The organism is Herbiconiux liukaitaii (genome assembly GCF_041927495.1).
Classification (GTDB): domain Bacteria; phylum Actinomycetota; class Actinomycetes; order Actinomycetales; family Microbacteriaceae; genus Herbiconiux; species Herbiconiux liukaitaii.
The window spans coordinates 1-55,773 of the sequence record NZ_JBHFHG010000003.1; the positions used below are offsets into that span (position 1 = coordinate 1).

Here is a 55,773-nt window from a genome sequence, read left to right on the forward strand (position 1 = left end):
TTTTTTTTCGTTTTCGCGGTGCGTTTCTCTTCTTGCTGGGTTGGTGCTCTTCCCCCCCCCCCCCCCCCCCACCAGTCTAGACCTTGAGGTACCTCGTGATGGCGAACTTCGCCGAGAAGGCGGCCAGCACAGCACCCACCAGGATGAGGATCGGTATCACCACGAACGAATCCGCATCGCTCACGAACGAGGTGAACGGCAGTTCCTGCGCCAGATAGCCCTGCACGAAGAACCGCACGATCGCCCAGATGGCGGCACCGGCGAGCACCGATCCGATGAGCGACGCGATGATGCCCTCGAGGATGAACGGAGTCTGGATGAACCTGTTCGATGCACCCACCAACCGCATGATCCCCAGCTCACGTCGCCGCGAGAACGCCGAGAGACGGATGGTGGTGGCGATCAGGAGCACCGCCGCCACGAGCATGAGCGCCGCCACCCCGATGGCCGTGAAGCTCGCCGCATTGAGGATGGAGAAGATCTGCTCGAGATAACTTCGTTGATCGACCACACTCTCCACACCCGCGAGCCCTGACAGGCTCTCGCTGAGCACCGCGGACTGCTCGGGGTCGACCAGGTTGACCCAGAAGGTCTGATTGAGGAGGTCGGCCGTCACGTACTCGGTGACCGCGTTGCCGGCGAACTGCTCCTGGAAGTTCTCGAACGCCTGCTCGTGGGTCTCGAAGTAGAACTGATCGATGAAGGGAGCGAGCGTCGGCGACTCCAGCTGAGCCTGCACCGCCGCGATCTGATCGGGGCTCGCCTCACCGCTGGCGCAGTTGTCGCCACCCGAGGTGGCGGTGCACATGTAGACGGCCACCTGAGCACGGTCGTACCAGAAGCTCTTCATCTGGCCGATCTGCATCTGCATCAGGATGGCGGCACCCACGAAGGTGAGCGAGATGAAGGTCACGAGAACAACCGACACCACCATCGAGACGTTGCGGCGGAGGCCGGTGCCGACCTCTCCGAGGATGAGTGCGAATCTCACGTCGTGGGCCCCACGTTCTGGTCTCGGGACGGATCGGCGGGCGCTCCGGGCGCACGGAGGCCGAGCTTCTCGGCAAGGGTGAGCGACTCGGTGGCCGGGTCGTAGGGCGCAGGCTCCTGAGGAGCCTGCTGGGCGGCGGGCTGCGCGGGCTCGGCCTCGGAGGGCTGCACGGGCAGGGGCGACTGCGGGCCGGTCGCCTGCGCCGGGTAGGCGTGACGCTCGGGCTCCTGGGGCTCGACGGTCTGCACGGGGGCGACCTGAACGCGCTCGACGGGCTCCGACTGCATCCGCTGCACGGGCTGCGACTGATTCGAGGGAGATGCGGAGGCAGATGCTCCGGCACCGACCGGCGCGGGAGCCGCGTGCGGCTGCGCAGGCCCGACGGGTCGCACGAGGCCCTCGCCGAGAGCGATCTCGGCGGTGAGCCCGGAATCCTTGAGGGCGATCTCGGCGGTCATGCCGTAGCCACCGCGATCCTCGTCACGCACGATCTGACCGGAGACGAGTTCGATGACGCGTCGCTTCATGTGGTCGACGATCGCGTTGTCGTGCGTGGCCATCACAACCGTGGTGCCACCGGCGTTGATGCGCTCGAGCACGGTCATGATGCCGGCACTCGTGGAGGGGTCGAGGTTACCCGTGGGCTCGTCGGCCAGCAGGATGGCGGGCTTGTTGACCACCGCGCGGGCGATCGCCACACGCTGCTGCTCACCGCCCGAGAGCTCGTGCGGCAGGCGGTTCGCCTTCTCGGCGAGACCCACCATCTGCAGCACGTCGGGAACGGCCTCCTGAATGAAGCCGCGCGACTTGCCGATCACCTGGAGGGTGAACGCGACGTTGTCGAACACGTTCTTGCCGGGCAGCAGTCGGAAGTCCTGGAACACCACGCCGAGGTTGCGGCGGAAGTACGGGACCTTGCGATTCGAGATCGCATTGAGGTCCTGCCCGAGGACATGGATGTTGCCACCCGTCGGCCGATCCTCTTTGAGGACGAGCCGCAGGAAGCTGGACTTGCCGGAGCCGGACGCACCGACGAGGAAGACGAATTCGCCGCGCAGGATCTCGAGGTCGACTCCGTTGAGAGCCGGCCGCTTCGTACCCCGGTAGGTCTTGGTTACGTGATCAAACCTAATCATGACGTGATGACTCTAAGCAGGCCCACGCGGAATCGACGGCACGACTCGCTAGCGATCCCGATTCATAGGATTCACATGATCCGGGACGCAGAGGCGCCGCTCAGTCGTCGTGCTTGGTCTTGCGCCAGCGGATGCCCGCAGCGATGAAGCCGTCGAGATCGCCGTCGAACACCGCGGAGGGGTTGTTGACTTCGAAGTCGGTGCGCAGATCCTTGACCATCTGGTACGGCGCCAGCACGTAGCTGCGCATCTGGTCGCCCCAGCTCGCGGTGATGGTGCCGGCGAGCTCCTTCTTCTGAGCCGCCTCCTGCTCGCGCTGGATGATCAGCAGTCGCGAGGCGAGCACGCGCATGGCCGCCGCCCGGTTCTGGATCTGGCTCTTCTCGTTCTGCATCGACACCACGGTGCCCGTGGGGAGGTGGGTGATGCGCACGGCGGAGTCGGTGGTGTTGACCGACTGGCCACCGGGGCCCGAGGAGCGGAAGACATCGACTCGGATGTCGTTCTCCGGGATCTCGATGGCCGCGGCCTCCTCCATGAGGGGGATGACCTCCACGGCGGCGAAGCTCGTCTGACGCTTGCCCGCCGCACCGAAGGGGCTCATGCGCACGAGGCGGTGGGTGCCGGCCTCCACGCTCAGCGTGCCGAAGGCGTAGGGCGCGTCGACCTCGAAGGTGGCCGATTTGATGCCGGCCTCCTCGGCGTAGCTCGTGTCCATGACCGTGGTGGGGTAGTTGTGCTTCTCGGCCCAGCGCAGGTACATGCGCATGAGCATCTCGGCGAAGTCGGCGGCATCGACGCCACCGGCGCCCGAGCGGATGGTGATGACGGCGGGCCGCGCATCCCACTCGCCGTTCAGGAGCGTCTGCACCTCGAGGTCGCCGAGCACCTTCTGGATGGAGACGAGCTCCACACGCGCCTCCTGGGCCGATTCCTCGTCGCCCTCGTCGTTCGCGAGGCCGATGAGCACCTCGAGGTCGTCGAGCCGCGACTCGATCGACTCGATCTTGGCCAGCTCGCCCTGTCGGTGGCTGAGCGCACTCGTGACCTTCTGCGCCGCATCCGTGTCGTCCCAGAGGTCGGGCACACCGGCCGCCTCGCTCAGGCGCGAGATCTCCGCCCGGAGCCCGTCGACGTCGACGACCGATCGGATGTCGCTGAAGGTGGTGCGGAGCTGCTGGATCTGTTCACTGAGGTCTAAGTCGAGCATTATCCCCCCAGTCTAGTGACCGACCCGATCGTTGACCCGGGTAAAGTAGTCGCAATGACGGATGCGGGCACGGACGACGGCTTCCGCTTCCGCTCCATCGCCCTCCCCGCACTCCTCCCCTCCCTGCTGTTCGGCATCGGCGAGGGAGCGGTCATCCCGATCATCCCCGCCGTGGCCGTCTCGCTCGGAGCGGACCTCGCGGGCGCCGGCCTCATCGCCGCCATGATCGTGGTGGGACAGCTCGCCGGCGACATCCCGAGCGGCGCACTCGTCTCCAGGATCGGCGAGAAGCGCGCCATGATCGCGTCTGCCGTCGTGTCGATCGCCGCCATGACCCTCGCCCTGTTCGCGGCCACCGCCGCCCTCTTCGGCCTGGCGATCTTCGCGCTCGGGCTGGCCGCCGCGGTCTTCGCCCTCGCCCGCCAGGCGTTCATGACCGTCTTCGTGCCGGTGCGCATCCGGGCGCGTGCCCTCTCGACGCTCGGCGGGTCGTTCAGGGCCGGGTGGTTCATCGGCCCGTTCCTCGGCGCGGGAGTCATCGCGCTGAGCGGCACCACCTCTGCGGCGTTCGTGGTGCACTTCGTGTGCGCTGTGTCGGTGATCGCGGTGCTGCTCGTCATCAAGGATCCGACGACCGGTCGCTCCCCCGTCGAGCCTGATGGAAGGCTCGTGCCGGTGAAGCCCGTCGGGCTCTTCCGCACCATCTGGCAGAACCGCGGTGCGCTCGTGCGCATCGGCAGCGGCGCCGCGGTCGTGGGGGCCCTCCGGGCGAGTCGGATGGCCATCCTGCCGCTGTGGGCCGTGAGCATCGGCCTCTCGACCGAGACCACGGCGATCGTGATCGGCGTCGGCGCGGCCGCCGACTTCGCGCTCTTCTACACGAGCGGGCAGATCATGGACCGCTTCGGCCGGCTGTGGAGCGTGGTGCCCTCGATGGTGGGCATGGGCCTCGCCCTCATCGCTCTCGCCTTCACCCACGATCTCGCGAGTGCGGTGCAGTGGTTCGTGGTGATCGCGATCACGATGGGTGTGGCGAACGGCGTGGGCAGCGGCATCATCATGACGCTCAGCGCCGACCTCGCGCCCCGCGACGACCCCGCCCCCTTCCTCGGCGCGTTCCGGTTCACCGCCGATGCCGGTGCGGCCCTCGCGCCCGTGGCGGTCTCGGCCATCGTGGTGGTCGCGTCGCTGCCGCTCGCGACCGGGCTCATGGGTGTCGTCGGTCTCGTGGGTGCCGGCATCCTGGTGCGGAATGTGCCCCGTTACCTGCCTCACAGGAGGCGTTGAGCCGCTCCCCTACACTGGACTCGTATCTGCGGGAGTGGTGGAATTGGCAGACACGCAGGATTTAGGTTCCTGTGCTTTCGAGCGTGAGGGTTCAAGTCCCTTCTCCCGTACTCGTGAACGACTGGAGAGCCGTGATTTCCGCAGTGCCGCAAGCCCTCATCCCGTGGCTCGATCCGAACACCCTGCTCGGCGGGGTCTTCGGCCCCGTGGCCCTGCTCGTGGTCTGCGCGATCGTGTTCGCCGAGACGGGACTCCTGGTCGGGTTCCTGCTGCCGGGCGACACCCTCCTCTTCTTCACGGGTGTGCTGGCGGTGGGCGGCAAGTTCGGCATCGACATCTGGTGGGTGTGCCTCGCCATCTCGCTCGCGGCGTTCCTCGGCGGTGAGGTGGGGTACCTGATCGGGCACAAGTTCGGGCCCAGGGTGTTCGAACGCAAGGAGTCGGGGCTCTTCAGCGTGCGCAACGTCGAGCGCACGAACGCCTTCTTCGAGCGCTTCGGCGCCCTCGCCGTGATCATGGCGCGCTTCGTGCCGATCGTGCGCACCTTCGCCCCGATCGCCGCGGGCGTCGGCCACATGAACTACAAGAAGTACTCCCTCTACAACGCCATCGGTGCGCTCATCTGGGGTTCGGGCATCACGCTGCTCGGCTTCGGCCTCGGCCAGATCGAGCCCGTGCGCGAGTTCACCGAGAAGTACCTCGACGTGGTGCTCATCGCCGTGGTGGTGCTCACCATCATCCCCACCGTCTTCCACTACCTGCGCGAGCGCTCGAAGGCCAAGAAGGATGTCGAGGCCGCCATCGAGGAGGAGATCGAGATCACCGGTGCCGCCGAGCGACTCACCCTCGAGCCCGAGGTCTTCGGCGGAGACGTCGACAACCGCCCCACGAAGTAGCAGCCCGACCCGAGCAGCCGCGCCGCTCAGGCGTGGTGGTTCTCCTCGTGCCTGGCGTGTTCAGCCGGCTCGAGCTGGAACGTGGAGTGCTCCACGTCGAAGTGCACCGTGAGGCAGCGACCTAGGGCGTCGAGCAGAGGGCCGGTGGCGTTCTGCTGGAACACGATCGGCTCCACCACCACGTGCGCCGAGAACACGTACTGCCCCGAGGTGATGGCCCAGACGTGCACGTCGTGCACCGCCACCACGCCTGGCTCCTCGAGGATGTGGTCCCGGATGCCCTGCACGTCCATGGCCGAGGGCGTGGACTGGTTGAGCACCGCCACCACGTCGCGGAGCAGCGAGATGGCGCGCGGCACGATCATGGCGGCGATGAGCAGCGACGCGATGGCGTCGGCCTTCTCGAAGCCCGTGAGGAGGATGACGAGCGCCGCCAGGATGACGGCCACCGAGCCGAGCAGGTCGCCGAGCACCTCGAGGTAGGCGCCGCGCATGTTGATGGAGGTCTTGGCGCCACCCCGCAGGATCATGAGCGAGGCGAAGTTGGCCACGAGACCGATCGCGGCGACCACGAGCATGAGACCGCCCTGCACCTCGCCGCCCTCGGTCGAGAGGAGCCGCCCGACACCCTCGATGGTCACGAAGACGGCGACGCCGATGAGGATGAGGCTGTTGATGAGCGCCCCGAAGACCTCGGAGCGCTGGTAGCCGTAGGTGTGCCTGTCGTTGGCGGGGCGCGCGGCCACGATCGTGGCGATGAGGGCGACGATGAGTCCGATGAGGTCGGAGAGCATGTGGCCGGCGTCGGCGAAGAGCGAGAGCGAGCCGGAGAGCACGGCCCCGACGACCTCGACCACGAGCACCGTGGCCACGATGGCGATGGCGGCGGTGAGTCGTGTGCGGTTGGCTCCCGATCCGTGGTCGTGACCGGAGTGGCCGCGGCTCGTGCTGGCCTGCTCGGCCCGCTCCTCAGGGGACCCGTGCGAGAGGCTTCCCCCGCAGCCTGCGGGAGCGGAGCCTTCTGGCACGGTGGAGTTCGTCATCACCCTCCACGCTAGCCGCCCCGCGGCCCGCGCTGCCACCGATCGCGCTAGTTAGGAATGACGCTCATTCTCAGCACCGGGATGGCGGCCTCGAAGGCCCGTGCCCGGTGGCTGATCGCGTTCTTCTCGGCGGCCGACAGCTCGGCGGCCGAGACCTGGTGGCCCTCGGGCTCGAAGATGGGGTCGTAGCCGAAGCCGCCCCCTCCGTGCGCCTGCTCGGCGAGACGCCCCGGCCAGAGACCGGAGACGACCTTCTCGAAACCCGTCTCCGGCACGACGATGGCGATATGGCACGCGAACTGGGCCGCGCGGTGCTCAGGCGCGATGTCGGCCAGCTGATCGAGCAGCAGGTCGAGGTTGGCCTGCGATCCCCTGCCGTGGCCCGCCCAGCGGGCCGAGAAGATGCCGGGCGCGCCGCCCAGCACATCGACGCAGATGCCGGAGTCGTCGGCCAGCGCGGGCAGCCCCGTGTGGGCGGCGGCCGCACGCGCCTTGATGAGCGCGTTGGCCTCGAAGGTCACGCCGTCCTCCACCGGCTCGGGTCCGTCGTACGCGACGATCTCGAGCTCGGGCAGCACGGCGCCCAGGATTCCCTGGAACTCCTCCACCTTGTGGGCGTTGTGGGTGGCGAGCACCACGCGCATGCGGCTCATTTGCCCGAGGCCGCGTCGCCCGCGGATCCCTCTAGCACCGAGCGCTGCAGAGCGGCGAGCTCATCGGTGCCCTTGAGAGCGAGGTCGAGCAGGTTGTTGAGCTCGGTGCGGTCGAAGGGAGCGCCCTCGGCGGTGCCCTGCACCTCCACGAAGAGACCGCGGCCCGTGACCACGACGTTCATGTCGGTCTCGGCCTTGACGTCTTCGACGTAGGCCAGGTCGAGCATGGGGGCACCGTCGATGATGCCCACGGAGACCGCGGAGACCGTGTCGAGCAGCGGGGTGGACCGCTGGCCGATGAACCTCTTGCCGCGCGCCCATTCGATGGCGTCGGCGAGGGCCACGTAGGCGCCCGTGATGGCGGCCGTGCGGGTGCCGCCGTCGGCCTGCAGCACGTCGCAGTCGATCACGATGGTGTTCTCGCCGAGGGCCTTCATGTCGACGACAGCGCGCAGCGAGCGGCCGATGAGGCGCGAGATCTCGTGCGTGCGCCCGCCGATCCTGCCCTTCACCGACTCGCGGTCGGTGCGGTCGTTCGTGGCTCGCGGGAGCATGGCGTACTCGGCGGTGACCCAGCCCTTGCCCGAGCCCGACTTCCAGCGCGGAACGCCGTTCGTGAAGGAGGCGGTGCAGAGCACCTTGGTCTTGCCGAACGAGATGAGGGCCGATCCCTCGGCCTGCTCGCTCCAGCCGCGCTCGATCGTGACGGTGCGGAGCTCGTCGACGGTGCGGCCGTCTTTGCGGGTGGCGGCGTCGGTCATGGGGTGCTCCTTGCGGGGTAGGTGGTGATCGGGGCCGTGCGGGTGATGGGGATGGTGCCGGTCTCGACGAGCTCCACGGAGGAGACCTCGGGCCCCAGGAACAGCTCGGCGAGGCGGATGAACTCCTCCGCGCTCGTGCCCGTCGCCTCGTAGCGATAGGTCGGGCGGCCGGGCGCGGTGCGCTCGATGCCGCTGCGCACGAGAGTGCGGTAGACGTCGTTGGCGGTCTCGGTGTCGCTCGAGACGAGCTGCACGCCCTCCCCCACCACGTACGAGATCGCGCCCTTGAGGAACGGGTAGTGGGTGCAGCCGAGCACGAGGGTGTCGATGCCGTTCTCGACGAGCGGTCGCAGGTAGTGCTCGGCGAGGGCCACGAGCTCGCGGCTCGTCGTGTCTCCGGCCTCGACGAACTGCACGAACTCGGGGCACGCCTGGCTGAACAGCTCGAGGTGCGGAGCGGCGGCGAACGCGTCGTCGTAGGCGCGCGACTGGATGGTGCCGGTGGTCGCGATCACGCCCACCCGGTGGTTGCGGGTGACCGAGACGGCCGTGCGCACGGCGGGCTGGATGACCTCCACCACGGGCACGCTGTACCGCTCGCGGGCGTCGCGCAGCATGGCGGAGGAGGCCGTGTTGCACGCGATCACGATCATCTTGACGTCCTGCTCCACGAGATCGTCGAGCACCTCGAGGGCGAAGCGGCGCACCTCGGCGAGCGGCTTGGGGCCGTAGGGCGAGTGCGCGGTGTCGCCCACGTAGAGCAGGGACTCGCGGGGCAGCTGATCCCGGATCGCCCGGGCGACGGTCAATCCGCCCACGCCCGAGTCGAAGATCCCGATCGGCCTGTCACTCACGGTAGATCAGCCTAGCCGCCTAGGCTCGGAGCGTGAACGCGCCCCTCGACCTGCCCCTCGAGCCTGTGGCCAGGCCTGGATCCACGGCCCTGCTCACCGACCGCTACGAGCTCACCATGGTGGATGCGGCCATCCGGGCGGGCACCCACGACAGGCCGTGCGTGTTCGAGGCCTTCGGCCGGTCGCTGCCGCACGGCCGCCGCTACGGCGTGGTCGCGGGCACCGGTCGACTGCTCGAGCTCATCGACGGGTTCCGCTTCGGCGACGAGGAGCTCGAGTACCTGCGCGAGAACGACGTGGTGAGCAGAGCCACCCTCGACTGGCTCGCCGACTACCGCTTCACAGGGCGCATCCGCGGCTACCGGGAGGGCGAGGTCTACTTCCCCGACTCCCCCCTGCTCGTGGTGGAGTCGAGCTTCGCCGAGGGCGTGCTGCTCGAGACTCTCATCCTCTCGGTGCTCAACTACGACACCTCGGTGGCCGGTGCCGCCGCCCGCATGGTCTCGGCCGCCCGTGGGCGCCCGCTCGCCGAGATGGGGTCGCGTCGCACCGGGGAGCGCTCCGCCGTGGCCGCCGCACGCGCCGCCTACATCGCGGGCTTCGGCGCCACCTCCAACCTCGAGGCCGGCCGCACCTGGGGTGTGCCCACCATGGGCACCGCCGCGCACGCGTTCACCATGCTGCACGACTCGGAGGAGGAGGCGTTCCGCGCCCAGGTGGCCGCTCTCGGCCCCTCCACGACCCTCCTGGTCGACACCTACGACGTGCCGGAGGGTGTGGCCACGGCCGTGCGGGTGGCGGGCACGTCTCTCGGCGCGGTGCGACTCGACTCGGGAGACCTGCTGACCCTCGTCGGAGCCGTCCGCCGTCAGCTCGACGACCTCGGGGCCACGAGCACGAAGATCACGGTCACCAACGACCTCGACGAGTACGCCATCGCCGCACTGCGGGCCACCCCCGTCGATTCCTTCGGCGTGGGCACCTCCGTGGTGACAGGTTCGGGGCACCCGGCCGCCGGCCTCGTCTACAAGCTCGTCGCCAGGCAGGACGGCGAGGGCCGCTGGATCCCGGTGGCCAAGAAATCGGCCGACAAGGCCACCCACGGCGGCCGCAAGCATCCGGTGCGCCTGCTCGACGACTCGGGCACGGCCGTCTCGGAGACGATCTACGTGGGCGAAGCGGCTCCGGCGGATGCTCCAGGGCGGGCACTGCACGTGCCGCTCATGGCCGACGGTGTCGCCGACCCGCAGCACCTCGGCGCCGCCGGTGTCGTGGCGGCGCGCGCCCACCGCGAGACCGTGCTCACGGAGCTGCCGGATCAGGCGTTCCGGCTCGCCGCCGGTATGCCCGCCATCCCCACGGTGTTCGAAGCGGTCTGACCAGACCTACTCGTCGAGCAGGCGCTCGTAGATCTCCTTGCAGGTGGGGCAGATCGGGAACTTCTCGGGATCGCGCCCCGGCGTCCACTTCTTGCCGCACAGCGCCTTCACGGGCTTGCCCGTCATCGCCGACTCGAGGATCTTCTCCTTCTCCACGTAGTGCGAGAAACGCTCGTGGTCTCCTGGATCGATGTTCTCGGTGTTGAGCAGCTCTTCGAGCTCGCGGTCGAGCGTCGTGGTTCCGCCACCGCCGTCGGGGAGGTCTCCGGGCTCGGAGGTGCGATCGAATGCGCCAGTCATGAGCATGATTCTACCTGCGCTCCGCGACCACCCTGCCGAGGTGTCGGGATGCCGGGATCTAGTTGCGGAGGGCTGCGGCGAGGATCTCCGGGCCGCGGCGGTTGAAGATGGCGGCTCCCGCGGCCACTCCCACCACGAGCACCACCACTCCCACGCCGAGCCCGGTCCAGAGCGAGAGCCAGTAGTACTCGGGATCGACGAAGACGCCGAGCACCCCGAACACGATCGCCGGTGTGGAGAGCGCGACGGTGCCGAAGAACGAGAAGACCTGGGCCAGCACGCTCGTGGCGCCCGTGGCCTGCGGCTGGGAGAACGCGCTGTCGCCGGGGCGGGTGGCGGGGTACGGGAACCGCGCCGAGAACACGCTGCCGAGGCCGAGGCCGGCGAGCACGAGGCACGTGCTCGTTCCCAGCACGGCGGGCAGGGCGTCGAGCTGGTCGGCGAAGAGCACGCTCAGGAAGGATCCGATGCCGATGAGCGGGATCGCGATGAGAATGACCGGCACCATGCGCCCCACCCGATCCGCGAGTCCGAGGCGACCGGTCACGACGTGCAGCCAGACCGCCGTGTTGTCGAACGCCACGTCGTTGTGCACGGCCCAGCCGAGGAAGACGCACATGATCGGCACGGGGAGCAGCGCGGTGTACTCGATCGGCACGCCCACGAAGATGAAGACGATCACGGCCACGAGAGGCACGACGGGCACGATCACGAGCTGCGCGTAGTAGCGGGCGTCGCGCTCCCAGTAGGTGAGCGTGCGGGCGGCCACGGCACCCATGGGCGTGGTGGGGGTGCGGGCGAACCAGCCGAGACCGGAGTGCTCGCGCACCTCGATGTCGCGCCCCGGGGTCACGAGCATGAGGGCCACGAGGCCCTTCCAGGCCAGCCACAGCAGCGCGACCGTCGCGGCGGCGATGAGCAGCTTGAGCACCGCGAAGACCCACTGGCCGTTCACCGCATCGGCCGGAACGGCCCAGACGGCTCCGAGCGGAGTCCAGCCGAGGATGCCCGTGAGGGTGGTGAAGAACCCGCCTCCGTCGTTGCCCCAGCCCGTGAGACCGAGCAGCACGAGGCCTGGCACGATCACCACGAGGGCGAGCACTGCCGCTGCGGCGCCCAGATCGCGGGCCCTACGGCTCGCGAACGCGAAGGCCGAGAGGGAGAGCGAGAGTCTGGCGCCCAGCACGCACGTGATCGCGCCGAGCAGGGCCGAGACGAGAGCCAGCAGGGTCGAGCCCGGGGAGGCCGACCAGGTCACAACCGTCGCGAGCGAGGCCACGGTGACCACCACGGCCGGGAGGCTCACGAAGGCCACCACGAAGAGGCCGAAGGCGATGCGGTCGGGAGTGAGACCCAGGAGCGAGAACGCCCGCGGATCCGTTCCGTCGCGCAGCGAGAACAGCACGGGGGCGAACCAGAACACCGCCACCACGAGCGAGCCGCCGAGCACGACGGAGTTGCGGGCGAGATCGGCCGGTGCATCCCGCAGCATCACGAGCGCCACCACGGCGGCGACGGCGAGCAGCAGGGCGAGGATCGCACCGATGACCACACCGGTGAGCTCGGACGTGCTGCGCTTGAACGTGTTGCCGAGGAGCCTCAGCCTCAGTCGGAGGAACTCAGCAACCATTCCATGCCTTCCGGGCTCTTGCGGCCGCCGGCCAGCTCCATGAAGCGCTGCTCGAGCGTGCCGCCTTCGCGCACCTCGTCGACGGTGCCCTTGGCGAGCACACGGCCCTCCACGATGATGGCGACCCGGTCGCAGACACGCTGGATCATGTCCATGCTGTGGCTGGAGAGCACGACGGTGCCCCCGCCGGTGACGTACTTCTCGAGGATGTCGACCACGTTCGCCGCCGACACCGGGTCGACCGACTCGAACGGCTCGTCGAGCACGAGGATGCGCGGCGAGTGGATCATGGCGCAGGCGAGGGCGATCTTCTTGGTCATGCCCGCCGAGTAGTCGGAGACCAGGCGGCCGAGCGCATCCTCGAGGCCGAAGGCGGTGGCGAGGTCGTCGCTGCGCTGCCGTACGGTCGCGGTGTCGAGGCCGCGGAGCGAGCCCGAGTAGTAGAGGAGCTGACGGCCGGTGAGGCGGTCGAAGAGGCGCAGCCTGTCGGGCAGCACGCCGATGAGGCGCTTCGCGGCGGCCGGGTCGCGCCAGACGTCCTGGTCGAGCACGGTGACGACTCCGCCGTCGGGGCGGAGGAGACCGGTGACCATCGAGAGCGTGGTGGTCTTGCCGGCGCCGTTGGGGCCGACGATGCCGTAGAAGGAGCCCTGGGGCACGTCGAGGTCGATGCCGTCGACGGCCGTGGTGCTGCCGAACTTCTTGCGCAGCCCCGAGATGGAGAGAGCGATCTTCGACGGATCGAGGTCGCGCACGACCGAGGGGGGCGGCACGGGAGCCGTGCGCGGCTTGGCCGGAGTGCGAGGGGTGCGCGGGGTGGCGGGCGTTCGAGGAGCTGCCGGGGTCTTGCGCTGCACCGGCTTGCGCGGGGCGGCGGGCTTCTTGGGGGCTGGAGCTTCGGCGTGGGTCTCGGCGTTGGTCTCAGTTGCCTCAGCGACGACGGCGTCGACCGGCTCTGCAGGCACTGGGGCCTTCGCTGCGGTGGTGCGCTTGACGGGGGCTCGAGTGGTCTTGGGCTTGGCGGCCGTGGTGGCGGCCGAGGCCTTCGTGGGGGCTCGACGTGGAGCGCGGGCGCTGCTCGACGGAGCTCCCTGCGCTGATGGATTGTCGGACTCTGAGCTCACCGAATAAACCTATCAATCCTCTGTCGCCCTGCACCGGGGCCCGCTATCTAGACGCGAAGCTCCCAGTGTGGCACCTTCCGGGCTCGAGGCGCGCATCACGAATGAGAAACGATACACGCTCACTCCGAGCCAGGGAAGGGTCGGCATAGTACGGTGAAGGTTGGTCGAGTGAATTACCGGTGAACGACTTCCCGGTGAACATCAGGCCGCAATCAAGAGGAGACATCATGACCACGCAGGTAGTCATTCTTGCCGCAGGCATGGGCTCGCGGCTCGGCCGTTCCCTCCCCAAGCCTCTCACCGAGCTGAGCGACGGCCGCACCATCATGGGCCAGCAGTTCGACAACATCCACCACGCCTTCGGCGCAGCCGCCAAGGTCACCATCGTGGTGGGCTACAAGCTCGAGCACATCATCGAGGCGTTCCCCGAGGCATCCTTCGTCTACAACGAGGAGTACGACCAGACCAACACCTCCAAGAGCCTGCTCCGCGCCCTCCAGGCGTCGTCGGCCGGTGGCGTGCTGTGGATGAACGGCGACGTGGTCTTCGACCCCGCCGTGCTCGACCGCGCGGTGTCCATGATCGCCCGCGACCAGTCGTTCGTGACCGTCAACACCGCCAAGGTGTCGGATGAAGAGGTCAAGTACACCACCACCGCCGAGGGCTACATCGACGAGCTCTCGAAGACCGTCGTGGGCGGCCTCGGCGAAGCGGTCGGCATCAACTACATCTCGAGCACCGACAAGGCGGCGCTCATCCGCCACCTGCAGCGTGTGGGAGACCAGGACTACTTCGAGCGCGGCATCGAGCTCGCCATCGAGAAGGACCGCCTGCTGGTGGAGCCCGTCGACATCTCCGACCTGTACGCGGTCGAGGTCGACTTCGCCGAAGACCTGGAGCGCGCGAACCTCTTCGTGTGACAGAGTTAGGCCTCGATCCATCACGAAGGGGCTTCTGCAGGTGAGCGTTGCGACTCGGGCGCCGTTGTCCAGGAGGGGCGGCAGCTGGTCGCGGTACCGGCACTCCCTGTGGCTGCTCACCCGGCGCGATCTGCGTGTGCGCTACTCCACCTCGGTGCTCGGCTACCTGTGGTCGATCCTCGATCCGCTCGTCATGGCGGGGATCTACTGGTTCGTCTTCACCCAGGTCTTCCAGCGGCCCGTGGGCACCGAGCCGTACATCGTGTTCCTGCTCACGGCGCTGCTGCCGTGGATGTGGTTCAACGGCACCGTCTCGGATGCGACGCGTGCGTTCCTGCGTGAGGCGAAGCTCATCCGCTCGACCAAGATCCCGCGCACCATCTGGGTGAACCGGCTCGTGCTCTCGAAGGGCATCGAGTTCCTCGCGAGCCTCCCCGTGCTCGCGGCGTTCGCGATCTTCGCGGGCGCGACCGTCGGGTGGCAACTGCTGCTGTTCCCCCTCGGCATCCTGCTGCAGGCGGTGCTCACGGTGGGGGTGGCGCTCATCGTGGCGCCGCTCGTGGTGTTCTTCCGCGATCTGGAGCGCGCCGTCAAGCTGGCGCTGCGGTTCCTCTTCTATGCCTCGCCGATCATCTACGGCACGCACGACCTGCCCGCCGCCCTGCAGCCGCTCGCGGCCTTCAACCCGCTGAGCGGGATCTTCTCGCTCTACCGTGCGGGCTTCTTCGGCGACCAGCTGGACTGGTACCAGGTGGGAGTGGGGGCCGGCATGTCCGTGGCGCTGCTCTTCATCGGCATCCTGGTGTTCAAGCGCTCGGAGCGATCCGTGCTGAAGGAGATCTGATGGCGGGGGCTGTGATCGAGGTCGAGGGCGTCGGCATCCGCTTCAAGCGCAACAAGCGCGCGCGCCGGAGCTTCAAGGATCTGTTCGCCGGCAGCACCCGGCGCTCCCGGCCGGGCGAGTTCTGGGCTCTGCGCGACGTGAGCTTCACGGTGCAGCCCGGTGAGGCGATCGGTGTGATCGGGCGCAACGGTCAGGGCAAGTCGACGCTGCTCAAGCTCGTGGCCGAGGTGGTGCTGGCCGACGAGGGTCGGGTGCGCGTGCACGAGGGTGTCGCACCGCTGATCGAGATCACGGGCGGGTTCGTGGAGGACCTGTCGGTGCGCGACAACGTCTACCTCACCGCCGGGCTGCACGGAATGACCCGCCGCGAGGTCGACGAGCGCTTCGACGACATCATCTCGTTCGCCGAGATCGGCGACTTCCTCGACACCCCCTACAAGCACCTCTCGAGCGGCATGCGGGTGCGCATCGCGTTCTCCGTGATCTCGCAGCTCGAGGAGCCGATCATCCTCGTCGACGAGGTGCTGGCGGTGGGAGACAAGGGCTTCCGCGAGAAGTGCTACCGCCGCATCGAGGAGCTGCTCGACGGCGGGCGCACGCTCTTCTTCGTCTCGCACAACGAACGCGACCTGCGGCGCTTCTGCACGCGGGGCCTGTATCTCGAGGGCGGTCGGCTGGTCTTCGACGGGCCCATCGGCGAGGCGCTCGACCGGTACTCCTCCGACACAGCCGGCTGATCTCGGCAGCTTGTCCACAGGCGGGGCCCGTGCGGGGCTTCTCGGGCTCGTATCGTCGGTGGTGCGGGTTCTACTGTCGGCATGGTCAGCCGTCACCTCTCCCCGTTGCCCGTCGAAACCGTCGCCTATCGGGTGCCGCTGCGTCTCGACCGGCGGGAGGCACCCCATCGTTACCTGCTGCGCAATGCGGGAGACGAGCCGCTGCGCGGGCTGTCGTTCAGTCTGCTGGGCAGCGGGGTCATGCGGGCCACGCCGCCGCTGCTGCTGGCTCCCGGGGCGGAGGTGGTGCTGCGCATCCGGGGGTCGACTCTGCCGGTGTCTGCGGTGCTCATCATCCGGTGGTTCCGGCCGAACGGGGATGAGTATCTGTGGCGGGTGAGCTTCTGAGGGCGGTGCTGGCTGTGCGGCGGTCAGAGGCCCTGGCGCTGCACGAGGGGCACGGCGATTCGATCGATCGCCGTGCCGAGGATGGCCCAGGCCGCCCGCCTGGGCCACGCGAGGTGTCTCGTGCTGACCGCCGTGTACTCGATCTCGGCATCCGCGCCCCGGTTGCGCTTGAAGGCGGCGACTCCGCTCGAACCGTGCAGGTCGACGCCGGCCTCGTGCGCGGTGCTCGCGATGCCGTAGCTGAGCATGCGGTAGAGGCCGTCCTCCTGGGGGCGCGCGGTGTCGTAGCCCACCACGGGGGCGGCGAGCTGGCCGTGGGCCACCACGTAGCCGAAGACGCCGTCGATGCGGCCGTCGCGCTCGAGCAGCGTGAAGCGGAGCAGGCCGGTGCGCTGGGCTGCGCCGACGAACTCGGCCGTGTAGCGCGGGTTGAGTGCGGAGTACTTGTCGACGTAGAGCAGATCGTAGAGGTGGGCGATGCGGGTGCGGGTGGCGAGATCCGAGGTGCCCGTGGCGGGGTCGATGGCGGCCGGGGCGAGGCGGTAGCCGGAGCGCTCGAGCAGCTCGGCGTCTCGGCGGGTGTCGCGCATCCGACGCCACGCGGTGCCCCTCGTGGGCAGGAAGAGCACGTTGCGCGAGGGGATGAGGCGGTAGCCGGCGCGGCGGAGGGTCTCGGGCAGGTTCGAGCCGCGGCCGTGCACGCTGCGCCAGCCGACGGCGAGGTGCGGATGCCGGGTGGCGAGGTCTGCGGTGGCCGCGCGGATCGCGGACTCGGAGGGGTCGGGTTGCAGGTTGGTGGAGAGGAGCGAGTTGCCGATGAAAGCGATGTCGTCCAGGCGGGCGGGGCGGGTGAGTCTGTCGAGGAGGTCGATCACGCGGGCGGCGGCGAAGCGGAGTGCGGGGCTGGAGAGTTCGGTGAGCTCTTCGCGGGAGTAGTGGAGGTAGTGGGTGCGCGGGGAGACGACGTAGCTCTGCGGGGGGTGGGTGGGGCGGGGTGCGCGGGCGGGGAGGTCGGCCTTGCGCGGGAGGGTGACGGGGAGGACGTCGTTGCCCACCTGCAGGGTCTCCATGCGCACGTCGATGTTGGGGGCGAGGTCGCGGGTGCCTCCCGGCCGCGCCGTTTCTGCCACGAGCGCCTCCGCCCACCCCGGCGCGAGGGTGGTGGCATCTATTTCGGCGGTTCGCCCGTGGCCGGCGGCGCCGATGCCGGGGTCGGGCGGGAGGGGCTCGCCGTTCCACTCGATGTCGTGGGTGGAGGCGGCGAGCAGGCTCGAACGCGACCTCACGGCCACCGCCGCCTGCACAGCCAGAGACCGTGCGAGAACGCCGAGCGGGATGCGGTCGCTCCCGCCCTGCAGCACATCCCGGTACCGGCTCTGACGGAGGAAGCGAACCGCATCAGCGCCCGTACGAACGCTCGGCAACCCGTACAGCGCATGCGGCAGCCCCAGCCGCGCGAAGGCAGAACCCGGCCGCGCGATCCGCGATCCGTCGAGGCCACCGGCGATCGCGAGAGCCGCGGCGTCGGCGGCGGGTGGGTGAGGGAGGAAGGCTGCGGGGAGGTCGTCGGTGTCGGTGTAGAGGTGCAGGCCGCTCGTGGCTCGGGGGTTGCACTCGAGCACCACCACTCCATCCGCTCCCCTGTCGATGAGGTCGAGGCCGAACTGGCCCGTGAGGTGGAGGTGGGCGGCGATCCGCTCGGCGATGTCACGGGCCGCCGCGACCGCATCCTGCTCACCGGGAACCGTCGGGGTGGGGTGCTCGGCGAGGCGGGAGAAGGCCACTCCGGCGCCCGGCCCGGCTCGGGCTACGGGGCGGTAGGCCGCGAAGGCGGTGAGGCGACCGGCGATGGCGACGGCGTGCACGCAGAACTCGGCGCCCTCGATGAGCTCCTGCACGAGCCAGGGGTGCTCGGGAGTGAGGGTTCCGACGTCGGGAAGCGGCTCGCCCGCGCCGATCCGGCGGGTGAAGGCGCCGAAGCGCGAGAGAGCCGGTTTCGCGACGACGGGCCCGGATTCGCCACCCGCTGCCGACCCGCTACGGGTGGCGGTCTGGGTGCGGTCGACGCTCTGGGTGGGGGTGGCGCTCTGGGTGGGGGTGGCGGTCTGGGTGCGGCGGCGGGAGAGGCGGCGCCACTCGATCCCCGAGTCGATCACTCGGGTGGTGGGGTGCGGGATGCCGAGCTCGGCGAGGAGGTCGGCGAAGCGCGCCTTGTCGTGCAGGCGGCGGAGCACCGGCAGCGGTGGGGCGAACACACGGTCGTCGAGGCCGGCCACCTGCCCCGTGTCGCGTACCCCGGCGAGCCAGAAGATCTCTTCGCAGGTCGGCACGATGAGCGAGACGGCGTGGCGCTCGGCGATCCCGGCGATCGCCTTTGCAAACTCCCACGGCGCGAACCTGGCCGTCGGCACCCGGTACGACGCGCCCACCGCCTTCGAGGCCGACGTGAGGGCGGGCTGGCTGTCGGCCACCACGACGAACGCCCCGGCGGCGGCGAACCGGCGGGCGAGGTCGAGCGTCACCGGCGCGCGGGAGCCGGTGAGGAGGACCGCCGTCATCCGCCCTCGGCCACACGCGCGCAGACCGCGAGGCTGCGGGTCATGTAGCGGCGCCAGATCGGGCCGATCAGCCGCTCGACCACGAAGCGGCGGCGCGGGAGGGGCACGTACTCGTAGGTCCAGCGGATGCGCGAGCCGGTCGGAGTGGGCTCGTAGCGCCAGCGCGCCGTGGCCTCCGACACGAGGTGCGACAGCGCCCCGGTGAAGTCGGTCACGCGATAGTCGAACACGCCGACGCCGGCCTCACTCCCATCGCCGCCGCTGCCCGCCGGGGTCGCAGGTGGGGGTGGGGTGTGGTGGAGGAGGTGCTCGTGGAAGGTGCCTCCGTCGGAGAGGTGCACGGTGCGGCGGGAGCCCGGGATGGTCCAGGGGCCGGTCTGGTCGGTGACGCCGGTGACCGCGGGGAGCACGAGGTAGCCGGTGAAGAGGTCGCTGTCGTCGCGCGGCACGACGCGATCGAACGCCACCCGCGCACCGGCCACGGTGTCGACGGCGGCGGTGAACACGACCGGCTCCATCCGCCCACCGTACCGCGCCGGTTGCGCACCGCTCGCGACCCGACGTTCAGATCCGCCGCGACCCCACGTCAAGATCCGCCGCCCACCACCACCCGCTCGCGGCCCACCATCCGCTCGCGGACCACCACCCAGTCGCGGCCTAGCATCCGCTCGCAGACCACCACCCGGTCGCGGCCCCCCGCCCCGCGACCTGCCGCGGGTGGGCGCGCTCCCCTACGCTGGGCGCATGCCCTCGTATCGCGTCACCATGATCGTCGGAACCCTCGAGCTGGGCGTGAAGCCCGAGACGGTTCTGCCCACCCTCACCCAGACCATCGCCGACTTCACGACGGTCGAGTCATCCGACATCGCGATCGTCTCCGGGCGCCCCCGCGTGACCGTGCGGTTCACGGCCGACACCGACGAGGCGGCCTTCCTCATCGCCGAGCAGGGCATCGACGGCGCACGCGTCTCGGTGGAGCCGATCGCCTGGCAGGTCACCCGCCAGGTGCACGGCCGCTGGGAACCCCTTGCGTGAGCCGCAGGAAGCCTGAGAGCGTCGCCAGCTCGGAGGCGTTGACCGGCAGGTGGTCGACGAGCGCGGGCGAGTACACCAGGTAGGCCGCCCACTTCGCCCGGGAGATCGCCACGTTGAGGCGGTTCTTCATGAGCAGGAAGCCGATCCCCCGCGGCACATCGGCCGCCGCCGAGGCGGCCAGCGTGACGATCGCCACCGCCGCCTCCCGGCCCTGGAACTTGTCGACCGTGCCGACGGGCACACCCTCGAACCCGGCGTCGGCGAGCGTCTGCCGCACGAGTTCGACCTGGGCGTTGTAGGGGGCGACCACGATGATGTCGGCGACGTCGATCGGGCGGCTGGGCGTCGCATCCGCGGATCCGCTCTCGTTCGGATCGCTCCACGGCAGGCCGATGAGAGTGCGCACGATGTCGGCGACCTGCTCGGCCTCGTCCACCGAGCGCGTGGAGTCGCCCGCGTGCACGGTCGGCCGCAGGTGGAGGCCAGGATCGATGCCCTCGAGATGGCGGTCGGTGGTGGCCGGCAGCTTCGAGTGCAGCTCGCCCTCGTAGGAGAGTGCGCTGACCGGGGCGCAGACCTCGGGGTGCATGCGCCAGCTCACGTCGAGGAAGTAGCCGAGGTGGTGCGGCAGCACATCGTGCCCCTCGGTGAGCCAGCCGAGTGCCGAGCTGTCGACGGGCTCCGGATGCGTGCCCTGGGTGACCTGCGGCAGCTGCTGCGGATCGCCGAGCAGCAGCAGATTGCGGGCGGCGACGCTCACGGCGATCGTGTTGGCGAGGGAGAACTGGCCGGCCTCGTCGACGACCAGGAGGTCGAGGCTGCGGCGGCCGACGCGGCCGGTGTTAGTGAAGTCCCAGGCCGTGCCGCCGATGACGACGCCGGCCTCGTTGCGTTCGGCGTTCGCGAGGAAGCGGCCGAGGGCGTCGCGGCCGGAGAGGGGGGTGAAGGTCGCCGTGGGGGCGTCGCTCGACTTGCCGACCGCGGCGGGGTCGACTCCGGCGGCGACGATGGCGTCGAGCATGTTCTCGACGACCGCGTGGGACTGCGCGACGATGCCCACGCGCCAGCCGTGCATCCGCACGAGATCGGCGACCACACGCGCCCCGGTGTAGGTCTTGCCGGTGCCGGGAGGGCCCTGCACGGCGAGGAACGAGTCGTCGAGGTCGAGCAGCGAGTCGCGAATGGCGTCGATCGTGCCGCGCGGCCCGTCGCCCACCTCCCGCAGCCCGTTGGCAGGCGGGTGGAAGCGGGGGGATCGGCGGCGGAGGATGTCGAGGGCGGGGTCGGCGGGGAGGTGCGGGAGGGCGTCGACGAGGGCGGCGCCCCATTCGGCGATCGCCGCTTGCAGGGAGTCGGTCTTGGGCGGGGCGGAGGGGGCTACGGCTACCGGGATGGCCGAGTGCGGCTGCTCCCCCACCTTGAGCACCTCGGTGAACACGAACTGGGTGACGCCGTTGTCGAGCTCGCGCACCTCGTCGAGGGTGGTGCGCGCGTGAGCGAGGCGGTCGGTGGGGCGGGCACGCGGATCCGACCAGGGATGCGGCGGGTCGTAGACGAAGAACCGCCCCGAGGCTCCCGGCTCGAGCCTGCTGCCGGGAGCGAGCACTCCTCGGAGGCGGATCTCGCGCCGATCGGCCTTCTGCCGACCCGAGCGGTACCAGTCGCGGTCGACCCGGGCCTCCGTGACCTCGAGCACGTCGCGCGTGTCGGCCCACTCCTCGAGGGGGCGCTCCAGGCGGCCGTAGTGCTCCCACCAGAACGACTTGTCCTCACGGCGGTGGTAGTCGATGGCCGCGGCGGCCAGAGCGATGGCGGTGCGATCTGCCTCGTCCATGCCGGTGGGGTGGGTGGGATCGGCGAGGCCGGCGTGGTCCGGATCGTCGGAGTCTTTGCCATCCGCGTCATCGGTGAGCGGCGCCTGGGGGCGAGCGGTGTGTTCGAGGAACGCGCGGAGGGCCGTGTGCACCGGGCTTTCGGTGAAGGTGAAGCCCTCGGCGCCCGGGTCGGTGTCGGCGGTGGGGTCGATCTCGGTGCCTGGTGCCACCTCGAGCAGGGTCTGGTCGGAGACTGACGGATCAACCCCGGGGGCGACGAGCGGGCCGGTGCCGTTCTCGGTGGCGCGCTGCAGGAGCCAGTCGCGGAGGCGCAGGGTGGAGACGCAGTCGTACTCGTTGTAGTCGGCGATCTCGGCGAGCAGGGCGTCGGCCGCCGTGGTGTCGCCGGCGGCGCGGAGGTCGGCGTAGCGGGCGTAGGCCGTGATGGAGTCGGCCGCGTTCGTGACGTCACTGTCTCGGAGCTGATCGCCCATGTAGAGCGGCTCGAGCTTCTTGAGGCTGTAGGAACGCGTGCTGACCCGCAGGCTCTTCTTCACGATCGGATACAGATCGACGAGCACACCACGCCTCAGCAGTTCGTCGAGCTGCTCCTCCCCCACGCCGTGCCGCGCGCACAGCGACTGCAGGTGGGCACGTTCGTAGTTCGCGTAGTGGTAGACGTGCAGATCGGGGTGGGCGTGCAGCCGCTCGGTGACGTAGTCGAGGAACGCCCGCAGCGCCTCGCGCTCGCCCGCGTGGTCGTGCGCCCAGAACGGCCGGAACACGGTCTGCGGATCGACACCCCCTGGCCTCGGTAGCCCGAGCAGGGAGTCGCCCCACGGCCCCTCGAGCCTGGTCGCGGCCGTCGGGTCGTGCGGAGGCGATGGACGCAGCGCTGGTGGGGCCGCGTGCTCGATGACGCCGAAGAGGTAGTCGAGGCCCCACTCCGGGCCGCCGTTCTCCGTGTAGAGGGGGTCGCCCTCGAAGTCGAAGAAGATGTCGGCCGGGTCGGGGGCCGGCAGAGCACCGAGCGCCGAGGCGTCGAAGACACGGTAGGCGAGGCCCGTTCGCCCCTGCAGCTGCATGGCGGCCTGGTCGCGGAGGCCCGCGAGCGTGCTGTCGGCGAGATCCGCGACCGGACCGTCCGAACGCGCGAGCGCCGTGAGAGTGGGGATGCCGGCGGTGCGCAGCTTCTCGCGCTGCGTGAGGCGGAGCCCCGCCACGAGGAGCACATCGTCGTGCGCCTCCACCTCCGGAGCGCAGACGTCGCAGCGTCCGCAGATCGCATAGCGCTGGTCACCCCACGAGACCGCCGCCACACCCGCCCGCGCCCGGTCGTCGAGCAGGGCCTCGAGGCGCTCCCGCCGATCCCGGTAGACGGGCAGGATGTCACGCAGCTGGTGGGTGGAGGTCGATCCGTCTCCCAGCAGCAGGTGCACCTCCGGCCCCGTGGGCACTCCGAGGCGCTCGAGCTGATCGGCGTAGGCCGCGAGCTGCAGCAGAGCGGTGATCTTGGCGTGCCGGGCCAGCTTGGTGTCGTAGACCTCGTAGACGGGGCCCGCGGATGTCTCACCCGCCCTCATGAGGAAATCGGCGAAACCGAGGAAACGGCCGTCGAAGAAGGTGCCCTGGAAGACGACGTCGGCGCCCGCCCTGAGCGCCTCGACGGTGTGGGCCTGCTGAGCAGCGAGCGCCTCCGGGGTCGTGCGCTCCGGACGCTCGATCTCGGCCACCCCGGCCCCGGCATCCGGCCGGAACGGTCCGAACTCCGCGCGCAGCCGCTCGAGGGTGCGCAGCTCGTGCGCGTCACCGAGGCGAGCCGTGCGCTCGAGCATCTCGTCGACCGATTCAGGGAGGGGGTCGATGCGCCCGAGCTTCGCATCCAACCGCCGCACGAGGGCGAACTCGCAGGCCGCGGCCGCGGTGAGGTCGGTGGCGCTGTAGAGCACGGTGCCACCCTCGCCCGAGATGATCACGCCGCTCCTCCGATCCTGGTGACGGTGCCGGCACCGGTGGTCCTGGTGGTCCCGGTCCGGCGTCCTGGTCTCGAGAAGGCTATCGGCAGCCCCCGACACCGGTGACCCACCGTGGTTGGATGGTGGGATGCCCGACACCGACGCCTACATCGCCGACCTCGCCGCGTTCATCCAGGCGTCTCCGTCGTCGTACCACGCCGCCGCCGAGGTGGCCGCACGGCTGTCGGCGGCCGGATCCACCGAGCTCCACGAGGGCGATGCCTGGGTGTCGACGCCCGGCCGCCACCACGTGCGCCGAGACGGCGCCGTCATCGCCTGGACCGTGCCCGCCGCAGCCGGGCCCACCACTCCCTTCCGCATCGTGGGCGCCCACACCGACTCCCCCGGATTCAAGCTCAAGCCGCGCCCAACCATCGGCTCGAACGGCTGGCTGCAGGCGGGAGTCGAGGTCTACGGAGGACCGCTCCTCAACTCCTGGCTCGATCGCGAACTCGAGCTCGCCGGCCGCATCGTGGACCGCGACGGCGTGGAGCACCTCGTGCGCACTGGACCGTTCCTGCGCATCCCGCAGCTCGCCGTGCACCTCGACCGCGAGGCCAACAACGGCCTCACGCTCGACCGCCAGCGGCACACGGCCCCCGTGTTCGGTGTGGGCGACGTGTCTCAGGCCGATCTGGTGGGCATCCTGGCCGAGCGGGCCGGCCTCGCGAGCGGCGACAGCGTGGCGGGCTACGACCTGCTCACGGCCGACACCGCCGCTCCCGCCCGCTTCGGTCTCGACGACGCGCTCTTCGCCGCCGGCCGCATGGACAACCTGACCTCGGTGCACGCCGGTCTCACCGCGCTGCTCGCGGCCCCGGATGGGCGAGATGCGGATGCAGCGGAGCCGGATTCGGATGCGCCGAGCGGGCCGACCCGCATCCCGGTGCTGGCCGCCTTCGACCACGAAGAGCTCGGTTCAGAATCGCGCTCCGGCGCCAGCGGGCCCTGCCTCGCCGACGTGCTGCGCCGCATCTCCTCCGGTCTCGACACCGCAGCGGCGGATCCCGAGCACTTCGCGCAGGCCCTCTCCGCCTCCTGGTGCGTCTCCTCCGACGCCGGCCACGCCGTGCACCCCAACTACCCCGAGCGCCACGACCCGGCCAACCGCCCCGTCGCCGGAGGCGGTCCGCTGCTCAAGATCAACGCCAACCAGCGCTACGCCACGGATGCGCACGGCGCCGCCCTCTGGCACCGCGTCTCCGCGGCCGCCGGAGTGCCCGTGCAGGAGTTCGTCTCGAACAACACCGTGCCGTGCGGATCGACGATCGGCCCGCTCACCGCGACACGTCTCGGCATCCGCGTGGTGGATGTCGGCCCACCGCTGCTCTCGATGCACTCGGCGCGCGAACTCGCTCACGTCGACGATCTGCGCGGTCTCGCCGACGCGCTCACGGCCTTCCTCGCGGGAGCCTGACGCCCGTGAAGAGCCGCAAGGCCGTCACGGTCACGGCCACCGCCCTCGCCGCCTCCGGCGTCGCCGCAGGAGTCACCGCCTGGGTGCGCTACCTCGCACGCCGCCAGCACCACTGGAGGGGTCTGCTCTCCGACGCGATCCCGGTGCACTCCCTCTACTGGCGCGAGCAGGCGGCCAAGCAGGGCGAACTGCTCTACGTGGCGGTCGGCGACTCGGCCGCTCAGGGCATCGGCGCGAGCCGGCCTGCGCACGGCTACGTGGGCTTCGTGGCGAAGCACCTGCGCGAGCGCTCGGGCCGCACCGTGCGCGTGGTGAACCTCGGCATCTCGGGGGCGCGACTCCGCGAGGCGATCGAGAAGGAACTCCCGCGGCTCGCGAAGCTCGAGCCCGACGTGCTCACCGTGAGCATCGGCGCGAACGACATGGCCGACTTCGATCCGCAGCGCTTCGAGACCGAGATCGCCACCGTGTTCGACGCCCTGCCGGGGCACGCGATCGTGGCCGACCTGCCGAGTTTCTACTTCCTGCCCGCCGAGCGCAAAGTGCTCGAGGCGAATCGGCTGCTGCGCGAGGCAGCGGCCGCGAGAGGCCTCAGGGTGGTCCCCCTGCACCAGCTCACGAAACGGCAGGGGCTGTGGGGTGTGAGCACGCAGTTCGCGGGCGACCTCTTCCACCCCAACGACCGCGGCTACCGCGTGTGGGCGAGCGCTTTCGCCCCCGCCGTCGACGAGCGCCTCAAGAAGCTCAGCCCGTAGGCGGTCCCGCCACCAGCGCCACCACGGTGAGCAGCACCACCACCACCACGAGCACCACGAGGAACAGCCACGGCCGCCGAAGGAACCAGCGCAGCAGCCGATCGATCGGATGCGCATCCCGCGGATCCGCGCCGGCCTCCAAGCGCCAGACCCCGGCGAGCAGGCCCCGCCGCTCGAGCACGACGTCGGTCACGACCGTGCCGTAGGGCGGGATCGCGGTGGCGGCGGCCACGACGATCGTCCACCACCTCCACCGCTGGTTGAGCCCCACCACGACGCTCGCGGCCACGAACGAGATGAAGACCACGCCGTGCGCGAGGCCGACGGCGAAGAAGAAGGGGACCTCGGCTGAGAAGCCGTAGCGCGCCACCATGGCGGCGATGAGGGCGGTCCAGGTGATCGCCTCGGCGATCGAGACGGTGCGGAAGACGGTGCGGGGAGTCATCCCGATACAGCCTAGCGGGCCGCCCCTCGGCGGATCCCGGGCACGGGAGTAGACAGGGAGGTGCGCGTTCCGCACCTGGGCGCGCGACCGTGCCGACACGAAGGAGCCTCGACGATGATCGACACCGACAAGGGATTCACCCTCACCCGCGAGTTCGACGCCACACCCGAGCAGATCTGGGCGGCGTGGACCGAGCCGGCCCAGGCCGCGGAGTGGTGGCATCCCGCCGGTCTGCACACCCCCGCCGAGAGCGTCTCGATCGACGCGAAGGCGGGCGGGCGCTACGCCTACACGATGGTGAACGACATCAGCGAGGAGGAGTTCCCCACCGGCGGCGTCTACCGCGAGGTCGAGGCGCCCGAGAAGCTCGTCTTCACCTGGGGGGCACCGGATGACGACCCCGACGACGCCCTGCTCGTGACGGTCACCATCAAGGATCTCGGCGAGCTCACGCGCATGACCTTCGACCTGCGCGGCTACGAGGGCATGAGCGGCGACGACGACATCTACGACGGCTGGGAGAGCGCACTCGACGCCCTCGCCCAGCACCTCGGGCAGTCCGCCGTCGCGGGCTGACGGGGAACCCGGCTGCCTCCTGCCCTGGCGCGGGCTCTGCCCTAGGCTGTCGGCGGCGAGAGGAGCCGAGGTGAACGCAGGCGACGGGCTCGACGAGCGCGAGTCGTTCCAGGTGGCCGTCGACCGGGTGGGCCGGGCGCTGGCGGCGATGGGCGAGGGCGACCCGGATCCGTTCCGGGCCTGCTGGGCGGCGGATGCGGACACCACGCTGTACGGTGCGTTCGGCACCCTCGAGCGCGGGCACGACGCCATCGACGCGACCCTCGCCTGGGTGGGCGGACGCTTCAGCGGCGGCACACTCGCCCCGACGTACGAGGTCGTGCATGCGGGGGCCGACGTGGGGTACACGGTGGGACGGGAACGCGGGGTGGTGGCCATCGACGGCGCCGAGCCGCGTGAGGTCGTCATCCGGGTCACGCACGTGTACCGGCGCGATGCCTCCGGGCGGTGGCTGCTCGTGCACCGCCACGGCGACCACCCGCCGGTGCGCGAGTTCGCGACGGGGTCGTGATGGCGGGCACGCCGGGGCCGCTCTCGGCCCCGCCTCTGCTGATCCTGCTCGATCTCGACAACACGCTCGTGGACCGCGCGGGCGCCTTCCGCCGCTGGGCCGAGCTGTTCGCCGCCGAGCTCGGTCGCCCCGAGGAGGCGGACTTCATCGTGGCCGAGGATCGGAACGGGCACACACCCCGACCCCGCCTCGCCGCGACACTCGCCTCGCGGTTCGACCTCGATTCCTCGCCTGCTGCTGTGAGCACTCTGGTCGAGAGGATTCTGTACGAGCACGTGGAGTTCGTGGAGGTCTACGACGGCCTCGCCGAGCACCTCGAGCTGCTCGCGGATGACGGGGTGCGCCTCGCCATCCTCTCGAATGGGCCCGTGGAGCAGCAGGGGCGAAAGCTCCGTCGCACGGGGATCGACGCGCGGATGGTGGACACGGTCGTCTCGCAGGGGGTCGGGCTCGCGAAGCCCGACGTGCGCATCTTCGAGTTCGCGCTCGAGCGGGCCGGCGGCGATCCGTCTCGCACGTGGATGGTGGGCGATGATCCGGTGAACGACGTGGCCGGGGGTCGGGGGGCCGGGCTCCGGACGGGGTGGGTGGGGCACGGCACGGTGTGGGCGGAGCGTGGGGATCCGCTGGGGCCGCCCACGGTCGAGGCGGCGACGACCCGCGAGGTGCTGGAGCTCATCCGCTCGAGGTGACGGGCGAGCATCCGGAGCTCATCCGCTCGTGCCGTCCTGTATGCCGCTGAGCGCATCCGCCATCGAGGCCGTGCGCTCTCGGAGCGCCGCCACCACCGCGGCCACCGCCGGCCGGTCGAGCGAGTCGGGCCGCAGCACCATCCAGTAGGGCAGCACCTCGGCGATCTCCTCCGGCAGCACCCGCACGAGATCGGGGTGGCGATCCGCCACGAAGCACGGCAGGAAGCCGATGCCCGCACCGGCCCTTGTGGCCTCCACGTGCACGAAGACGTTGGTGGAGGTGAGCGAGTCGCGCATGCCGGGCACGAGACGGCGGGGGGCATCGAGGTCGTCGACCTGCAGCATCGAGTCGATGAAGTAGACGAGCGGATGCGACACCAGTTCGTCGCGCGAACCCGGTGCGCCGTGCTCGGCGAGGTACTCCGCCGAGGCGTACATGCCGAGCACGTACTCCCCCAGCAGCACCGCCTCGGCCCGGTGCACCTGGGGGCGGCCCACGACGACCTCGATGTCGAGACCGGAGCGCTGCTGCAGGGCGCGGCGGGTGACGGTCACGATCTCGACCTGCAGCTCGGGGTGGTCGCGCTGCAGCGCCGCCACGGCCGGGGCGGCCACGAGGGCGCTGTAGCCGTCGGTGGCCGACATCCGCACCACGCCCGTGAGTCTCGGGCGTGCTCGGGCGCTGGGATCCGTTCCCTCCGCCGCGAGGGCGTCGAGCGCCTCGGAGATGCCGTCGGCGGCCCGCAGGGCCCGGCGACCGAGCTCGGTGGGCTCCCATCCGCCTGCCGCGCGGCTGAGCACCCGGCCGCCGAGTGCTCGCTCGAGGGTCTGGATGCGCCGGGAGACCGTCGTGTGGTTGAGGGAGAGCGCCTCGGCGGCCCCCGTGAAGCGGCCGGTGGTCACGACGGCGCGGAGCACCAGGAGGTCCTGCGGATCCACGCTCATATCTGCAATTATGCACAGCGGGTGTTCTCAACTGGTCATTGTGGGGGTCGGGATCTGCACGAATACTCGTCTCCAGTCAACGTCGACCCTTGAGGAGAATTCATGACCGTCACCGATCCCGCTCGCACAGAACGCACACCCTCCGGGCTGAAGAAGGTGGTGGCCGCCTCGATGGTGGGCACCGTCGTGGAGTGGTACGAGTTCTTCCTCTACGCCACCGCCGCCAGCCTCGTGTTCGGGGCGGTGTTCTTCCCCAACGCCGGCAGTCAGCTCGACGGCATCATCGCGGCGTTCCTCACCTACGCGGTCGGCTTCGTCGCCCGCCCGCTCGGCGGCATCGTGTTCGGCCAGATCGGCGACCGGCTGGGGCGCAAGCACACGCTGCAGGTCACGATCATCCTCATCGGCGTGGCGACCTTCCTCATCGGCTGCCTGCCCGGGTTCGACAGCATCGGCTACTGGGCCCCCGCGCTGCTCGTGGTGCTGCGCTTCGTGCAGGGCTTCGCGCTCGGCGGCGAGTGGGGAGGGGCCGTGCTGCTCGTGGCCGAGCAGAGCCCCGACCGCTCGCGCGCCTTCTGGTCGAGCTGGCCCCAGGCCGCCGTGCCCGTGGGCAACCTGCTGGCCACGCTCGTGCTGCTCGTGCTCTCGACCGTGCTGCCCGACGACCAGTTCCTCGGCTGGGGCTGGCGCATCGCGTTCTGGCTGTCGGCGCTCATCGTGCTCGTGGGGTACTACATCCGCACGCACGTGAACGAGGCGCCGATCTTCCTCGAGGCGCGCGCCGCCGCGGAGTCGGAGAAGGCCGTCAGCTACGGCGTGTTTGAGGTCGTCAAGCGCTACCCGAAGGGCGTGCTCAAGGCGATGGGCCTGCGGTTCGCCGAGAACATCCTCTACTACATCATCGTGAGCTTCTCGATCGTCTACCTCGTGACCGTGCACGAGTACGACACGAGCCAGCTGCTGCTCGCGCTGCTCATCGCGCATGTGGTGCACTTCGCGGTGATCCCGCAGGTGGGTCGGCTGTGCGACCGCTTCGGCCGCAAGCCCGTGTACTTCGCCGGTGCCGTGCTCGGCGCCTCCTGGGCGTTCTTCGCCTTCCCACTGTTCGACACGCTCGACCCCGTGCTGATCGTGTTCGCCATCACGATCGGGCTGTGCTTCCACGCGCTCATGTACGCCGGGCAGCCGGCCATCATGGCCGAGATGTTCCCCACGCGGATGCGGTACTCGGGCGTCTCGCTCGGGTACCAGGTCACGTCGATCGTGGCCGGGTCGCTCGCGCCGATCATCGCGTCGGCGCTGCTGCAGCGGTTCTCGTCGTGGGTTCCGGTGGCGCTGTATCTCGTGGTGGCGTGTGCCATCACTGCCGGCACGGTGCTGACGCTGCGGGAGACGCGCGGGGCGTCGCTGCGGGCCGTCGACTCGGCCGATGCGGCGCGCTTCGGGCTGCCGGGGGCGGGATCGGGATCGGGTGCTGCGTCCGGTTCGGCAGCTGCGTCGGGATCGGGGGCTGCCTCTGGTTCGGGATCCGCATCGGTGTCGGGATCCGGATCTCGTTCGGGGTCCGGATCTGCAGCGGGATCTCAGTCGGGGCCTGCATCCGGATCCGGATCGGCTCAGCGGGCGAGGCGGGAGCCGCGCGCATGAGCGCCCCGGAGCGGACCCTGGCGCTCCGGGGCAGACGCGCCCTCGTCACCGGTGGTGCGAGCGGCATCGGCGAGGCCGTGGTGCGGGCCCTCGCGGCGGAGGGGGCCTTCGTGGTCGTCGCCGATCGCGACGGGGACCGCGCGTCGGCCCTCGCCGCCGACGTGGGAGGGGAGGCGTGGACGATCGACCTCGCCTCCCCCTCCGCCCTCACCGACTCGGCGCTGGCACCCGTGCTGGACGGGGTCGACATCCTGGTCAACAACGCAGGCATCCAGCATGTGGCGCCGATCGAGGAGTTCTCGCCGGAGTCGTTTCGCGAGATCCTCGCCGTCATGCTCGAGGCGCCGTTCCTGCTGGTGCGGGCGGCGTTGCCCGGTATGTACCGGAGGGGGTGGGGGCGGATCGTCAACGTCTCGTCGGTGCACGGGTTGCGAGCGTCGGCGTTCAAGAGCGCGTACGTCGCGGCGAAGCACGGGCTCGAGGGGTTCTCGAAGGTCACCGCGCTCGAGGCTGCGCCGCATGGCGTCACGAGCAACTGCGTGAGCCCCGGATACGTGCGCACGGGCCTCGTGGAGAAGCAGATCGCGCAGCAGGCCTCCGTGCACGGCATGGCCGAATCGGAGGTGCTCGCGCGGGTGCTGCTCACCGAGAGCGCCATCAAGCGGCTCGTCGAACCCTCGGAGGTCGCGTCGCTCGTGCTCTGGCTGGTATCACCACCAGCCGCGATGGTCACGGGTTCGAGCTACACGATGGACGGCGGCTGGACAGCCAGCTGATCCCGCGCCCGACCAAGCCACCACCGACCCACGCCGCGCACGGCTGCGCCCGCGCCGAGCCATCCCGCGCCGAGCCACCCCGCGCGGTGGCATAAGCATCATGGCGCCTGGTTGGGCCGCCCCCGCTGGCGTCAATCGCGGGATGCAGCGCGCACAGTACTGGCCGCCGCTCGCCAGTGGCCGCTCGCCGAGCCGCCACTTGCCGCTCGTCAGTGGCCACTCGCGCGGACTTCGCCGATCCTGACTGCGACCGCGGGATCATGCGGCGTGGACGGCGCTCGGGGTGGCGATGTCCGCGGGAGGTCAGCCTGCCAGGGCTGCGGCCTCGCTGCGCCAGCGGGCGAGGAGCGCCCAGGGGTCGTCGGTGCCGGCGGCGACCGCGGCCACGTGGGCGAGCAGCGGATCGGCGGCGGCGAACCACTCGCCTCCCAGCCGCAGCTCGGCGAACTCGCGGTGGCGGCGCTGCTCGAGGGTGCGGTCGCCGCGCTCGAAGGCGAGAAGTTCGTCGTGCCGCAACTGCGCGAGCCGGCCGCGCGGGTTCGACGAGGTGCCGATCTTGATGCGGTCGCGCCAGCGCAGGTAGTAGACCACGTCGACGCGCACCGAGACCGCAGCGGGATCGGGCATCTCACCCCACCGCCACTCGCACACCGCGCACAGCCAGCCGGAGGGGTACCGCACCCCGAGCCGCGACCCGCACGCCGGACACGGACCAGGCAGCGCATCCGTCACCCCCACCTCCCCCGCCACCCGCTCGCCGGCCGCCACCAGATGCTCCCAGCACAGCGGCAGCACCAGCCCACCCGCACCGCCCCCGTCGCCCGAACCGTCGCCGCCATCACCCCGCACCTCGCCGCTCTCCCCCAGCTCGCCGCCGCCACCCTCCCCCCGCTCGCCGCCGCTCTCCCCCAGCTCGCCGCCGCCACCCTCCCCCCGCTCGCCGTGGCCGCTCTGTCCCCGCTCGCCGTGGCCGCTCTGTCCCCGCTCGCCGTGGCCGCTCTGTCTCCACTCGCCGGCACTGCCGCCATTCTCGACCGCATTCCGGCAGGGGACGCCATGCTCGGTCGCCGCGCAGCGGAGTTCCGCAGCAGGGTAGGTCTCGCTCATGCTCGAACACTACGTCGCCCCACCGACACGCCACCCACCACCGCCATGCGGCACCCAGGCGGGGACGTGCGCCGATGTCAGGGTGGGGCCCGAGTCAGGGATGAGGGCTGGCGGGGAAGCAAGGGGCCGTCGGTTTCGGCGGGGCCGTGTGAGGGGTGGGGCCGGTGGCGGTGGCGAAGCCGGTGTCAGGGGGTGGGGCTGGTGGGAGGGCAGGCGGGGTGGGGGTGGGGCCGGAGTCGGTGGTGGAGGCGGGCGTCGGGGCTGGGGTTGGGGGGGGGTGGGGCCGGTGTCGGTGGTGGGGGGCAGGGTGGGGGCGTGCCCGAGAACGTGCAGGCCTGGTGGGAGCGGCGGCAGCGCTCCAAGGGCTCCGCTGTGCCTTACGCGGTGGGCACGTATCGTGCTGCGTGGGCGTCGTACCCGATGCTCGTGCGGCAGTTCCGGCCCGAGTACAACGAGGGGCGCACGCTCAGCCAGATCCCGCCCGCGGCCGATGTCTACCTCGTGTGGCTGTGCGACGCCGGGCACCGCTTCGTGGCCACTCCCGTCGAGCAGCGGTCCCGCCCTGGTGGCCGACGCCGCCGCTCGGTCTGGTGCCCCGTCTGCTCCGAGCTCGCGGCCCCTCGCCGCCCGCCGGTGGCCCCAGCGCCGCCGTCTGGCCCCGATAAAGACTCCCCCGCACCTCCACCGTCATCGCGCGCGGTGCCCGACACGACGTCCACGTCATCACCGTCCTCGCTCACGGTGGCCGACACGACGCTCGCATCCTCCACCGCCGCTCCCTCGCAAGCAGCGATGGCGCGTCGGGCGGCTTCGCCACGGGGCGCTTCGGGGCGGGCCGGGAAGCGGGAGCGGCCGCGCGGGGCGGGTGTGGGCGTGGCCGGGCGGCGGGCCGGGGAGGCGTTCTTCAGTCCGGAGGCGCCGGCGCCCGCGTCGGCGGTGGAGGCCGAGCTGCGGCAGCGGCTCGCGGGGCGGCTTGAGCTCGACATTGCGCGGGAATCGGCCGGGTTCGTGAATGCCGTCGCCGTGGGGCGGCCGTTCCACGGGCGGCTCGAGGTGTGGCCCGACATCGTGCTCACCGAGCTGCGGGTGGTGCTCGAGTACGACACGGTCGGGCGGTTCGGGCTTGAGCACGTGGGGCCGCGCGAGGAGTCCGATCGGCGCAAGGATCAGCTGCTGCGGGCGGCGGGGTGGGAGGTGGTGCGCATCCGGTGCCGCCCGCTGCTGCCGATCGGCCCGCACGACCTCGAGGCCTCCGGCGTGAACGCCCGGCTCGTGGAACGCATCATCGACCGGCTGCGCGATCTCCGTGGCCCCCTCATGGTCGACGCCTACCTCACGCCCGACTAGGGCGGTCTCGAGCCGGAGTCGGGAGTGCGTCGTACGCTGGAGGGGTGGATGAGGAGCAGCGGGAGCCGGTCGATCCGCGGCTCAAGGCCTCGCGCTACCGCACCGGCGGGGGCCTCCCCGATGAGGGCGAAGCGGATGCCGGGCGCCCCACCATGGAGCAACGCGACCAGATCGTCGAGATCGCGATCGAGCAGGCCATCCGCCGCGGCGATTTCGACAACCTGCCCGGATCGGGCAAACCCCTCGCGGGTCTCGGCGGCGGCAACGACCCCGACTGGTGGATCAAGCGCAAGATCGAACGCGAGCGCCTCACCGGCCTCGGCCCGCCGGCGCTCACCCTGCGCACCGAGAACGCCGAGCTCGACACCCGGCTCGACGGGCTGGGCACCGAAGCGCGGGTGCGGGAGGTGCTGACCGACTTCAACCGCCGCATCATCGAGGCCCGCCGCCAGCTGCAGGGCGGACCGCCCGTCGTCACCCCCACGCGCGACATCGACGCCGAGCTCGAGCTCTGGCGCGCCCGCCGCGCGGCCCGCCTGGCCGAGGACGCCGAGGCGCGCGCCCGCGAGCAGGCCGAGCTCGACGCACTCCCCCGCCGCGAACGCCGCCGCCGCCTCCGCGCCGCCCGCCGCCCCTCCTGAGCCTGCGCCGCCCTCACCCCGCCGCGCCTCCTATACCTGCGCCGCCCTCACACCGCCGCCCCGGTTGAACCTGCGCCGCCCTCACCTCCGCCTCGCAGCGCGCCGCCCCTCCTGACCCAGCCATCCACCGCCGCTTCTGGCACAATCCGGCCCCACCTGGCACCACCAGGTGCCCCGCCACCCATCGGCAGGCGCAGACGACGGACACGGGAGCGATCGACGCGAACGACGCGAACGACGCGAACGACGGACTCTCGACCGCATCCCACACCGGGTCTCCGTCGATACCGCCGGAGCAGCCGCGGCGAGGCCGGAGGTGGGTGATGCTGGCGGCGGAATGGGAACGGCGGGTGGGTCAGGTGCACCAGTCGGGGAGGAAGCCCGGGACGCTGCGGGTGGCGGCGCCGGTGGCGATGTCGACGAAGGAGGTCGTCATGTCGCTGTAGCCCGGCAGGGCGTAGCCGTCGCTCAGGCTGCCCGCGGCGATGGTCTCGACCGCGAGGTATTGCCCGTTCGGCGAGAGGCAGAAGTCGCGCACACGCGTGCCCTCGACGGGCGACCGGTACAGCTCCCGCGTGCCCGAGGCATCGGCGATCAGGAGCAGCGACGACTGCACGGCCTGCGCCTGGGAGTAGTCGATGGAGTCGAAGCGACGGATGCTGCCCCCGTCCGGCAGCGCCACGATCGTGCCCGGATACAGCGCCGGATCGACCGTCGCCGACGCGAGCGGCAGCGGCTGCACGTCGCCGGTGGTGAGGTCGATGGTGGAGGTGCCCGCCGCATCCGCGACCACGAGTGTCACTCCCCCCGGCAGGAACCCCCGCATCTCGGCGTGCCGCCCGAGCGCCGACGGTTCGCCTCCCGCGAGCGGATCGAGGAGATACAGCTGCTGGTCGACCCCCTGCGCCACGATCGACGAGGTGCCCGGCACGAACTGCCAGTCCACCACCCTCAGCGGCTCCCCGCCGAACCCGAGCACCTCCTCTGCCCGCCCCGACCCGGTCTGCGGATCGAACACGAACAGCGCGTTCTGGTACTCGCGCCCTGACGCATCCGCTCCGCCGTTCACCGTCACACCGAACAGCCCGGCGCTCGTCGAGGCGCGGAGGTTCTGCAACCGCCCGCCCACGGGTGTGTGCACACCCTCGACGGCCGAGTCGCCGACCTTGAGCGCGAGCGACCCCGTGCCCTGCTCGTCGAGCACGATGGCGACCGTCACGTCACCGGCCACGGCGAACTCCTGGATGCGCGGCGCCTCGAAGATCACCTCGGAGCCGGACCCCGCGTCAGACCCCGATCCCACGCTCAACCCGCTCGCCAGCACCTGGTCGGTGGGCTTGTCGACCGCGGCCGCCCCGCCCCGCCTCAGCAGCGTGTGCACGGTCGCATCCGGAGTCTCGAACGAGTAGTCGAGCGAGCCCGAGAGGCCCGTCGTGGTGCCGACGACGTCGTCGACCCGCACCGAGTACTCCGTGCCGTACTGCAGCATGCCGGTGAAGGTGACCGTGAGGGCACCCGTCGACGGATCGGTGTCGGGATCGAGCTCGAACGGCGCCTCCGGGGTGACGCTCACGTCGCTCGCCGTGACCTCGCCGATCGCCTGATCCGCCTGCAGCACCAGGCGTTGACCCGGGCGCTGGATGGCGGTGGCCGCGTTGATGGCCGCCGAATCGAGGTGCGGCCCGCGAAGAACGGCCGCCGCGCCGAGCACCCCGGCCGTGAGGGCGAGCACGAGCACCGTGGCGAGACTCGCCCGCCGGTAGCGCCGCATGCGCCGCTCCTCGGCCAGCGAGGCGCGCTCGGCGGCGAGACGACGCCCGGTCGACCCGGCAGCGGACCCCGCCGACGGCTCGGCAGATGAGCGGCCAGGCGACCCGGCAGGCAGCTCAGTAGACATACGGCTCCGCCGGCTGCTCGGTGGGCGCGATCTCGGCCGGCTCGAGCACGATCGTCTGGGCGCTCGTGGTGCTCGGGTTGGGCCCGAACCCGCCCGAGGCCGTGACCCAGCTGTCGACGGCGTAGGTCTCCTCCCACCCCGGCAGGTACACGGGCACCCCCACGGGCTGGGCGTCGACGGCGCAGCACGTCACCACGAAGCGGGCGATGTAGAAGACGTTCTCCGGATCCGCAGGGTCGGGCGTCACGAACCCCGTGACGTCGGCCGACTTGTCGGCGAAGTACTCCTCGCCCGCACCCTGCCGCAGCAGTGAGGCCCAGTCCTTCACGGTGAAGCCCGTCGTGTCGCTCGCCACGAGCTGCGCGGTCTCGTCGGCATCCGCCACGGCGACGGAGTTGTTGAGGTCGCGCTGGTCGACGGTCGCGGTGGTGAGCGTCTGCGGCGGCACCACGAGCAGGGCCACCGCGGTGCCGGCGATGATGAGCACGGTCATGGCCGACCAGAACAGGCTGCGCCGCGAGGAGATGCCCGATCCCGTGGCCTCGTGCTCGTGCGACGAGTGGTCGTGGTCCGGATCCGCATGCCCATGATCGCCGCCGTGATCGTGCGCATCCGCCTCGTCGTCGCGCACCCCCGGCAGCACCGCGAACGCCGCGATCACGATGACCCCCGCGATCACCGCCATCACGACCGTGAACTCGTAGTACCGCGGGTGGATGTACAGCCCGAGCCGCCCCGTGGCCGACAGCCACACGATCGCCACGATGCCCACGAGGCTCAGCAGCACGCCGCGCCAGCGAGCGAGAAGTCGTTCACGCAAGGAGGTTCACCCCGAATCCGAGTGCGAGGCTCGCCAGGGCGACCACGATGAGCAGTCGCACGAGGGTCGCCGTGGTGAAGGTGGTGCGCAGCAGCGTCACCATCTTGATGTCGAGCATCGCGCCGAACACGAGGAACGCCACGATGCCGCCCGGCAGGAACGTGCCGCCGAACGAGAGGATGAAGAACGCGTCGACGTTGGAGCAGATGGCGATCACGAACGCGAGGATCATGAGCGCCAGCACCGACCAGATCGGGTTGCTGCCGAGGGCCAGCAGGATGTCGCGCGAGAGCCCCACCTGAATCGCACCGGCGATGGCCGACCCCACCACGAGCGCCGGCAGCATGGCCGAGGTCTCCTCGGCGAAGGCCACCACCGCGCCGCGCAGCTTGACCCGCTGGGCGGCCCGCACGGTCGGGCTCAGGATGCCGGCGAGGCCGCGCCGCGCACCGGGACCGGCGCCGGGGCCCGACTCGTGCGAGTGCCCGGCGTGCGCCGCCTCGTGCTTGCACGCCGCACTGAACCCGGGGGTCAGCAGGTCGTCGGGCCGCGGGTGCAGGCTGAACAGCCACCCCACGAGGTTGGCGATCACGAAGCCGCCGACGATCCGCCCCACGAGGATCCCGTCGTCCCACCCGAACGCCTGGTAGGTCGTCACGATCGTGACGGGGTTGAGGATGGGGGCGGCGAGCAGGAAGGTCATCGCCTCGGGCACGCTCAGCCCTTTCATCATGAGCCCGCGGGCCAGCGGCACGTTGCCGCACTCGCAGACAGGCAGCAGCACGCCGAGGAGCGACAGGGCGGCCCGGCGCAGCACGAGGCGGCGGGGCAGCAGGCGGTGGATGAGCCAGTCGGGCACCCAGAACCGCACCACCACCGAGAGCAGGATGCCGAGGAACACGAAGGGCAGCGACTCGATGATGACGCTGATCGAGAGCGTCACGAAGTCGCTCAGCCGATCGGGCACGAGCGATGCGTCCCAGCCCGAGCTCACCACCCGCACGGTGAGCAGCACGGCCGCGAGCACCGCGGCGACGGCGAGGCCGCGCACGGCGTACCGCGATCGCCCGGGCAGCTGCGGCGGCCCCTGCCGCGGCTGCCGACCAGCGAAGGGCCCCCCGGCACGCGCCTGAGTACCGCCGAGCTCCCGAGTCACCCGACCAGCGTAGAGGGGACTACCTCTCCACCACCTGAGCGAGCTGGCGAGTCACCGTTCCCCACCCGTCGAAGAAGCCGAGCTCCTCGTGCATCTTCCGGTCGGCGGGATCCTTGTGCATCGCCCGCGCGCGGTAGAACGTGCCCTCGGGGTGATCCTCGAAGGTGAACTCGGCGGTGATGAACGGCTGCGCCGCTGGTCGCCACCCGGCCACGAGAGCCGTGGTGAACACCAGTCGGCGCCCCTCCTCGACGTCGAGGATGCATCCGGTGATCTGCGGCACGAACTGCTCGCCGTCTTCGCTGAAGAGGGTCTCGAACGCCCCTCCCGGCCTCAACTCCATGGCGGCCACTCGGCAGCGGGCGGGTGCGGGCACCCACCACTGCTCGAACCGGCGCGGGTCGGCCCAGGCCTGCCACACCGCCGCGCGCGGGGCGGCGATCACTCGTGTCACCTCGAGATCGAGCTCCGGATCCAGCACCTCGGCGAGCCCTGCGTCTTCACGGGTCATGGTCGTTCGTCCTCCTCGTCGTCGCGCGAGATCTCCCCCAGCACGAATCGCTCCAGCCGGTCGGTCCGGCCCTCCCACACGGCGCGCTCCTCGGCGAGCCACCCCTCCACCTCGGAGAGGGTGCCCGGCTCGAGCACGCACTCGCGCACTCGGCCGCGCTTCACGGTGCGGATGCATCCGCTCGCCTCGAGCACACGGATGTGCTTGAGGAACGAGGTGAGTTCCATGCCGAACGGCTCGGCCAGTTCTCCCACGCTCCCCGGCCCCTCGGCCAGTCGCCGCAGCACGGCGCGCCGGGTGGGGTCGGAGAGGGTCACCGTTCCACGTTCTGGCGGCGGAAGACGACCCAGACCACCACGGCCGCCACGAGGGTCAGGGCCGTGGCCGAGGCGGTGAGCACTCCCACCCCGCTCTCGAACGCGTGCTGCGCCGAGGCCAGGAGCGCCGCACCGATGGCGTCGGGCAGCTGCTGCGACACCGAGACGGCACCGCCCAGGGTCTCCCCCGCGGCGTGCGTCTGCTCGGCCGTGAGCCCGGCCGGCACCTCCACCTGCGCTCGGTAGAACGCCGTGAGTACGGTTCCGAGGGTCGCCGTGCCGATGACGGCACCGAGCTCGTAGGCGGTCTCCGAGATGGCCGACGCGGCTCCGGCCTTGGCGGGCGGAACGCTCGACACGATGATGTCGTTCGAGAGCGTCTGCGAGAGCCCGATGCCGAGCTCGAGGAAACCGAACGTGATGATGATGGCCGCCACACTCAGATCGCCCCGCATGAGGAACGCGAGCCCGAAGCCGAACGCCACGAGCAGCAGCCCCACGAGCAGCAGGCTCTCGGCGCGGAACCGCCTGGCCAGTCTGACCACCGCGAGCCCCGACACGACCGAGACCACGGCACCCGGCAGCAGCACGAGCCCCGCCACGAGCGGGCTCAGCCCGAGCACGAGCTGAAGGTGCTGCGACACGAAGAAGAGGAAGCTGATGAGCGCCACGATCGAGAGGAAGTTCGCCAGGATCGACGCCGTGAACGGCCCGTGGGCGAAGAGCCGCATGTCGAGCAGCGGATGGGGGCTCCGCAGCTGCCGGCGCACGAACCACACCACACCCACGACACCCAGCGCACCCGCGACGGCCGCAGGCATCCAGAGCGCGGCCTCGGCGAAGCCGTCGTGCGCGAGCGTCTTGATGGCGTAGACGATCCCGAGCATGCCGAGGAACGAGACCACGACGCTCGGGATGTCGAGCGGGCCGGGATGCGGATCCTTCGACTCGGGGATGAGGAACGGCCCGAACACGAGCAGCGGGATGAGGATGGGCACCGCCACGAGGAACACCGCGCCCCACGGGAACACCTCGAGCAGCGCTCCACCGAGGATGGGCCCGAGGCTCGAGCCCACCGCGAAGGCCGCGGCCCAGATGGCGATGGCCAGCCGGCGCCGGTCGGCATCCGGGAAGATGTTGCGGATGAGCGCGAGGGTCGACGGCATGAGCATCGCCCCGAAGAAGCCGAGAGCCGCACGAGCCGCGACGAGCAGCTCGGCCGTGGGCGAGAACGCCGCGATCACCGACACCACCGCGAAGCCGCTCGCGCCGATGAAGAGCAGTCGGCGGCGGCCGAAGCGGTCGCCGAGCCCGCCCATCGTCACGAGCAGCGAGGCGAGCACGAGCGAGTAGATGTCGATCATCCAGAGCTGGGTCGAAGCATCCGGCTTCAGCTCTTCGGTGATGGTGGGCAGGGCGAAGCTCAGCACCGTGTTGTCGATCGAGACGAGCAGCACGGGCAGCATGAGGATGGCGAGGGCGAACCAGGCGCGGCGGGGCGAGGCCGTCTGCTGAGAGGCGGGCCGGGAGACGGTGGTCATGAGGTGCTTTCGGGAGTCGTGGCGGCCGAGGGCGTGGGACGCCCCGCGGAGAAGTGCTCGATGAGGGCGTCGCGCTCGGGGCCGGGCACCGGGGTGCCCATGACGGCGTTGAGCAGCAGTCCGTCGCCGACCAGGCGCACCACGAGCGCCTTGAACGGGTCGCCGAGCTCGGCGGTGAGGTCGCGCGTGAGGTCGGTGATGAAGGCCTCGAAGGCCGGATCGCCGTGCACGCCCGCGGCCCGCAGCGCCTGGTAGCAGGTGAAGAGCACGAAGAAGTCGTCGAGCTCGCCGGAATCCGGCATCGAGGTCTCGAGGTAGGCGGCGGAGACCGGTCGGGTGGCGCGTGACCGCTCGAAGGTCTCGGTGGTGCGCCACCCCACCATCTCGACGAGGGCGCTCAGCAGGGCAGGGCGGCTCGGGAAGTGGTGGGTGAGACCGCCCTTCGAGACGCCGGCCGCCTTGGCCACGGCATCCATCGACGGCAGAGCGCCGGCGCGGATCGTGAGCACCCGCATGGTCTCGAGGATGTGGGCGCGCGCGTCGGACTGCATGCCCTCACCCTACCAGACCGACTAGTCGGTCGGCCATGTCAGATGGCGGATCGAAGTCTGATGGACAGCGCCTCGGTCGCCTGGAGCAGCCTCGCTGCCTCGGACGGATCGGACTCGTCGCGAGCGAGCTGCCTCTCGAGAGCAGACAGCTGCTCGAGGAGGGCCTCCACGACGGGGCGGTCGGGGCAGCAGTAGGCGAGATCGGAGACGGTCTGCAGCAGGCGCGTCACCACCGCCGGGTCGCCTGCGCCGTAGTGCCGCATCGGCGTGAGCGAGTCGCGCACGAACTCCGCAGCCGATCGCGAGGCCGTCACCACACCGAGTCGGCCGTCCTCACTCGCGAGACCCGTGGGGAGGGCGGGCAGCGCCACGGCGCGGGCGAGCAGGGCGCCGAGGTGCCCGAGGGCGTTGACGGCCGTGGTGGGATCGTTGATCCCCGCCGAGAGCGCACGCACCCCGATGTCGAGGATCTGCTGCACCCCGTAGTCGACGTCCTGGGCGGCGGTGCGCTCGTAGCCGATGCTCATCGCGCGCCTGACCGCCTCGTCGACCTCGGCGGGTTCCGGAGCACCGCCGGGTCCGGTCGGGTCAGCGAGCCCGCCCGCCACCCACCAGAACGCCTGCGGCGTGCCGGCGACGATGCTCTCCCCCACTCGCTTCGTCTCCTGCACGACGATCCCGTGATCCGTGGCGAACCGGATCAGACCGAGGCGATCGACGCTCGTCACGAACCCCGACGAGTCGGCCCGCACGACCTCTCTGTGCTCCGGGAGGGTGATCCGGCCCTCGAAGGCCGTCACGGCCGCCTGGCTGTCGCCGACGAGGTCGATGGTGCGATCGGTCTCGGCGTGGATCTCCTTCATGATGGTCTCGACACGCAGCTGGGCTGCGAGATGGGCGAGGAAGAACACGAGCATGATGACGCTCACGAGCGTGAGCGCGAAGCCCACGGTCACCGCGATCCTCGGCACGAACTCCGGATCGTCGTCGGTGGAGTCGCGGATGGAGCGCAGCACGGTGATGGCGTAGGCGAAGGTGCCGAGGAACACCGCGAGGGTCGCGTGGACCTGCCGATCGCGGGAGAACAACCGGAGCACCCGCGGCGACGCCTGACTGCTGGCCAGCTGCAGTGCCACGACCGTGAGCGAGAAGGTCAGCGACGTCGCCGTGATGAGCGACCCGGCGATCGACGAGAGCACCGAGCGCGCCGTCTCGGCCCCGCCGTTGAAGACCGCCGAGTCGACGCCGATGGGCAGGTCGGAATCCACGATCAGGTCGAGGCGGGGCAGCAGGATGCCGAGCACGACGGCGGCCGCGATGGCGGCGACGGGCAGCGGCCACAGCCGCGACTCGATCGACTCCGCGACTCGAGCGAGCCGCCCGCGGCCCCGTACGGTGGACGGTCTCACGCCTCTCCCCTCTCGCTGCTCCGGGGTGAGCCCGGCGCAGCCTCGCGGGAGAAGAGCTCCTTGAAGATCCAGCCGCCGAGCAGGTTCATCACGAGCGTGCCGCCCCACAGCTTGGCGAGCTGCCCCACCGTGCCTTCCTTGGCCACGATCGCGGCGATGGGCATGAGGAAGCTCTCGGTGAACAGCTCGCTGTGCGCGAGCAGCAGGGCCACGAGGCCCACGCTGAAGGCCAGCCCAGCGAGCAGGTGGTCATCCGTCTGATGCAGCACCGCGAGGTACGCAATGACCCCGAGGCCCACCTCGAGCCCGCCGAAGAAGCCCGTGATGAGCACTCCGCGCCAAGTGCGATGCAGCCTCTCGGCACCCTCGGTGACGGTGTTGTCGAACCAGTCGGCCAGTTCGTCTTCGATGGGCTCGTCGCGGTCGCCGATCTCACGACGACGGTCGTCGGTCACGGGGTCACCGCGATGGTGGAGGGCGCGGTCGATCGTGGCTGTGGCATGCCTCACTGTCGGGCGGCGGGGCCCGTCATGCAAGGGCTTGCGCCGAGAAGAGCCTTCGGGTCAGAAGAGGCCCTGGGCCGCTAGCTCCCACTGGATGGCGGGTGCGACGCGCTTGGCGTACTCCGGGGTCATGTGCACCTGGTCGTACTTGGTGGGTGTGGTGCCCGCGAAGGCGGGGCAGAACCCGTCGGCGCAGCTGAAGCCGAGCGAGCTCACCACGTGATCGCCCGTGCCCGACGCCGCCACGGCCGATTCGAAGGCCGCCTCGAACTCGTTCCAGGCCGGATCGATGCCCGCGTTGCAGTTCTGCGGGCTCGTGACCGGCGAGTAGCAGGCACCGAGGTTGGCCCCGAGGGGCGGCGGGGCGAGGTAGACGACCCGCCCCGGCACGCCGTACTTGGCCGCCTCGGCGAGTGTCGAGGCCACGAGATCGGTGGTGGAGAGCGGGCGGCGATCCGTGCTGTTGCCGAGCGCGTAGGCGTTGGAGACCACCACGAGCTGCGGGGAGTCCTCGGCGATGCGGGCGGCGACGTCCTGCTTGCGCGAGGGGCACGCATCCATCACGCCGTCGCCGTCGTTCTGCACGAGCACGTCGGTGAAGCGGCAACCGTAGAGGCCCACGGCCGTCACCCGCCACTGGCCGCCGCTCGTCTCGGCGAGCTCCTTGAAGGCGGGAGCGTAGGCGAGGGCGGTGGAGTCGCCCACGAGGTACAGGTGGTTCGGCGCATTGCCGTCGCCCCAGCTGCAGCGGTCGAAGTCGGGGGTGCCGCCCACCGCGAAGCAGTCGTTGGCGGGGTTGCGGCTCGAGCTGTCGGCGATCGCCTGATCCATGGAGGGCGAGAGGTTCGACGGCCACTCGGTGGCGGACGCGGCGTTCCAGAGGTCGGCCTGCAGCGCGTCCTCCGGGTTGACGGCAGGGGCCGGTGCGGCGGGATCGGCGGGAGCAGCGCCGGGATCGGCCCCGGGTGCCTCTGCGCCGGCGGACGGCGCGTTCGGGCCGGGCAGGGAGAGCGGCCCGCTGCCCCGCACCGAGAGCTGCACGGTGACGGCGACGACCACGACGATCACCACGAGACCGAGCGACGAGAGGATGAACTGGGCACTGAACCGATCGCGCCAGGCCTGCCAGGGCGTGGGGCCGTCGGGCTCGGCATCCTCCGCACTCGGCGTGCCGCTCGGCACCACCACCGGCGCAGGCTGCCCGACCCGCCGCAGCCAAGGCGAGCGGTGCAGCGGCTGCTCCACGAGGAAGTACGAGACCACCGCGATCGCCAGCCCGAGCCCCAGGATGATCAGATCGCCCTGCAGGCTGCGCACCGGCATGAGCACCGAGAGGAACACCAGCACGGGGAAGTGCCACAGGTAGAGCGAGTACGAGATGTTGCCGAAGAACACGCTCACGGGGTTGCTGAGGGGGAACAGCAGGTGCTTCGGCGCGCTGCCGATGCCCGCCACGATCACACCCGCGGCCGCCAGCACGGGCAGGGCCGCCCAGGGTGCGGGGAACAGCACGGTGTCGTCGATCAGGAAGAACGACGCGAGCACCCCGCCGAGGCCCGCCCAGCCGAGCACCGCGCGCACGGCGAGCGGCAGCCGGGCGAGCAGCGGTGCGGCCACGGCGAGGAGGCCGCCGAGCCCCAGCTCCCATGCCCGCGTGAGGGTGGAGAAGTAGGCGACAGGGGGGTTCGATCCGCTCTGCCACAGGGCGAACGCGAACGAGGCGGCCACGATCACGGCGAGCGCGACCCCCGCGCCCACGCGGCCTCTCCCCTTGAAGGCCACGAGCAGCACGAGCAGCAGCACGGGCCAGACGACGTAGAACTGCTCCTCCACCGAGAGCGACCAGAAGTGCTGCAGTGGTGAGACCGCGTCGTCCATGGCGAAGTAGTCGGTGCCCTCGGCGGCGAACCGCCAGTTGGAGACCAAGAGGAACGACGACACGGCATCCCAGCCCGTCTGCACGAACCTGGGCTGGTTGAAGAGGAACCAGGCGGCGACCGTCGTGGCGGCGAGCACGAGCACGGCGGCGGGTGCGATGCGCCGGAAGCGGGTCGACCAGAAGCGGCGGAGCGAGATGCGACCGTGCTTCTCGTGGTCGCGGAGCAGCACACCGGTGATGAGGAAGCCGGAGATCACGAAGAAGACGTCGACGCCCACGAATCCACCGCGCGGCCAGCCCAGCACGTGGGCGAGCACGACGGCCACCACCGCCACGGCTCTGAGCCCCTGGATGTCGGCGCGGTATCGGTCGTGGAGTGCTGCAGGGGTCGTCATGGCGTGACCACATTAGCGGTCCGTGACGACGTCACCGTGCCGTGAACGACACCTGTGGAGGAGTGCTCGTGATCGGGGTCCTGTGCAGGAGCCCCGCGTCAGGGGAGGCGGCGCAGGGCGTGGCGGGCTTCTGCGGCCCTGTCGAGGGCCTCGAGTGCTCGGTCGAGGGATCGCTGGTAGAGCACCCCGTAGGTGAAGCCCGACTCGCCCGCCGCCTCGGCGCGTGCCGCCGTGAGCAGCACGAACTCGGCGAACACGGAAGCGTCGCGATGGTCGCCGAGGGCATCTTGCAGCTCCTCCGCCAGGTCGGCGGTGCGTTCGGCGCGCAGCACGCCGGTGGTGGTCTCGAACTCGGCCACGTAGCGCAGTCGACGTGCCGCCTTGCGCGAGCGGTGCAGGGATTCCATCGCCAGCGCCGCCTCGGAGGGCGGGACCTCGACGCTCGTGACGCGGGGGGTCGCCTGAACGGCGTCCCTCCTGCTCACCGAGCGCTGCACCGCGCGCTTGGCCGCCTTCTGCAGCGCCTTGCGTGCCGCCTTGCGCTCGACCTTCCGTGCCGACCTGCGCTCGGCCTTCTCCTCCGAGCGGCGGAGGGTCTTGTTCCCGGTCGCCCTGCCCGACTCGGATCGCTCACCCGGCCGGCGGCCGATGAGCGCGGCGAGGTCGTCGCGCAGCTCGCTCCAGGCCGGTTCCTCGAGCACGGAGCGCAGGTGCTCGAGCGCCTTCGCGTGCTCCGCCACCGTCTCTTCGACGAGACGACGGCGGGCCGCGGGGTCATCGACGCCCCGGAGCGCCACGACCTCGTCGAGCGCCGTGGTGGCCTCGGCCACCCGCACCTCGAGGTCGCGCACCTCGCCGAGAGCTCGCGCGACCCGCTGCAGCTCCAGCCCGAGCCCCGCGGCCTCCTCGGGCACTCGGTCGCGGTGCACCGCGAGCACGGTCTTGAGCCGGCGCACCACCACGCGCAGCTCGTGCACCGCGTCGGGCTCATCCGTCCGCACAGCGGGATCGAGCCGATCGATGCGCTCGACGAGTTCCCGGATGCCGGCCCCCAGGGCTCCTCCCACCGGTTCGACAGCGGGCTCGCCGGATTCGCCCGACTGGCCCGCCGCTGAGCGCGCCGAGTCGAAGGGAGTTCCGGGGGCACCGAGTCCGGTGCGGCCGAGCGCCTGCGCGAGCTTGGAGACGCTCGGCGACGGCGAGGCACCCGCGTCAAGCAGCACCGCCTCCACCTCGTCGAGCAGCGCGGCGCGCTTCTCGGGGGTGTCGGGGGCTGCGGGCCCGAGTTCCGCCTCCCATTCCCGCCACACCCGCACGGTGCCTGCCCTGGCATCCGTGCCTGTCACGCTGTCATCGGCGATCTCCACCACAACGTCCCCCGCAGCGTCGACGAGCTCGAGGATGCGCCGGGAGGTCGACAACCGCGCGAGCGGCGTCAGGGCGGCCTCCCCCACGTGCCCCGCCACCGCGTCGAGCACGACGGCGGGCACCTCCATCGGCCCCGCAGGGTCGTCGTCGCCCGGCTCCGCCCCGACGTCGAGGGCCCACTGCCGCTCTTCGCGGCCCTCGGTGGCGGGGAGCTTCACGTGCCATCCTTCGTCGTGCCCGCCCTCACGGCGGCGCAGGGCGATCCGCTCGCGGGCGAGAGCGCCGTCGGCGGTGTCGTAGTAGACCGCCTCCAGCTGCACGGCCTCATGCTGCCTGCCCTCTGCGGCGAGGGCGCCGAGAGCCTCGAGCGGCAGCTCGAGCCCTGCGTCGACGGCGTACTTGCGTTCGATCTCGATCTGCGTGGTGTGAGCCATGTCTCCGGTCGTCTCTCGAGGTGTCGGCGCGTGCGACGGCCGGCGGGGTGCGGGCGGCGCACACTGGGGTGATGTCCGCGCCCGTTCTCATTCTGGTCTCCAATGCCGCTGCCGGCACCCCGGCGGGTGGGGGCCTCGACTTCGAGCGCGCCGACCCCTCCCTCCCCCAGCTGAGCGTGCTCGACCTCGGTGCCACGCGCGGCGACGGCGTGTTCGAGACCATCATGGTCGCCGACGGCAGGGCCCCGGCGATCGACGCCCACCTCGACCGCTTCCGCGCCTCGGCGGCCCTCCTCGACCTCCCCGAACCCCGCGCCGACGTGTGGCGTCGGGCCATCCACGCCGCGATCGAGGCCGCCACCCCCGGCGACGAGGCCGCTGTCGAGCCCACTTCCGCGCCCACTGCCGACGACCCCGCGACGCCCGCCCCCTCGAGTGCGCCCCGCATCCTCGCGGTCAAGCTCGTGCTCACGCGCGGCATCGAGGGCTCGGGCCGCCCCACCGGCTGGGTGCTCGCCCAGCCCGCCCGCGACTTCACCGCGATGCGCCGCGACGGCGTGCGCGTGGTGACCCTCGACCGCGGCTACCGCCACGACGTGGCCACCACCTCGCCGTGGCTGCTCCAGGGTGCCAAGACCCTCTCCTACGCCATCAACACCGCCGCCATCCGCGAAGCCGTGAGGCGCGGTGCCGACGAGGTCGTGTTCACGAGCTCGGACGGCTTCGTGCTCGAGGCCCCCACCGCGAGCGTGCTGCTCCGCGAGGGCGGCCGCTTCCGCACCCCCTCCGCCGAGGTCGGCATCCTGCCCGGCACCACGCAGCGCCGCGCCTTCGAGTTCCTCGAGGGCCTCGGCCACGACACGGGCGCGGTGCAGCTCAGGGTGAGCGACCTGCATCGAGCGGATGCGGTCTGGCTCGTCTCCGCCGTGCGCCAGGCCGTGCCCGTCACCGCACTCGACGGCAGGCCGCTCGAGGTCGACCGCGAGCTCACCGAGGCGCTCAATGCGCACCTCTCGGCACAGCCCGCGGCCTGACCCGAACTACAGCGCCCGCAGCTTCTCCAGCAGCGCCGGGGCCGCTTCGGCCAGGAACTCGTCCTGGCCCTCGTCGCCCACCTGCACGAGCGCCACATCCGTGAACCCCGCCTCGATGTACGGGCGGAAGCTCTCGGCGATCTCGTCGAGGTCGGGCCCGCACGGGATCGACTCCGCCACATCCGACGGCCGCACGAACTGGCTGGCCGCCTCGAACCCGGCGGGCGTGGGCAGGTCGGCGTTCACGGCCCACCCGCCGCCGAACCAGCGGAACTGCGCGTGCGCCTTCTCGATCGCCGCCTCCTTCGAGGTGGGGTGCCAGCAGATGGGCAGCTGCCCGATGGCACGCGACGCGGCTCCCGATCCGGAGGCCGCCGCCCAGCCCTTCACGAGGTCGGCGTCGGGCTGCACGGCCACGAGGTGGTCGCCGAGAGGCGCGAAGCGCTCCACCGACTTCGGCCCCGAGACGGCGAGGGCGATCGGCACACCCTGCTCGGGCAGGTCCCAGATGCGCGCCGAGTCGACCCGGAAGTAGGCGCCGTCGTACGTCACGAGATCGCCCGAGTGCAGCTCGCGGATGATCGTCACGGCCTCCTCGAACATGTCCTGACGCGCGTCGACGGCCGGCCAGCCCTCGCCCACCACGTGCTCGTTGAGGTTCTCGCCCGAGCCGAGGCCCAGGATGAAGCGACCCTCCGAGAGCAGCTGCAGCGTGGCGGCCTTCTGCGCCACCACGGCGGGGTGGTAGCGCACGGTGGGGCAGGTCACGTAGGTGGCGAGCTCCACGCGCGAGGTGGCCTGGGCCACGGCGCCGAGCACGGTCCAGGCGTAGGGGGCGTGCCCCTGCTCGGTGAGCCAGGGCGAGTAGTGGTCGCTCGAGACCTCGAAGTCGAAGCCGGCCTCCTCGGCCGCCACGGCGTAGCGCACGAGCTCCCGGGGGCCGCTCTGCTCGGTCATGAGGGTGTAGCCGAATCGCGTCATGGTCGTCTCCTCTGCGTGGGTGGTCTCCTTCCACCGTGGCACTCGGGGTTCCCCTGCGCTCGGGGTTCCGCGCTCGGGGTTCCGCGCGCTGGTTCAGACGAGTGTGGGCTCGCGCAGCGATCGCGCCGAGGTGCGGAGCACCGCCGGTCCGAGCCGCAGCACCCCGTCGGTGAGCGGCGCGCACCGCACGCCACCCCGCCCGCGCAGCGCCTTGTGGGCGCCTGGGGCGAGCACCACGTCCATCCACCCGCACGGGTTGGCCGGCCGATGCCCCTGGAACAGCACCGGGCCGTCGCCCGAGTCGAGGCTGAACTCCTCGCCCTTCAGCGCATCGATGTCGAAGCCGCGCACCACGATGTTGCGGCGAGCGGATGCGGCATCGAGCGGGTGGTCGAGACCGAGGGCCAGCATCACGTGGTCGAGCGACTCGGCCGCCATCACCGTGACGGAGGCGGTGCTGTGCGCTCCGTGCCCGAAGAAGCGGTCGCCCACGATGCCGCGCCCGGCGCGCACCTGCACGAGCTCGCGCGACTCCTGCTCGCCTGGGGCGGCCGACCTCACGCCGTCCGAGGGCCTCCCCTCGTACCGGTGGCGCGACGACGCCAGCAGGTGCTCCACCACCACGTCGTACGAGACGACATCGACCGGGGAGCCAGGGCTCGTGCCGTCACCCACGCTGGTGATCGGACTCTGCGTGACGGATGGCGTCGTCGGCGCCCTCCACGTCGAGCTCCGCCGCCAGGAACTCGGGCGAGCTCGGCAGCCGCACGCTCACGCCGTAGTAGCTCTCCACGGCGAGGTCTCCCGTGGCGGTCGTGAGCCCGAGCACGTGGCCGCCCTGCTCACCGTCGGCGGAGACGAAGTGGAAGTGGGCACCCGCCACGGTCACCCCTTGGAACACCTGAGGCGCGAGGAAGCCGAGCAGCGTGCCCGAGACGTCGGTGAGCACGACCTCGCGCTGGTCGTGCACCGCCTGGGCGAGCGGCAGGTACGGCTTCGACTGGCGCTTGGCCTCGCGCAGGCTGATCGAGGCGAAGTGGGCATCGAAGCGCACGGCGTGGAAGATGTTGGCGCTCACGACCCGTCGGCTCACCTCCTCCTCGAGTTCGCGAAGCCCCTCGAGCGCCTCGACGAGCTCGGAGCCTCCGGCCTCGAAGTCCACGACCTCGGCGAACGCGAGCATGTCGTCGTCGTCGAGCACGGTCACGGTGCCGTCGCCGTGGAAGAGCCTGAACACGCCGTCGAGCACCACGAGCTCGCCGTCCATGTGATCACCGCAGCCGAGCCCGAACCCACCTGCCCGGCCGACCTCCCCCACGCTGAAGACACCGTCGAACAGACCGGCCACGAGGGCGTCGACGAGGGAGAACTGCTGCAGGAGCTTGTGGGCGGGCGGGCGTCGCATGATGGGCATTCTCGCGCACTCTTCAGCAGAACGCACCAGAGTGGTCTCATGGCTACCCGAACCGAGCGCAACATCGACCGTGTCCTCAGCGTGCACAGGCCGGTCGTGCTCGCCCACCTCCGCAGCATCCGTCGACTCCACCCCAACGCCTCGCCCGCCGAGCTGCTCGCCATCCTGGAGCGCCGCTACGTCACGGCGGTCACCACGGGAGGCGCCGCAGTCGGGGCCAGCTCGATGCTGCCGTTCGTCGGCACCGGGATCTCGCTCGGGCTCAGCGCCGTCGAGACCGCGGGCTTCCTCGAGACCACGGCGCTCTTCGCCCAGTCGGTCACCGAGGTGCACGGCATCGCGATCGAGGATCCCGACCGGGCCAGGGCGCTCGTCATGACGATGCTCATGGGCAAGGCGGGCAGCGACATGCTCAGGCAGATCGCGGGACAGGCCTCGGGAGGTGCGTCGAGGAACGCCTACTGGGGCCAGGTGGTCACGAGCAGCATGCCGCAGTTCGTGGTGGGTCCCGTGGCCGATCAGCTCAAGAAGGCCTTCCTCAAACGCTTCGCGGCCGGCCAGGGCGCCAACGTCGTGGGCCGCGCCATCCCGTTCGGCATCGGAGCGGCCATCGGCGGCGTCGGCAACCTCATGCTCGGCCGCACCGTGGTGAACAGCGCCCGCACGGCCTTCGGCGCGCCGCCGTTCGGCTTCCCCTCCGAGCTCGCGATCACCATGAAGCCCGCCAAGCCGGCGAAGGCGATCAAGGGCGAGAGCCGCCAGAAGGAGCTGAAGGCCCCGAAGTCCGGCAAGCGGCTGGCCCTGCCGGGGCGGCGCAAGGAGATCACCGAAGCGCCCGGGCCCCGCGACGGTTCCGACACGCAGGTGCCTGACATCCGCATCTGAACGCCGGGATTCACAGGCAAGTGGTAGCCTTGGGTTCGAGTGCGGCACATTCGCCCCCTCGCGCGAGCCGGATGGAGGGCAAGATGCGCATTCGCTCGACGCTCTCCCGCCTCGTCGCCCTGGTCGTCACCACGGCCGTGCTGCTCGGCACCGGTGCTGTCGCCGCCTCGGCCTCGGCCCTCGCGGGTGACGCCGATCCGCAGCCCACCCTCGCGCAGACCGGCTACGACTTCACGCCCATGCTCGTGGTCGCCGCGGTCTTCCTCGTGATCGCCGGTGTCACCGTGGTCGTGGCCAAGTACGCGGTCTCCCGCTCCTCCCACAGCTAGCCATCGAGCTCGGCGCCCTGCCGGTGACGGAGGGCCCTGCTCTACCGCTCGTCGGACTCGTCGGCGATGCCGTGCATCTCGTGCACGTCGACCGGTTCGTCCCTAGCGTGCAGTGACGCGTTGCGCGTCCACTCGGCCAGCAGCTTCTCGATGGCGCCGTGGAAGCGGCTCGTGGCCATGCCGGGCGTCGTGTCGCCGAAGTAGTGCTGCACCCACCGACCGAGCCGCACGCCCGCCGCGGAGTCGTGCGAGACCTGCTCGATCCTCGACCGCACGTCGGAGGCCTCCGAGGCGTCGAGCCACTCGCAGTCCGAGAGGTACCCGCCCGTGTCGATCTGGGCGTCGGGGGCCACGGGGCGCGTGATGAGCAGCGGCTTGCCCGTGGCGAGGCGGTCGTAGACCATGGCCGAGATGTCGACGATCGCCACATCCGCCACCGCGAGCTGCCAGCCGAGCTCCGCCCCGGTGTCGTGCACGTGCTGGGCCGAGGGATCGGCGCGGTTGGCCGCAGCGATGGCGGCCACGATGGCGCGGTCCGCAGCCCCATAAGCCGGGTCGAGCACGCCGCTCCGCGGATGCGGCCGGTAGATGAGGCGATGCGCGGGCGAGGAGAGCAGGTCGTTCACGAGGGCGACGCCGTGGCTCTCGATCGAACCGTAGGCGGCGGCCGAGCGGTCGCCCTCCCAGGTGGGGGCGTAGAGCACGACCGTGCGCTCGTCGGGCGTGTAGGGCGTGGCCTGCGAGTAGTGGTCGGCCTGCGGGCGGCCGATGGGCAGGGCGCGCTTGTCGAAGTCGTAGTCCCAGAGCACCCGCTGCAGTCGGGCGATGGCGGCGTCGCCCGCCACGAAGCTGTAGTCGTAGGCCTTGAACTGGTTCGTGGTCATGTACATCTTGTCGCTCTCGCCGTGATTGATGAACACGTGCCAGCGACGGCCGTACCTCATCATCTGGAAGTTGCGAGCGTTCTGGTTGACGTAGAGCACGATCTTGAGCTCGTGCTGCTCGAGGAAGTCCTCGAGATCGGCCACCTTGCGCACGTACGCCACGGGAACGGGAGACTCCTCGAGCAGCGCGCTCGTGCCGTCCGGGCTCCGGCTCAGGATCACCACGGGGTGCGTCTTCGCGAGCTCGGCGAGCGGGGCGTACCACTGCCGCATCTGGTAGATGTTCACGGCGCTGTCGGCGAAGTACACCGCGATCTCGAAGCGGCGGACGGGCAGCGGACCGCGATCCGCCAGCTGGGCGGCCAGTCGCGATCGCACGGCGCGCCCCGTGAAGAGGTCGCGGACGACCTTCAGACCCAGTTTCGCATCGCTCAGCACACCCACTCATCAAGGCTAACGAGGGGTGGGCGACGGCCCGTGCGGATCGGTGGGTGCCGGGCTCTTCTTTAGTCAATCGTGACCTTGGGGGTCGTGACCGACGCAGGGCGGATCAGACGATCGGCGGGCGTCCTGCCCGCGTCATCCGCAGCACCGTGCGCCACGACATCGGGCGCCGCTCCCCCGCATCCGCGCGCCAACCCTCGGCCCACCCGCCGAACCACGCCTTGAGCGCTGCGGGCCTGCGGGCCCAGCGCAGCACCTGGATGCCCGTCCAGCTGCCCACGTAGAGCGGCACGAGCACCGCGGGCAGGTTGCGCTTGGCCAGCCACACCCGATTGCGGGCGTTGAGCCGGTAGTAGTAGGCGTGTCTCGTGGGCTCGATGGCGGGGTGGTTAGCCACGAGCTCGCCCGCGTACCACGTGCGGAGGCCCTGATCCCACACCCGCCAGGCGAGCTCGATGCCCTCGTGCGCGTAGAAGAAAGGAGCCGCCCAGCCGCCCGTGCGGTCGAACACCGGGCGCGGCAGCAGCGTGGCGCCCTCCCAGACCGAGAACACGTCTCCCGACTCGTCGGGCTCGCCCTTGCGGATGCGGGGCACCCAGCGGCGCGGGTTCTCCCGTCCCTCCGGGTCGACCACACGCGGCTGCAGCAGCCCGATGCCGGGGTCGGCGCGCATCACGGCGATCGCATCGAGGAGGAACGTGGGCGACGGCAGGCTCGCGTCGTCGTCGAGGAAGAAGATCCACTCCCCCTGCACCGCCGCCGCCCCCTCGTTGCGGCCGGCGGGGATGCCGAGGTTCTCGGGCAGGGCGAGCGTGCGCACACCGGCGGGCAGCCCCTCGGGCACCCAGCCGTTGCCCACGCACACGATGTCGAGCTGCACACCCTGCTGGGCGAGCAGCGACTCCGCGGCCCGACGCAGATCCGCCGGGCGCGTGCCCTGCGTCAGCAGCACCGCGCCGACCGCAGGAAGCGCGGCACCGGGGAGGCCGGCGGACGGCCCCGCAGCTGGCCCGGAGCTCAGGAGCGCACCCGCTTCGACGCCATGATGGCCACGAAGTGCCCCACGAGCGCGAGCATCGAGAGCGGCACGAGGGCCACGAGCAGGATGCGGTCGGCCAGCACACCGCCCACGAACAGCCCCACCACGGCGAACGCGAAGACGAGCATCGTGAGCTCGACCGAGTGGTAGAGGCGGTGGAAGGGCACGAAGCGCGCCGCGCGCCGAAGCCGGGCCACGAGCGCCTGCGAGGGCTCAGACTCGCCCTGCTTGTCGGCCAGCTTGGTGAGCCCCGCATTGGCCCTCGCCACGTGCACCATGTCGTTGAGCGCCTTGTTGAGCACGATCACGAGGGCGAGCAGGAGGCCGAGGGTGGTCCAGAGGAAGTCCTCGGGCGCGTCGAACGGCAGGCCAGCCGCGCGCAGTCCGAGGGCGATCGGGATGAGCGACTCGGTCGTGTAGTGCCCCACCTTGTCGAGGAACACCCCCGCGGGCGAGGAGGTGCGCCGCCAGCGAGCGACCTCGCCGTCGCAGCAGTCGACGAGCATCTGCAACTGACCCAGGATGAGCGCGAGCGCTGCCCCGCCGATGCCGGGGATGAGCAGGGCGGCGGCCGTGGCCCAGCCCGTGAGGATCATGAGGCCCGTCACGCCGTTGGCCGAGATGGAGGTCTTGAGCAGCACCCAGGTGACGTAGGGCGAGAGCCTGCGCAGGTAGAGCGACGCTGTCCAGTGCTCGGCGTTGCGGCGACCGCGCACCTCGGGCGGCTGGGCGACGGCCTTCAGCTCGGCGATCGACGAAGGGCGACCGGATGGTGATTGTGGCACTGTCACCTTCCCGTGTGCGCGGTGATGTTCTTCGTCAGCGTGAGGAAACCGAGGATGAATCCCAGCCCCCAGCTGAAATGGATGCAGGGCAAGACTATGAGAAACAGCGCACCCGTGCGACCGCCCGCCTGCCGCCAGGCGCCCACGGAGGCCGCGATCACGAAGAGCGCGTAGACGACGGGCACGATGAAGCCGAGCAGCAGCCAGGGGGCGGCGGCCCCACCCGACGCGGCCACGAAGATGCCCGCGATCCCCACCAGCAGGCCGATCAGCACGAGGGCCACGGTGATGGGGGGCACGAAGTACTTGAGGGCGTTGGCGGTGAAGAAGCGCCGCGCGAGCTCGCCGCGCCAGAGGCCCGTGGAGAAGAACTGGCGCACGAGGCGCTCGAGCGAGGGCCTCGGCCGGTAGGTCACCACGAGGCGAGGGGTGAACCACACCACGCCGCCCTCGGCGCGCAGGCGGCGGTTGAGCTCCCAGTCCTGGCCGCGCCGGATCTCCTCGTTGAAGAGGCCCACCTTCGTGAGCCACTCGCGCTGGAAGACGCCGAGGTAGACGGTCTCGGCCGGGCCCTCCTCGCCGCCCACGTGGTGCGCGCCGCCGCCGAGGCCCGCCTTGGAGCCGTAGGCGATGGCGACGGCCGTCTCGAACGGCGTGGTGCCCTCGGCCTTCATGATGCCGCCCACGTTGGCGGCGCCCGTGCGAAGCATCGCCTCCACCGCGATGCGGGTGTACTCGCGCGGCAGCAGGGAGTGGGCGTCGAC

Annotated in this window: 54 protein-coding genes and 1 tRNA gene (1 of these 55 only partly in view); 21 read left to right on the forward strand and 34 right to left on the reverse strand. The window is 70.9% G+C overall.

Features of this window, described 5'->3' with window-relative positions; translation table 11 throughout:
• Positions 1-76: 76 nt before the first annotated feature.
• The 3 genes from ftsX to prfB form a co-directional block, all read right to left on the reverse strand.
• Positions 77-991 (reverse strand): permease-like cell division protein FtsX, encoded by a 915-nt coding sequence (gene ftsX, locus ACEXQC_RS04420; RefSeq protein WP_374818876.1) that lies wholly within the window; start codon positions 989-991, stop codon positions 77-79.
• Positions 988-2,127, reverse strand: a complete 1,140-nt coding sequence (gene ftsE, locus ACEXQC_RS04425) for a cell division ATP-binding protein FtsE (RefSeq protein WP_374818879.1) — start codon at positions 2,125-2,127, stop codon at positions 988-990. Before ftsE ends, ftsX begins: the two co-directional genes overlap by 4 nt.
• Positions 2,128-2,227: 100 nt before the next feature.
• On the reverse strand, positions 2,228-3,337 hold the full coding sequence (gene prfB / locus ACEXQC_RS04430; protein ID WP_374818882.1) for a peptide chain release factor 2: 1,110 nt from the start codon (positions 3,335-3,337) through the stop codon (positions 2,228-2,230).
• Between the two features lie 54 nt (positions 3,338-3,391).
• Here prfB and ACEXQC_RS04435 point away from each other — a divergent pair, with 54 nt between their 5' ends.
• The 3 genes from ACEXQC_RS04435 to ACEXQC_RS04445 all read left to right on the forward strand — a co-directional run bounded on the left by ACEXQC_RS04435 (position 3,392) and on the right by ACEXQC_RS04445 (position 5,520).
• A complete protein-coding gene (locus ACEXQC_RS04435; protein ID WP_374818885.1) occupies positions 3,392-4,624 on the forward strand; it encodes an MFS transporter in 1,233 nt (410 codons plus the stop codon).
• A 28-nt stretch (positions 4,625-4,652) separates the two neighbouring features.
• Positions 4,653-4,734: transfer RNA gene (locus ACEXQC_RS04440), tRNA-Leu, on the forward strand.
• A 33-nt stretch (positions 4,735-4,767) separates the two neighbouring features.
• Positions 4,768-5,520, forward strand: a complete 753-nt coding sequence (locus tag ACEXQC_RS04445; protein ID WP_374820113.1) for a DedA family protein — start codon at positions 4,768-4,770, stop codon at positions 5,518-5,520.
• Positions 5,521-5,546: 26 nt separating this feature from the next.
• Here the strand turns inward: ACEXQC_RS04445 and ACEXQC_RS04450 are convergent, their stop codons facing one another.
• The 4 genes from ACEXQC_RS04450 to murI are packed head-to-tail and all read right to left on the reverse strand — an operon-like array spanning position 5,547 to position 8,831.
• Positions 5,547-6,563 carry a cation diffusion facilitator family transporter gene (locus ACEXQC_RS04450; protein ID WP_374818888.1) on the reverse strand — a complete coding sequence of 339 codons (1,017 nt, stop codon included), beginning with the start codon at positions 6,561-6,563 and terminating at the stop codon, positions 5,547-5,549.
• 47 nt (positions 6,564-6,610) lie between these two features.
• Entirely contained in the window at positions 6,611-7,216 is a 606-nt protein-coding gene (gene rdgB, locus ACEXQC_RS04455) for an RdgB/HAM1 family non-canonical purine NTP pyrophosphatase (RefSeq protein WP_374818891.1), read from the reverse strand.
• Positions 7,213-7,977 (reverse strand): ribonuclease PH, encoded by a 765-nt coding sequence (gene rph, locus ACEXQC_RS04460; protein WP_374818894.1) that lies wholly within the window; start codon positions 7,975-7,977, stop codon positions 7,213-7,215. Before rph ends, rdgB begins: the two co-directional genes overlap by 4 nt.
• Positions 7,974-8,831 (reverse strand): glutamate racemase, encoded by an 858-nt coding sequence (murI, locus tag ACEXQC_RS04465; RefSeq protein WP_374818897.1) that lies wholly within the window; start codon positions 8,829-8,831, stop codon positions 7,974-7,976. Before murI ends, rph begins: the two co-directional genes overlap by 4 nt.
• A gap of 116 nt (positions 8,832-8,947) precedes the next feature.
• Between murI and ACEXQC_RS04470 the strand changes: the two genes are divergently transcribed.
• Complete coding sequence (locus ACEXQC_RS04470; RefSeq protein WP_374820115.1) at positions 8,948-10,210, forward strand: nicotinate phosphoribosyltransferase; 1,263 nt, start codon at positions 8,948-8,950, stop codon at positions 10,208-10,210.
• Between the two features lie 6 nt (positions 10,211-10,216).
• Here the strand turns inward: ACEXQC_RS04470 and ACEXQC_RS04475 are convergent, their stop codons facing one another.
• Genes ACEXQC_RS04475 through ACEXQC_RS04485 form a run of 3 tightly spaced genes read right to left on the reverse strand, consistent with a single transcriptional unit; the run spans position 10,217 to position 13,264 of the window.
• Positions 10,217-10,510, reverse strand: a complete 294-nt coding sequence (locus tag ACEXQC_RS04475; protein WP_374818900.1) for a DUF3039 domain-containing protein — start codon at positions 10,508-10,510, stop codon at positions 10,217-10,219.
• A 58-nt stretch (positions 10,511-10,568) separates the two neighbouring features.
• Positions 10,569-12,140, reverse strand: a complete 1,572-nt coding sequence (locus tag ACEXQC_RS04480) for an ABC transporter permease (RefSeq protein WP_374818902.1) — start codon at positions 12,138-12,140, stop codon at positions 10,569-10,571.
• A complete protein-coding gene (locus ACEXQC_RS04485) occupies positions 12,116-13,264 on the reverse strand; it encodes an ABC transporter ATP-binding protein (RefSeq protein ID WP_445451966.1) in 1,149 nt (382 codons plus the stop codon). Before ACEXQC_RS04485 ends, ACEXQC_RS04480 begins: the two co-directional genes overlap by 25 nt.
• A 227-nt stretch (positions 13,265-13,491) precedes the next feature.
• On the opposite strand from ACEXQC_RS04485, the gene ACEXQC_RS04490 reads away from it, so the two are divergent.
• The 4 genes from ACEXQC_RS04490 to ACEXQC_RS04505 all read left to right on the forward strand — a co-directional run bounded on the left by ACEXQC_RS04490 (position 13,492) and on the right by ACEXQC_RS04505 (position 16,152).
• Positions 13,492-14,184, forward strand: coding sequence for a phosphocholine cytidylyltransferase family protein (locus ACEXQC_RS04490; RefSeq protein ID WP_374818905.1), 693 nt, complete (start codon positions 13,492-13,494; stop codon positions 14,182-14,184).
• Positions 14,185-14,218: 34 nt separating this feature from the next.
• Positions 14,219-15,028: an ABC transporter permease gene (locus tag ACEXQC_RS04495; RefSeq protein WP_374820119.1), complete on the forward strand. Its 810-nt coding sequence runs from the start codon at positions 14,219-14,221 to the stop codon at positions 15,026-15,028.
• Entirely contained in the window at positions 15,028-15,765 is a 738-nt protein-coding gene (locus tag ACEXQC_RS04500; protein WP_374818907.1) for an ABC transporter ATP-binding protein, read from the forward strand. Before ACEXQC_RS04495 ends, ACEXQC_RS04500 begins: the two co-directional genes overlap by 1 nt.
• Positions 15,766-15,846: 81 nt before the next feature.
• On the forward strand, positions 15,847-16,152 hold the full coding sequence (locus ACEXQC_RS04505) for a hypothetical protein (protein ID WP_374818910.1): 306 nt from the start codon (positions 15,847-15,849) through the stop codon (positions 16,150-16,152).
• A 23-nt stretch (positions 16,153-16,175) separates the two neighbouring features.
• Here ACEXQC_RS04505 and ACEXQC_RS04510 read toward each other — a convergent pair whose 3' ends face one another.
• Both ACEXQC_RS04510 and ACEXQC_RS04515 read right to left on the reverse strand, forming a co-directional pair.
• Entirely contained in the window at positions 16,176-18,710 is a 2,535-nt protein-coding gene (locus ACEXQC_RS04510) for an ATP-grasp domain-containing protein (RefSeq protein ID WP_374818913.1), read from the reverse strand.
• Complete coding sequence (locus ACEXQC_RS04515) at positions 18,707-19,228, reverse strand: SRPBCC family protein (protein ID WP_374818916.1); 522 nt, start codon at positions 19,226-19,228, stop codon at positions 18,707-18,709. The genes ACEXQC_RS04510 and ACEXQC_RS04515 overlap by 4 nt, the downstream gene beginning before the upstream one ends.
• A gap of 226 nt (positions 19,229-19,454) precedes the next feature.
• Here ACEXQC_RS04515 and ACEXQC_RS04520 point away from each other — a divergent pair, with 226 nt between their 5' ends.
• On the forward strand, positions 19,455-19,745 hold the full coding sequence (locus ACEXQC_RS04520; protein ID WP_374818919.1) for a hypothetical protein: 291 nt from the start codon (positions 19,455-19,457) through the stop codon (positions 19,743-19,745).
• Here the strand turns inward: ACEXQC_RS04520 and ACEXQC_RS04525 are convergent.
• A complete protein-coding gene (locus ACEXQC_RS04525) occupies positions 19,705-23,535 on the reverse strand; it encodes a TM0106 family RecB-like putative nuclease (protein ID WP_374818922.1) in 3,831 nt (1,276 codons plus the stop codon). The two genes, ACEXQC_RS04520 and ACEXQC_RS04525, sit on opposite strands and share 41 nt — an antisense overlap.
• Positions 23,536-23,662: 127 nt before the next feature.
• Here ACEXQC_RS04525 and ACEXQC_RS04530 point away from each other — a divergent pair, with 127 nt between their 5' ends.
• Together ACEXQC_RS04530 and ACEXQC_RS04535 are read left to right on the forward strand one after the other, a co-directional pair.
• Positions 23,663-24,991: a M18 family aminopeptidase gene (locus ACEXQC_RS04530; RefSeq protein ID WP_374818924.1), complete on the forward strand. Its 1,329-nt coding sequence runs from the start codon at positions 23,663-23,665 to the stop codon at positions 24,989-24,991.
• Positions 24,992-24,996: 5 nt separating this feature from the next.
• Complete coding sequence (locus tag ACEXQC_RS04535) at positions 24,997-25,746, forward strand: SGNH/GDSL hydrolase family protein (protein ID WP_374818927.1); 750 nt, start codon at positions 24,997-24,999, stop codon at positions 25,744-25,746.
• Here the strand turns inward: ACEXQC_RS04535 and ACEXQC_RS04540 are convergent.
• Positions 25,736-26,191 carry a DUF3817 domain-containing protein gene (locus ACEXQC_RS04540; protein WP_374818929.1) on the reverse strand — a complete coding sequence of 152 codons (456 nt, stop codon included), beginning with the start codon at positions 26,189-26,191 and terminating at the stop codon, positions 25,736-25,738. The two genes, ACEXQC_RS04535 and ACEXQC_RS04540, sit on opposite strands and share 11 nt — an antisense overlap.
• A gap of 114 nt (positions 26,192-26,305) precedes the next feature.
• Here ACEXQC_RS04540 and ACEXQC_RS04545 point away from each other — a divergent pair, with 114 nt between their 5' ends.
• The 3 genes from ACEXQC_RS04545 (at position 26,306) to ACEXQC_RS04555 (ending at position 27,970) form a co-directional block, all read left to right on the forward strand.
• The gene (locus ACEXQC_RS04545) at positions 26,306-26,767 is read left to right on the forward strand and encodes an SRPBCC family protein (RefSeq protein WP_374818933.1); all 462 of its coding nucleotides are present in this window, start codon (positions 26,306-26,308) and stop codon (positions 26,765-26,767) included.
• 70 nt (positions 26,768-26,837) lie between these two features.
• Positions 26,838-27,278 carry a YybH family protein gene (locus ACEXQC_RS04550; RefSeq protein WP_374818936.1) on the forward strand — a complete coding sequence of 147 codons (441 nt, stop codon included), beginning with the start codon at positions 26,838-26,840 and terminating at the stop codon, positions 27,276-27,278.
• A complete protein-coding gene (locus ACEXQC_RS04555; RefSeq protein ID WP_374818939.1) occupies positions 27,278-27,970 on the forward strand; it encodes an HAD family hydrolase in 693 nt (230 codons plus the stop codon). Before ACEXQC_RS04550 ends, ACEXQC_RS04555 begins: the two co-directional genes overlap by 1 nt.
• A gap of 18 nt (positions 27,971-27,988) precedes the next feature.
• Here ACEXQC_RS04555 and ACEXQC_RS04560 read toward each other — a convergent pair whose 3' ends face one another.
• Complete coding sequence (locus tag ACEXQC_RS04560) at positions 27,989-28,915, reverse strand: LysR family transcriptional regulator (RefSeq protein WP_374818942.1); 927 nt, start codon at positions 28,913-28,915, stop codon at positions 27,989-27,991.
• Positions 28,916-29,017: 102 nt separating this feature from the next.
• Here ACEXQC_RS04560 and ACEXQC_RS04565 point away from each other — a divergent pair, with 102 nt between their 5' ends.
• Positions 29,018-30,562, forward strand: a complete 1,545-nt coding sequence (locus ACEXQC_RS04565; protein ID WP_374818945.1) for an MFS transporter — start codon at positions 29,018-29,020, stop codon at positions 30,560-30,562.
• The gene (locus tag ACEXQC_RS04570; RefSeq protein ID WP_374818948.1) at positions 30,559-31,338 is read left to right on the forward strand and encodes a 3-hydroxybutyrate dehydrogenase; all 780 of its coding nucleotides are present in this window, start codon (positions 30,559-30,561) and stop codon (positions 31,336-31,338) included. The genes ACEXQC_RS04565 and ACEXQC_RS04570 overlap by 4 nt, the downstream gene beginning before the upstream one ends.
• 303 nt (positions 31,339-31,641) lie before the next feature.
• Here ACEXQC_RS04570 and ACEXQC_RS04575 read toward each other — a convergent pair whose 3' ends face one another.
• Positions 31,642-32,445: a GIY-YIG nuclease family protein gene (locus ACEXQC_RS04575; RefSeq protein ID WP_374818951.1), complete on the reverse strand. Its 804-nt coding sequence runs from the start codon at positions 32,443-32,445 to the stop codon at positions 31,642-31,644.
• Positions 32,446-32,760: 315 nt separating this feature from the next.
• On the opposite strand from ACEXQC_RS04575, the gene ACEXQC_RS04580 reads away from it, so the two are divergent.
• Positions 32,761-33,792, forward strand: a complete 1,032-nt coding sequence (locus ACEXQC_RS04580; RefSeq protein WP_374818953.1) for a putative endonuclease domain-containing protein — start codon at positions 32,761-32,763, stop codon at positions 33,790-33,792.
• A gap of 44 nt (positions 33,793-33,836) precedes the next feature.
• The gene (locus ACEXQC_RS04585) at positions 33,837-34,433 is read left to right on the forward strand and encodes a DnaJ family domain-containing protein (RefSeq protein ID WP_374818956.1); all 597 of its coding nucleotides are present in this window, start codon (positions 33,837-33,839) and stop codon (positions 34,431-34,433) included.
• Between the two features lie 355 nt (positions 34,434-34,788).
• Here the strand turns inward: ACEXQC_RS04585 and ACEXQC_RS04590 are convergent, their stop codons facing one another.
• The 11 genes from ACEXQC_RS04590 to ACEXQC_RS04640 form a co-directional block, all read right to left on the reverse strand.
• On the reverse strand, positions 34,789-36,330 hold the full coding sequence (locus tag ACEXQC_RS04590; protein ID WP_374818959.1) for a hypothetical protein: 1,542 nt from the start codon (positions 36,328-36,330) through the stop codon (positions 34,789-34,791).
• Positions 36,320-37,150, reverse strand: a complete 831-nt coding sequence (locus ACEXQC_RS04595; protein WP_374818962.1) for a TIGR03943 family putative permease subunit — start codon at positions 37,148-37,150, stop codon at positions 36,320-36,322. Before ACEXQC_RS04595 ends, ACEXQC_RS04590 begins: the two co-directional genes overlap by 11 nt.
• Positions 37,143-38,306: a permease gene (locus ACEXQC_RS04600; protein WP_374818965.1), complete on the reverse strand. Its 1,164-nt coding sequence runs from the start codon at positions 38,304-38,306 to the stop codon at positions 37,143-37,145. Before ACEXQC_RS04600 ends, ACEXQC_RS04595 begins: the two co-directional genes overlap by 8 nt.
• A 19-nt stretch (positions 38,307-38,325) precedes the next feature.
• A complete protein-coding gene (locus ACEXQC_RS04605) occupies positions 38,326-38,817 on the reverse strand; it encodes an SRPBCC family protein (protein ID WP_374818967.1) in 492 nt (163 codons plus the stop codon).
• Positions 38,814-39,134, reverse strand: coding sequence for an ArsR/SmtB family transcription factor (locus ACEXQC_RS04610; protein ID WP_374818969.1), 321 nt, complete (start codon positions 39,132-39,134; stop codon positions 38,814-38,816). The genes ACEXQC_RS04605 and ACEXQC_RS04610 overlap by 4 nt, the downstream gene beginning before the upstream one ends.
• Positions 39,131-40,675 (reverse strand): MFS transporter, encoded by a 1,545-nt coding sequence (locus tag ACEXQC_RS04615; RefSeq protein WP_374818971.1) that lies wholly within the window; start codon positions 40,673-40,675, stop codon positions 39,131-39,133. Before ACEXQC_RS04615 ends, ACEXQC_RS04610 begins: the two co-directional genes overlap by 4 nt.
• A complete protein-coding gene (locus ACEXQC_RS04620; protein ID WP_374818973.1) occupies positions 40,672-41,226 on the reverse strand; it encodes a TetR/AcrR family transcriptional regulator in 555 nt (184 codons plus the stop codon). The genes ACEXQC_RS04615 and ACEXQC_RS04620 overlap by 4 nt, the downstream gene beginning before the upstream one ends.
• 38 nt (positions 41,227-41,264) lie before the next feature.
• Positions 41,265-42,635, reverse strand: coding sequence for a DUF2254 domain-containing protein (locus tag ACEXQC_RS04625; protein WP_374818974.1), 1,371 nt, complete (start codon positions 42,633-42,635; stop codon positions 41,265-41,267).
• The gene (locus tag ACEXQC_RS04630) at positions 42,632-43,090 is read right to left on the reverse strand and encodes a formate/nitrite transporter family protein (RefSeq protein WP_374818976.1); all 459 of its coding nucleotides are present in this window, start codon (positions 43,088-43,090) and stop codon (positions 42,632-42,634) included. Before ACEXQC_RS04630 ends, ACEXQC_RS04625 begins: the two co-directional genes overlap by 4 nt.
• A 108-nt stretch (positions 43,091-43,198) precedes the next feature.
• A complete protein-coding gene (locus tag ACEXQC_RS04635; protein WP_374818978.1) occupies positions 43,199-45,412 on the reverse strand; it encodes an acyltransferase family protein in 2,214 nt (737 codons plus the stop codon).
• 98 nt (positions 45,413-45,510) lie between these two features.
• Positions 45,511-47,214 carry a CYTH and CHAD domain-containing protein gene (locus ACEXQC_RS04640; RefSeq protein ID WP_374818979.1) on the reverse strand — a complete coding sequence of 568 codons (1,704 nt, stop codon included), beginning with the start codon at positions 47,212-47,214 and terminating at the stop codon, positions 45,511-45,513.
• A 71-nt stretch (positions 47,215-47,285) separates the two neighbouring features.
• On the opposite strand from ACEXQC_RS04640, the gene ACEXQC_RS04645 reads away from it, so the two are divergent.
• On the forward strand, positions 47,286-48,248 hold the full coding sequence (locus ACEXQC_RS04645; protein WP_374818981.1) for an aminodeoxychorismate lyase: 963 nt from the start codon (positions 47,286-47,288) through the stop codon (positions 48,246-48,248).
• A gap of 6 nt (positions 48,249-48,254) precedes the next feature.
• Here the strand turns inward: ACEXQC_RS04645 and ACEXQC_RS04650 are convergent, their stop codons facing one another.
• The 3 genes from ACEXQC_RS04650 to ACEXQC_RS04660 form a co-directional block, all read right to left on the reverse strand.
• Positions 48,255-49,229 carry a TIGR03557 family F420-dependent LLM class oxidoreductase gene (locus ACEXQC_RS04650; protein WP_374818983.1) on the reverse strand — a complete coding sequence of 325 codons (975 nt, stop codon included), beginning with the start codon at positions 49,227-49,229 and terminating at the stop codon, positions 48,255-48,257.
• Positions 49,230-49,322: 93 nt separating this feature from the next.
• Complete coding sequence (locus ACEXQC_RS04655; protein WP_374818985.1) at positions 49,323-49,904, reverse strand: MOSC domain-containing protein; 582 nt, start codon at positions 49,902-49,904, stop codon at positions 49,323-49,325.
• Positions 49,897-50,634, reverse strand: coding sequence for an acetolactate decarboxylase (locus tag ACEXQC_RS04660; RefSeq protein WP_374818987.1), 738 nt, complete (start codon positions 50,632-50,634; stop codon positions 49,897-49,899). Before ACEXQC_RS04660 ends, ACEXQC_RS04655 begins: the two co-directional genes overlap by 8 nt.
• 48 nt (positions 50,635-50,682) lie before the next feature.
• Here ACEXQC_RS04660 and ACEXQC_RS04665 point away from each other — a divergent pair, with 48 nt between their 5' ends.
• On the forward strand, positions 50,683-51,528 hold the full coding sequence (locus tag ACEXQC_RS04665) for a hypothetical protein (RefSeq protein WP_374818989.1): 846 nt from the start codon (positions 50,683-50,685) through the stop codon (positions 51,526-51,528).
• 83 nt (positions 51,529-51,611) lie between these two features.
• A complete protein-coding gene (locus ACEXQC_RS04670) occupies positions 51,612-51,857 on the forward strand; it encodes a hypothetical protein (RefSeq protein ID WP_374818991.1) in 246 nt (81 codons plus the stop codon).
• Between the two features lie 41 nt (positions 51,858-51,898).
• On the opposite strand, the gene ACEXQC_RS04675 is transcribed toward ACEXQC_RS04670, so the two are convergent.
• The 4 genes from ACEXQC_RS04675 to ACEXQC_RS04690 form a co-directional block, all read right to left on the reverse strand.
• The gene (locus ACEXQC_RS04675; RefSeq protein WP_374818994.1) at positions 51,899-53,185 is read right to left on the reverse strand and encodes a CDP-glycerol glycerophosphotransferase family protein; all 1,287 of its coding nucleotides are present in this window, start codon (positions 53,183-53,185) and stop codon (positions 51,899-51,901) included.
• 106 nt (positions 53,186-53,291) lie between these two features.
• Entirely contained in the window at positions 53,292-54,137 is an 846-nt protein-coding gene (locus ACEXQC_RS04680) for a glycosyltransferase family 2 protein (RefSeq protein WP_374818995.1), read from the reverse strand.
• Positions 54,138-54,202: 65 nt separating this feature from the next.
• The gene (locus tag ACEXQC_RS04685; RefSeq protein WP_374818997.1) at positions 54,203-55,009 is read right to left on the reverse strand and encodes a CDP-alcohol phosphatidyltransferase family protein; all 807 of its coding nucleotides are present in this window, start codon (positions 55,007-55,009) and stop codon (positions 54,203-54,205) included.
• A 2-nt stretch (positions 55,010-55,011) separates the two neighbouring features.
• A protein-coding gene (locus ACEXQC_RS04690) for a glycosyltransferase family 2 protein (protein WP_374818999.1) crosses the window boundary here: on the reverse strand, positions 55,012-55,773 show its 3' portion. It continues 288 nt past the right edge of the window; only the last 762 of its 1,050 coding nucleotides appear in the window; its start codon lies off the right edge, out of view; its stop codon occupies positions 55,012-55,014.

Bases quoted from the DNA above. Each gene is read 5' to 3' on its own strand.
- ACEXQC_RS04620 (WP_374818973.1), bottom strand. From the start codon at position 41,226: ATGCAGTCCGACGCGCGCGCCCACATCCTCGAGACCATGCGGGTGCTC.
- prfB (WP_374818882.1), bottom strand. From the start codon at position 3,337: ATGCTCGACTTAGACCTCAGTGAACAGATCCAGCAGCTCCGCACCACC.
- ACEXQC_RS04545 (WP_374818933.1), top strand. From the start codon at position 26,306: ATGATCGACACCGACAAGGGATTCACCCTCACCCGCGAGTTCGACGCC.
- ACEXQC_RS04540 (WP_374818929.1), bottom strand. From the start codon at position 26,191: ATGACTCCCCGCACCGTCTTCCGCACCGTCTCGATCGCCGAGGCGATC.
- ACEXQC_RS04450 (WP_374818888.1), bottom strand. From the start codon at position 6,563: ATGACGAACTCCACCGTGCCAGAAGGCTCCGCTCCCGCAGGCTGCGGG.
- ACEXQC_RS04520 (WP_374818919.1), top strand. From the start codon at position 19,455: ATGCCCTCGTATCGCGTCACCATGATCGTCGGAACCCTCGAGCTGGGC.
- ACEXQC_RS04665 (WP_374818989.1), top strand. From the start codon at position 50,683: ATGGCTACCCGAACCGAGCGCAACATCGACCGTGTCCTCAGCGTGCAC.
- ACEXQC_RS04640 (WP_374818979.1), bottom strand. From the start codon at position 47,214: ATGGCTCACACCACGCAGATCGAGATCGAACGCAAGTACGCCGTCGAC.
- ACEXQC_RS04615 (WP_374818971.1), bottom strand. From the start codon at position 40,675: ATGACCACCGTCTCCCGGCCCGCCTCTCAGCAGACGGCCTCGCCCCGC.
- ACEXQC_RS04650 (WP_374818983.1), bottom strand. From the start codon at position 49,229: ATGACGCGATTCGGCTACACCCTCATGACCGAGCAGAGCGGCCCCCGG.
- ACEXQC_RS04435 (WP_374818885.1), top strand. From the start codon at position 3,392: ATGACGGATGCGGGCACGGACGACGGCTTCCGCTTCCGCTCCATCGCC.
- ACEXQC_RS04505 (WP_374818910.1), top strand. From the start codon at position 15,847: ATGGTCAGCCGTCACCTCTCCCCGTTGCCCGTCGAAACCGTCGCCTAT.
- ACEXQC_RS04575 (WP_374818951.1), bottom strand. From the start codon at position 32,445: ATGAGCGAGACCTACCCTGCTGCGGAACTCCGCTGCGCGGCGACCGAG.
- ACEXQC_RS04635 (WP_374818978.1), bottom strand. From the start codon at position 45,412: ATGACGACCCCTGCAGCACTCCACGACCGATACCGCGCCGACATCCAG.
- ACEXQC_RS04480 (WP_374818902.1), bottom strand. From the start codon at position 12,140: ATGGTTGCTGAGTTCCTCCGACTGAGGCTGAGGCTCCTCGGCAACACG.
- ACEXQC_RS04570 (WP_374818948.1), top strand. From the start codon at position 30,559: ATGAGCGCCCCGGAGCGGACCCTGGCGCTCCGGGGCAGACGCGCCCTC.
- ACEXQC_RS04660 (WP_374818987.1), bottom strand. From the start codon at position 50,634: ATGCGACGCCCGCCCGCCCACAAGCTCCTGCAGCAGTTCTCCCTCGTC.
- ACEXQC_RS04515 (WP_374818916.1), bottom strand. From the start codon at position 19,228: ATGGAGCCGGTCGTGTTCACCGCCGCCGTCGACACCGTGGCCGGTGCG.
- ACEXQC_RS04555 (WP_374818939.1), top strand. From the start codon at position 27,278: ATGGCGGGCACGCCGGGGCCGCTCTCGGCCCCGCCTCTGCTGATCCTG.
- ACEXQC_RS04510 (WP_374818913.1), bottom strand. From the start codon at position 18,710: ATGACGGCGGTCCTCCTCACCGGCTCCCGCGCGCCGGTGACGCTCGAC.
- ACEXQC_RS04670 (WP_374818991.1), top strand. From the start codon at position 51,612: ATGCGCATTCGCTCGACGCTCTCCCGCCTCGTCGCCCTGGTCGTCACC.
- ACEXQC_RS04605 (WP_374818967.1), bottom strand. From the start codon at position 38,817: ATGACCCGTGAAGACGCAGGGCTCGCCGAGGTGCTGGATCCGGAGCTC.
- ACEXQC_RS04530 (WP_374818924.1), top strand. From the start codon at position 23,663: ATGCCCGACACCGACGCCTACATCGCCGACCTCGCCGCGTTCATCCAG.
- ACEXQC_RS04490 (WP_374818905.1), top strand. From the start codon at position 13,492: ATGACCACGCAGGTAGTCATTCTTGCCGCAGGCATGGGCTCGCGGCTC.
- rdgB (WP_374818891.1), bottom strand. From the start codon at position 7,216: ATGAGCCGCATGCGCGTGGTGCTCGCCACCCACAACGCCCACAAGGTG.
- ACEXQC_RS04645 (WP_374818981.1), top strand. From the start codon at position 47,286: ATGTCCGCGCCCGTTCTCATTCTGGTCTCCAATGCCGCTGCCGGCACC.
- ACEXQC_RS04590 (WP_374818959.1), bottom strand. From the start codon at position 36,330: ATGTCTACTGAGCTGCCTGCCGGGTCGCCTGGCCGCTCATCTGCCGAG.
- ACEXQC_RS04560 (WP_374818942.1), bottom strand. From the start codon at position 28,915: ATGAGCGTGGATCCGCAGGACCTCCTGGTGCTCCGCGCCGTCGTGACC.
- ACEXQC_RS04475 (WP_374818900.1), bottom strand. From the start codon at position 10,510: ATGACTGGCGCATTCGATCGCACCTCCGAGCCCGGAGACCTCCCCGAC.
- ACEXQC_RS04565 (WP_374818945.1), top strand. From the start codon at position 29,018: ATGACCGTCACCGATCCCGCTCGCACAGAACGCACACCCTCCGGGCTG.
- rph (WP_374818894.1), bottom strand. From the start codon at position 7,977: ATGACCGACGCCGCCACCCGCAAAGACGGCCGCACCGTCGACGAGCTC.
- ftsE (WP_374818879.1), bottom strand. From the start codon at position 2,127: ATGATTAGGTTTGATCACGTAACCAAGACCTACCGGGGTACGAAGCGG.
- ACEXQC_RS04470 (WP_374820115.1), top strand. From the start codon at position 8,948: ATGGTGGATGCGGCCATCCGGGCGGGCACCCACGACAGGCCGTGCGTG.
- ACEXQC_RS04500 (WP_374818907.1), top strand. From the start codon at position 15,028: ATGGCGGGGGCTGTGATCGAGGTCGAGGGCGTCGGCATCCGCTTCAAG.